Genomic DNA, 57,671 nt, shown 5'->3' on the forward strand with positions numbered 1-57,671 from the left:
CCCTCGCCACGCACGCCGAGCTCGCCCCGGCAGGCCGCCGTCTCCTCGCCGGACTCGCGGCGACGCTCGACCGCTGGCTGCGCGAACCGGTCGACCCCGCGGTGGCCGCCCGCGCCCGCGCCTCGGCGGTCAGCCACCGCACCGAGTGGCGGCTGCGGAACCTGCGCTGCGGCCCGGCCGAACGCGCGGCGCTCGCCCGGGCTCACCGGGAGGGCGGCCCGCCACCGCGCGGATTCGAGCCCGAGCCGGCACCGGGCGGCCCCGCCGTCCACTGGGAGGACACCCGGGCCGCCCGCTACCTGTCACCCCGCCCGGGCCCCGACGCCGACGCCTTCCTGACCACGGGCGACCCGGCCCGCGCCCGCGAGCTGTACGAGGCGCGGCTGCGGGAGGCCCCCGACGACGCGCACGCCCTGTCCGGGCTGCTGCTGGCGCGGGCCCGGCTCGACCCCCGGGCCCGGCGGCTGCTCGCACGCCCGGAGCGGGTCACCGCCGCGCTGGACGTGGTGGGCGGCGACACGGACGAGGCCGTGCGCTGGCTCGCCGGGCTCAGCCGGTGACCGTCGGCAGGGCGGTGGGCGTACCGGTCGTGGCCGTCGACGCGCCCGAGGCGATGCCGTGCGCCGGCTCGGGCAGCGTCTCGGGGGACAGGAGCGTGGAGGTCCGCCCGTCGACGCCGACCGGGACATCGCCGTCGATCGTCACGCGGGCCAGCTCGCGCTCGTGGTCGTCGGAGTCGTCGACGCCGTAGTGCTGCGTGGCGCGGTTGTCCCAGATGGCCACGTCGCCGACCCGCCACTGCCAGCGGACGGTGTTCTCGGGGCGCTCGATGTGCCGCTGGAACAGGTCGACGAGGGCGCGCGAGTCCTGGCCGGTGAGCCCCGCGATCTTCTGCACGAAGTTGCCGAGCAGCAGCGTGCGCTCACCGGTCTCCGGGTGGACGCGGACCACCGGGTGCTCGGTGCGGAACGTGATCTTCGCGAACACGTCGCGGAAGCGCCGCAGCTGCTCCGGGACCGCGTCGGGGCGCAGGGCCGCGTAGTCGTAGTCGTTGGTGTGCACGGCCCGCAGCTCCTCCGCCAGCCGCTTCAGCGGGTCGGGCAGATTCTCGTACGCCGTCGCCGTGTTCGCCCACAGCGTGTTGCCGCCGTACGGCGGGAGGGTGATCGCGCGGAGGATGGAGAACGCCGGGTAGGCGGGCACGAACGTGACGTCGCTGTGCCACTGGTTGGCGCGGCCGCCGTGGTCGGAGTTGATCGGGAACGAGTAGCGGCCGTCGGCCGACGGCACGGTGGGGTGGGCGACCGGGGTGCCGAGCAGCCGTCCGAACGCCTCGTGCGCCGCGGCGTCGAGCCGGTCCTGGCCGCGGAAGAAGACGACCTTGTGGGCGAGCAGGGTCTCGCGGATCGCGGCGACGGTCTCGGGGGCCAGGTCGCCGGAGAGGCGGACGCCCTCGACGACGGCGCCGATACGGCCGTTCAGCCTGGTGACGGTGAGGCCGGAAGCGGGGGTGGGTTCCAGGGCGGTCGTGGTCATGAGCGCGAGCGTCGCAACCGGTTCCGAACGCCGTCAACAGCCCGACGCCCGCCGCCGACGCCTCCCGCCACGGCGCCGAACACCTCTCTGAGCAGGCACGTCGGGCCGGGGCCCGTCCGCTCGCGGGGCTCCTCGATTTCACGGACCCGCAATGTTCCCGCCACCCCCGACGAGCGCCGCGCATCCAATCTTCCCGGCCCCGCCCCTCGCACGGCACCCTGTCATTAACCTGTGCGAGGGGGGAACATCCGTCGCCCATGGGGTGGAAGCGCTCTGTCGAAGCGCTTCGACAGTCTTATGGACAGGCAGTTACTGCTCCCCATAGGGTCGGAAGGTCGCACCGACACGGGCAATCCGTCCCCGTCGAAGCGCTTCGCACCGAGAGCGCTTCGTCCCTTTCGCATCGGCTCAGGAGAACGACATGGTCACGCTCGCAGAGGTCGCCCGGCACGCCGGAGTCTCCGCCAGCACCGTGAGCTACGTCCTCAGCGGCAAGCGGTCCATCTCCGCCGCCACCCGGGAGCGCGTCGAGAGCAGCGTGCGCACGCTGGGCTACCACCCGAACGCGGGGGCCAGGGCCCTGGCCAGCAGCAAGTCCAACATCATCGCCCTGATGGTGCCGCTGCGCACCGACATGTACGTACCGGTGATGATGGAGATAGCGATGGCCGTCGCCACCGCCGCCCGCACCCATGGCTACGACATCCTCCTGCTCACCGGCGAGGAGGGCGCGGAGGCGGTGCGCCGCATCGAGGGCAGCGCGCTCGCCGACGCGATGATCCTGATGGACGTGGAGCTGGACGACGAGCGGCTGCCGCTGCTGCGCACCGCCTCCCGGCCCGCCGTACTGATCGGGCTGCCGGCCGACACCGCCGGACTCAACTGCGTGGACCTCGACTTCGCCGCCGCGGGCGCCGCCTGCGCCCAGCACCTCGCCGACCTCGGCCACCGCGAGATCGCCGTCATCGGCGAGGCCGCCGCCGTCTACGAGCGGCGCACCGGATTCGCCGAGCGGACCCTGTCCGGGCTGCGCGAACGCAGCGGCGAGCTGGGCCTGCGCCTGCTGCACCGCCCCTGCGAAGGCTCGTACGCCTCGGTGTCGGCAACGTTGTCGCGGGTCTTCGACGAGCGCCCCGGCACCACCGCCTTCGTCGTGCAGAACGAGGCGGCGACCGACCCGCTGCTCGCCCTGCTGCGCCAGTCCGGCCGCGCCGTCCCCGAGGACGTCTCCGTCGTCGCCGTCTGCCCCGAGCAGGTGGCCGCGCACGCCTCGGTGCCGCTCACCTCGGTCGCGGTGCCCGCGCAGGAGATGGGGCGGCGCGCCGTCGAGCAGGTCATCGCGAAGATCGAGGGGCGCGGCTGCGACGAGGAGGTCGTGCTGCTCGCACCGGAGCTGACGGTGCGGGAGAGCGCGGCCCAGGCGCCCGCCGACGCCTGAGCCGCGCCCGGCCGGTCAGCTGCTGGAGACGCTGAAGCCGTTGGTGGTGAAGTTCAGGCCACCGGCGGATGAGGTGATCTCGTAGCCGAACTGGACGTCACCGACGGTCACGTTGCCGATGTACCCCTTGGTGTCCTTCAGCCACTTCAGGATCGCCAGGATGTTGACGGTGCCCGACGTGGAGTCGGAGGTGCGCAGGAACGAATACACGTTGTTGGCACCGTTGCTGCCGACGTAGACCGTCCACGTGTGACCGCCCAGCGTGACGTTGCCGATCGGGCTGCCCAGCGCGCCCACGGCCCCGTTGTAGTTGACCCACAGCATGATCTCGTTGGCGTAGCCGCTGTCCCAGATGTCGTACGACGTGTTGTAGGCGCCCGACGATGGCACGGTCACGTTGTAGCTGCTGGTCAGGGAGGAGATCGAGCTGATCGGCTTCCCGATGACCTTCTTGGCGTTCGGGTAGGACTTGATGCCGCCCGTGTTGGGGTGGTCGGCCCAGACACCCCAGTTGGACGACGAGTTGGCCCAGATCGTCTGGGAGCCCGCGCCGGAGCCCCAGATGTTGTTGTACAGGGTGTAGCCGTCCGGGGTGGAGTACGTGCCCCACTGGTCGGACGAGGACCACACCGCCGCGTGGGCGGGGGAGGACGCGAGGACCAGTGCGGCCGTGGCGGCGACTGCGGAGCCGAGGATTCTGCGGCGGCTCGGTGACGTTTCCGATCGTGCCATGGTGTCCCTTCCATGGTCGGTGGGGGGAGAACTACCGCGCGCTCACGATGAGTTCGCGGTCCTCACCGGCGGTCAGACGGACGAGTCCGTCGTCGCCGTCGGGGGTTCTGAGTTCGATGTGCGCGTCACGGTCCGGGCGCACGAGCGCCGTGCAGCGGCCACCGCCCCAGGCCAGGTCGACGCGGGCACCGAACCGGGTGCGCAGGCCGCGTACCGTGCCCCGCGCCCAGGACGCGGGCAGCGCGGGCAGCAGCACGAGCCGGCCGGGTGTCGACTGGAGCAGCGACTCGGTCAGCACCGCGGGCAGGGTGTGCGCGGCGTCCGCGTTGTAGACGTCGCGGCGCGGATAGTGCGCGCTCATCAGCGAGGGATGGAAGTAGTCGCCGGTCAGGACCTGGCGCAGCGCGTCGGCGACACGGGGCGCGTCACGCAGCCGGGCCGCGATCAGGGCGTGGTGGAGATGGCCGTGCGCGGAGTCGTTCTCGGCGCCGCGCAGCGCGAGCGCCCGGCGCGCCGCCTTCGCCAGGTCCGGTGTGTCGTACGGGGTGATCTCGTGGTGCGGCCACACCGGGTAGAGGTGGCTGAGGTGCCGGTGGTCGTAGGTCTCCTCCAGGCCCGGCCAGGCCCACTCGGCCAGGGCGCCGTCGTCGTTCACCCGGTAGTCGGGCAGCCGGTCGGCGAGCGCGGTCCAGCGGTCGGCGTCCGCCCCCGGGGACCAGGCGGCGGCGGTGCGCAGGGCGTGCCGGGCCGCGGCGATGTCCATCGTCGCGTTGAGGGTGCCCCAGCTCGCGTTCGCCGGACGGTTCTCCGGCGAGTACGACGGCACGACGACCACCCGCCCGTCGGGACCGGTGCGGCCGAGGAAGTCCTCGTAGAACAGGGCGAGGTCGCAGAGTACGGCGGTCAGCCAGGGCGGGCGCTCGCCGGTCGTCTCGGCCTGTTCGACCAGCGGGGCGAGCAGCCAGTCGGCGCCTGCCGTCCACAGATGCATCGGCCACTGGCGCTGAAAGTGGTACGTGTGCCCGGACTCGCCGTCGGTGTGGGCGGGTGCCACGATGCCGCGCGCCCCGAAGATGCTCCGGGCGTTGTCGCGCCAGTCCGCCAACTGACCCCGGATCAGCGCCCCCTGCGCCTCGACCACCTCGGGGAGCGCACAGGCGGGCGCCGACGCCGTCTGGAGATTGAGGTTGGCGTCCGTGGTGAACGCGCCCGCCCACGCGGTGTCCCACTCGCCGGTCCACAGCCCCGTCAGGCGCGGCGGCAGGGCCCCCGAGGAGCTGAGCAGGTGATAGCGGCCCGCGGCGAACAGTCGCTCCAGCAGGGCGTGGCTGTCGGGACGCTTCAGCAACTCGGAGCCGGGGAGCTTCCGTTCGGCCGGCAGTCCGCCGAGCGAGAAGGTGACGCGCTCGTACGCGGCCCGGTGCGGGGCCGTGTGCCGTGCGAGCAGATGGCCGTAACTCCGTGTCGTGCAGCCGTTGTCGAGCAGGCCGGTCAGCTCGGCGGCGGCCGCGCTCGCGTCCAGTTCCCCGAGGTGCCGGTGCACGCGGGTGAGCAGCAGGATCTCCTCCGCCGCGTCGACCCGGAGCCCGGTGGTGCCGATCGAGGTGCGTCCGCCCTTGACCACGGCCACCGTCACGCCCGTGTAGGCGAGGTCCCCGTCCGGGTAGCGGCAGCGCAGGGTCAGCTGGGCGCCGTACGGGGTGAGGACGACGCTGCGGCCGACGCCGAGCCCGCACGGCACCCCTGTGAGACGGTGATCGAGCAAAACCTCCCCGTCCAGGCCGGGCCCCGTGGCGTACTGCACCACGACGTCGTCGGCGCGGGAGACGAACACCTCTCCCTGCCAGCCGCCGCAGCGTGCCGCGCACACGCCCGTCGCGAAGTCGACGGAGCGGCGGTAGTGGCGCCACGCGATGCTGTCGCGGACGAACCGCACCTGGAACGCCGGATGGAACGCCCGCACCCATTGCAGGGCGCGCCCGTCCGTGAACTCCTCCGCGGCCGTCACCTCACCGGCCAGCAACCGGTCCTGAAGGCCGGAGAGTTGACCGGCGAGGCGGGGCGGTTTCGGCTGGGGGCCGCCGTCCGGGCGCACCAGCGCGTGATGGGTGACGACGACCCGGTCGTCGTGCGGATCACCGAACACGAGGGCGCCGTGCCGGCCGTTCCCGCTCAGGAAGGCGTCCTCCCAGCGGGCGGCCGGCGACGGCTCCCAGGTGCCGTGCGGATGCTCAGGCAGCACCGTGACCGCCCCGCCCGGCGCGCAGCGCCACGACACCGAACCGCCCGAGCGGCACGGAGCCGGTGTACTCGGCCCCCGTGAGCAGATCGTGGAACGGGCCCTCGTCCGCGGGGAGTTCGACGACCGTCTCGTTCCGCCCGTGGTGCAGCAGGAACAGCACTTCGCCGCGGCGTACGGCCTCCACTCCTGCGGGGAGGCCGGGCAGTGGAGGCCGTACGCCCGCCTCGGCGGCCACGCCCGCGAGCAGCGCGCGCAGGGCCGAAGGCTCGGGAAGGGTCGAGAGGTACCAGGCGTGCCCGCGTCGCAACACGGCCGGAAGACCGTCGAGTTCACCACCGCGATAGGCCGAGACGATCTCCGCGTCCCGCGCCGCGGTCAGCTCCTCCGACCACAGCGTGCCCGCGAACTCGCCGCAGTCCACGCTCTCCCCGGGCTCCAGCGGCCACCACTCGTGCAGGGTGCGGATGCCGAACAGCTCGCGCAGCCGCGCGTCCATCCCGCCGGGCCGCACCCGGTCGTCGGCGTCGGCCACACCGGAGAAGAACCCGCACACGATCCGCCCGCCGCCGCGCACATAGGCGAGCAGGTTCTCGACGGCCGCGTCGGTGAGCAGGTACAGCTGCGGCACGACCACCATCCTGTAGGCGGACAGGTCGTGCTCGGGGTGCGCGAAGTCCGTGGTCGTGCCCGCCTCCCACAGAGCCCGGTGCCAGGCCCGCACCACGTCCTGGTAGTCGACCCGTGCGGAGGGCCGGGCCTCCTGGCTCCCCGCCCACCAGGAGTGCCAGTCGTGCAGCACGGCGACCTCGGCGCTCACCCCGGTACCGGCCACCTCGCCCTCCAGCAGGGCGAGTTCGGCGCCGATCCGCTTCACCTCGGCGAAGGCCCGGCCCTCCTCGCCCGCGTGGCCGACCATCCCCGAGTGGAACTTCTCCGCGCCCTGCCGGGACTGCCGCCACTGGAAGTGGAAGATCGCGTCCGCGCCCCGGGCCACCGACTGGAGCGACCACAGCCGGTTGAGGCCGCGCGGCTTCGGCCGGTTCACCTCCCGCCAGTTCACCGCCCCGGCCGCCTGCTCCATGAGCGTCCAGGGCCGGCCGCCGGACTGACCGCGCGTCATGTCCCCGATCAGCGCGTTGTACTGGCCGCCCAGCGGGTCGCTCGGGTCCGGATACACGTCGACGGAGACGACGTCCTCCTGTTCGGCCCACGTCCACCCGTCCTGGCCGATCCAGAACGGCATGAAGTTCGTCGTCACCGGGATGTGGTCCGGGGAGTGCCGGCGCACGATGTCGCGCTCGGCGACGAAGCACTCCATGAGCGCGTCGGAGGTGAACCTGCGGAAGTCCAGGTCCTGCGCGGGGTTGCGCAGATACTGGGCGCGGCGCGGCGGGATCACGTCCTCCCACGTGTCGACGCGCTGGCTCCAGAAGGCCGTGCCCCAGGCCTCGTTGAGCGCGTCCAGGGTCGTGTACCTGGCCCGCAGCCAGTCCCGGAAGGTGCGGGCCGCCTCGTCGCCGTAGTCGACCGTGCAGTACTCGTTGTTGATGTGCCACATGCGCAGCGCCGGATGGTGCCCGTACCGCTGGGCGAGGTCCTCGGTGATCGCGGCTGCGCGGCGGCGGTACTCGCGGGAGGAGTGCGCGAACTGCTGGCGGGAGCCCCACCACACGGTCTGCCCGTTCTCGTCGCGGGGCAGCGTCTCCGGGTGCAGCCGCCCCAGCCACGGCGGCGGCGACGCGGTCGGCGTCGCCAGGACGACGCCGATCCCGTGCTGATGCATCAGGTCCATCAGCCGGTCGAGCCACCCGAACTCCCGTGCGTCCGGTTGTGGTTCGAGCTTCGCCCAGGAGAACACGCCCAGCGTGACGTAGGAGACCCCGGCCGCCTTCATCAGCCGCACGTCCTCGGCCCAGACCTCCTCGGGCCACTGCTCGGGGTTGTAGTCGCCGCCGTAGAGGAGGCGGGCTGGGGCGGTCATAGTGCGGCTCCGATGGGGGTCACAGGTGGGACGGGCGGTGCGCGGTGCGTGCCGGGGGTCAGCCCTTGACGGCGCCGGTGAGCATGCCCTTCTTGAAGTGGCGCTGGACGAAGGGCGAGGCGACGGCCACCGGGACCAGGGCGAGGACCATGACGGCCATCTGCAGACCGAGCGTGGACAACTGCCCGGTGTGCACCGCCTGCTGGAGTCCCGTCGGAGCCGCCCGGCTCTTCTGCACCAGCTGGATCAGCACGTTCTGCAACGGCATCATCTGCTGGTCGGTGAGGTAGATGGAGGCGTTGAACCAGGCGCTCCAGTACCCCACCGCGTAGAAGAGCGAGATCACCGCGAGCACCGCCCGCGACAGCGGCAGGATGATGGTGAGCAGGATGCGCAGATCGCTCGCCCCGTCGATGCGCGCCGACTCGGTCAGCTCCGGCGAGATGCTCATGAAGAAGGAGCGCAGCACCAGGATGTTGAAGACGCTGACCGCGCTCGGCAGGATCAGCGACAGATAGGTGTCGGTGAGGCCCAGCGACTGCACGAGCAGATACGTGGGGATCAGCCCGGCTCCGAAGAACATCGTGGCCATCAGCGACATCAGCAGGAACCGGTGGCCGAGGCTGCCGCTGCGGGACAGACCGTAGGCCGCGAGCACCGACACCGTCATCGAGAACACCGTGCCGACCACGGTGACCCCGATCGACACGAGCATCGCCCGGCTGACCTGGCCGCCGCCCAGCAGCTCCGTGTAGTTGACGAACGTGATGCCGTCGGGGACCAGGACGAGACCGCCGGCCCGGTCGATCACCGGCTTGGGGGACAGGCTCGTGACGATCACGATCCACAGCGGGCCGAGGATCGCCAGACAGCACAGGACGAGGAAGCCGCCCTTGAGCGTGAGCCCCGCCTTGCGCGGCGGTTCCTCCCACACCGGGCGCGGCGGCGCCTGGAGGCTGCGGATCAACTGCGTGTTCAGGCTCACTTCTTGTACACCCCCTGCTCGCCCAGCAGGTGCGCGAAGCGGTTCGCGCCCAGGACGAGACAGATGCCGATGGCCCCCTTCACGAGGCCGACCGCGGCCGCGTAACTGAAGTCGCCGTTCTGGATTCCCATGTTCCACACGTAGGTGTCGAGGACCTCGCTGGCTCCGGCGCCGACCGCGTCGCGTTGCAGCAGGAACTGCTCGAAGCCGACGGACAGCGCGTCGCCCACCCGCAGCACGAGCAGCAGGGCGATCACCGGGCGCAGCGCGGGCAGGGTCACGTGCCACATGCGGCGCCAGCGTCCGGCGCCGTCCATGGCCGCCGCCTCGTAGAGGTCGGTGGAGACCGCGGCGAGCGCGGCGAGGAAGACGATGACCCCCCAGCCCGCGTCCTTCCACACGGACTGGGCCGTGACCAGGAACTTGAAGAAGCTCGCGTCGGTCATGAGGTCGAAGCCGCCCCAGCCGTGCCGCTCCATCGTCTGCGCGATGATGCCGGCGCCGCCGAAGATCTGCTGGAACACGGTGACGACCAGCACCCACGAGAAGAAGTGCGGCAGATACATGATCGCCTGCGCCACGGCCCGCACCCGGGGCCGCACCACGCTGTTGATGAGCAGCGCCAGCGCGATCGGCACCGGGAAGAACAGCACCAGCTGAAGGACGAACAGGACCAGCGTGTTCTTCGCCGCGTCCCAGAACAGCGGGTCGCCGAGCATCCGCGAGAACTGCTCCACGCCGACCCAGGGGCTGTGGAAGATCGCGGCGACGCCGTTGCTGGACACGTACGGGTCGTAGTCCTGGAAGGCGACGACATTGCCCAGCAGCGGCACGTAGTTGAAGAGCAGGAGCAGGGCGATGGCGGGCAGCGTCATGAGGATGAGGGCGCGGTCGCGGCGCAGCCGGGTCCTGAAGGGGACCTTGGCGCCGCCGGAGCGCTTCTCGGGGACTGCCTTCGGGGCGAGCGCGGCCACCGGCTCCTCGACGGCGGCCGGCTGACGCACCCCGTCGGGCCTGCTCCCGGCGGTGAGGGACATCAGTTGCCGCTGCCGTTCTTGTCGATGAGCTTCTTGTACCAGTCGCGCAGCTTGTCGCCGCCGGACGACTTCCAGGTGGAGATGGCCTGCTGCACGTCGGAGAGCTTCTTGTTGCCGCGCACGTAGTCGATCTCCAGCTGCTCGAACTGGCTGGAGAGGCTCGCGTACCGGGTCGGCTCGACGATGTTCATGCCGTACGTGCTGGTGTTCTTCATGAACGCGCCCTGGCGCTGCTCCCACTCGACCTGCTTGCGGGCGATGTCGGGGTAGTCGGGGTGCGCGAAGTAGGGGGCCGGCGCGGAGAGCATCACCCAGGCGTTGATGACCTCCTGGTTGCCCTGGTCGTTCTTGACCGGGGTGCCGTCCTTGACCGTGTAGTGGGTTCCCTCGGTGCCGTAGTTGACGAGCATGAACTCCTTGGTGCCGTACGGCGCGGCGGCGAAGTTCGCGGCGGCGAGCGCGTTCTCGACCGTCTCCTTGGAGGCGCCCTTGCGGATCAGCGACCAGATCGTGGCGGGCGAGCTGGCCCACAGGGTGGGGTCGCCGCCGTCGGGGGCGAACAGGTCCATCGCGTCCATCTCGAAGTCCGGGTTGGACTTCGCCTGCTCGGCGGTCTTCACGTACCACTGGGACATGTCCATGTTGAACATGAGGACCTGGCCCGCGGTGAACCGCTGTCCCGCGTCGCCCGAGCGGGCCTTGTCGTCCGGGTGCACGACGCCCGCGTCGAAGAGCTTGCGGGTCCACTCCAGCGCTTCGAGGTACTCGGGCTGCTCGACGCGGTAGGTCAGCTTGCCGTTGCTCTCGATGTGCCAGCCGAGGGTGCCCGAGGGGCGCACCCCGAAGATGTTGAAGCCTGTCCACGACATGTCCGCGCAGGCGTACACCTTCGCCTTCGCGCTGGTCGCCTCCTTGGCCCAGCTCAGGAACTCGTCCGCCGACTTGGGGACGTCGTACCCCTTCTTGTCGAAGATGTCCTTGCGGTAGTACGCCGGGTTGAACGTCGCAGCGGCGGACGGCATGGGGATGCCGCGCAGGGCGCCGCCGAAGATGCCCATCCGCCAGGAGTCCGAGGGGATCGCCGCGAGGTTCGGATACTTCTTCACCTTGTCGCCCGCGAGGTACGGGCCCAGGTCCATGAACTTCGCGGTGATCGCGTTGGAGATCTTGCCGACGAGTTCCCAGCTCGGCACGACCACCATGTCGGGTATCGAGCTGGACGCCAGCACGGCGCCGAGCTTCTCGCCGTAGGTGTTGCCGTCCTGGTTCTGCCAGGTGATCCTGGTGCCCGCCGCCTGGTCGAGCTGCGTGTAGTAGGCGCAGTTCGCCTTGGGCGCGGTGCCCCAGAGCGGGGACATGACCTTCAGGGGAGCGCCGGTGCCGAGCTTGCTCTTCACCGAGGCGGACAGGGCGGAGAGGTCGACCTTGGCGGTGTAGGCCGCCGCCGATCCGTTCTTCGACGAGATGTCCGGCCGGGCGAAGGTGCTCGCGATGTACGTCGGCAGCAGCTTCGCGGCGTTCTTCTCGGATGTGGTGCCCTCCCGGTCCTTGCTCTCCGACCCGCCGCAGGCGGAGAGCAGGGGCACTCCGCCTGCCACGGCGACGGCGGCGACAGCCGTCGAGCCGAGGAAGGTTCTCCGGCTCGGACCGGGATTCACGGAGTGTGCGGTGGAGGAGTTCGGCGTCATTGCTGCAACCCTTCGGGACAACGCATCGCGCATTTCGTCGAAGCGCTTCGATGTTGCAGCGACATTAAGGGAACCCCCTGGGGCCCACAAGGTGCGTGCATCAGATTCCTGAACGCAGGGTCACTGTCGGGCACTTGACACCTGACATCTTCTGTACGGAGCATCGAAGCGCTTCGAAGATTTCTTGCGCCGGTCGGTGAGACGACCGCCCCATCTCGACAAGGGACCCGCCCGTGACCGAAGAATTCCCGCTCGACCCCGGCGGCACCCCGCCTGCCGACAAGCGCGTCGACGACCTGCTTGCCGCGCTCTCGCTCGACGAACGCATCGCGCTGCTGCACCAGTTCACGCCCGGCGTGGAGCGGCTCGGCCTCGCCGCGTTCCGCACCGGTCAGGAGGCGCTGCACGGGGTCGCCTGGATGGGCCCGGCCACCGTCTTCCCACAGTCCGTCGGGCTCGGCGCCACCTGGAACGAGGACCTGGTGCGCCGGGTCGGCGACGCCGTCTCCGGTGAGGTCCGCGCGATGCGCGCCCGCGACGAGCGCGTCGGGCTCAACGTCTGGGCGCCCACCGTCAATCTGCTGCGCCACCCGCTGTGGGGCCGCAACGAGGAGGGGTACTCCGAGGACCCCTGCCTCACCGCCGCCATCGCCACCGCCTACACGCGCGGCCTGCGCGGCACCCACCCCACCTACTGGCGCACCGCCCCCGTCCTCAAGCACTGGCTCGCCCACAACAACGAGACCGCCCGCGACACGGCCAGCTCCTCCGTGCGCCCGCGCGTCCTGCACGAGTACGACCTCAAAGCGTTCCGGCGACCCGTCGAGGAAGGCGCCGTGGCCGGCGTCATGCCCGCCTACAACCTCGTCAACGGCCGCCCGAACCACGTGTCCCCGTACCTGCGCGAGCAGTTGAGGACCTGGACCGACCAGGAACTCCTCGTCTGCTCGGACGCGGGCGCGCCCAGCAACCTCGTCGACTCCGAGCACTACTACGCCACCCACGAGGAGGCCACCGCCGCCGCGCTCGTCGCGGGCGTGGACAGCTTCACCGACCACGGCACCGACTCGTCACAGATCACCGGCCGGATCCGCGGCGCCCTGGAGCGGGGGCTGATCACCGAGTCCGACATCGACACCGCCGTACGCCGCCAGCTCGACGTCCGCGCCCGCCTCGGCGAGTTCGAGGACACCGACCCGCTGCCGCCCGGCGACTTCGACACCGAGGCCCATCGCGCCCTCGCTCAGGAGGCCGCCGAACAGGCCGTCGTGCTGCTCAAGAACGACGGTGTGCTGCCGCTCCCCGACGACGCCCGGATCGCACTCGTCGGCCTGCTCGCCGACGAGTGCAAGACCGACTGGTACAGCGGCACCCTCCTCCACCGCTCCACCCCGCTCGACGGCCTCCACGAGCGTTTCGGCCCGGACCGGGTCACCTTCACGGAGGGCGTCGACCGGGTCCGCCTCCACTGCGACGAGGGATGGCTGTACGTCCCCGAAGGCTCCGCCGCCACCGGGACACGCGGCGCCGAGGGCGCCCTCGACCCGGCGCTGCTCGCCGGCCGCACCGACCTCCCGCCGCTCACCACCCGGACCGACGAGAGCACCGAACTCGCCCTGGTCGACTGGGGCGACGGCGTCCTCACCCTGCGCGCGCCCGACGGCCGCTATCTGTCGGTCGCCGACGACGGCCTCGTGCGGGCCGCCGCGGACCAGCCGGGCGGCTGGATCGTCCAGGAGACGTTCACCCTCGAAGCGGCCCACGACGGGCACCTCCTCAAGCACACGGGATCGGGTCGGTACGTCGAGGTCGCCGCCGACGGCGTGAAGGTTGCCGACCGGGGCACCGTTTTCCGGATGGAGTACGTGGAGCGCGGCGCCGACGCCGTGACCAGGGCCGCGGCCGACGCCGATGTCGTGATCGTCGTCGCGGGCAACGATCCGCACATCAACGGCCGCGAGACCGAGGACCGCACCACCCTCGCCCTGCCCGCGCAGCAGGACGCCCTGTGGCGGGCCGCCCGCGCCGCCAACCCGAACACCGTCCTCGCCCTGGTCTCCGCCTACCCGTACGCCGTCCCCGACGCCGACCGGGAACTGCCCGCCCTGCTGTGGACGGCGCACGGCGGGCAGGCGGCGGGCCGCGCCCTGGCCCGGGTCCTCGCGGGCGACGTGAGCCCGGCAGGCCGGCTCCCGCAGACCTGGTACGCGGCCGACACCGACCTGCCGGACCTCCTCGACTACGACATCATCGGCTCGCGCCAGACGTACCTGTACTACGAGGGCACCCCGCTCTACCCCTTCGGCCACGGACTGACGTACGGCTCCTTCGCGTACGAAGAGCTGAGCGTCGAAGTCGGCTCCGATGCGCTGGAGTTGACCTTCACCGTCACCAACACCGGGGCCCGCCGCGCGGACGAGGTCCCGCAGCTCTACGTCCGCCCGCTCGGGATGCCGGTGCCGCGCCCGCGCCGTCAGCTCCTCGCGCACCGGCGGCTCACCCTGGCGCCGGGCGCCCGCGAGCGGATCACCTGCACGGTGCCGGTCGCCGACCTCGGCCACTTCGACGTCGCGCACGACCGCTGGAGCGTGACCCCGGGAACGTACGAACTCCTCGTCGGCGCCTCCAGCGAGGACATCCGCCTCACCGCCGAGATCACCGTCGACGGCGACGCGCCCGCACCCCGGCCCGTCGTCACACGCGGTCTGGACGCGGCGGCCTACGACGAACAGCGCGGCACCGAGATCGTCGATCGCACGAAGACACACGGCGACGCGGTCACCCCGGTCGGCGCGTCGGGCGAACTCCTCTACCGCTCCTGCGACTTCGGGACCGGTGGTGTGACGGGCGTCCAGGTCGAGGCCGCGGGCGAGGGAACCGTGACCGTCGGCGACGGCCCCGCGCTCACGGTCCCCGCCACCGGCGGCCCGTACCGCTACGTCACGCTCGACGCCGACTTCACCGCCACCGGTGTGCGCGACCTGCGCGTGACGGTCGACGGCGCGGTCCGCCTGGCCCGGCTCACCTTCATCCCGCGGAGGCTCGACGCATGAAGTTCACCGACGGTTTCTGGCTGATGCGCGACGGAGTACGGGCCTCGTACGCCACCGAGGTCCGCGACCTCCGCGCCGCCGACGACCGGTTCACCGCGTACGCCGCCGTACGGCAGGTGCGCGACCGGGGCGACACCCTCAACCAGCCGCTGATCACCCTCGACTGCTTCTCGCCCGCCGAAGGGATCATCGGGGTCCGCGTCACCCACCACGCGGGCAGGCGCAGGCCGGGCCCCGACTTCGAGCTGTCGCCGACCGAGGGCGGCAGCGGGGCCCGCGTCACCCGCGACGGCACGGCCACCGAGCTGACGAGCGGGCCGATCGGCGTACGCCTCGACACGGCGGGGGAGTGGGGCCTGGAGTTCTTCGACACCTCAACAGGCGCGCGCCTCACGGGAGTCGACCGCAAGGGAACGGCGTTCGCCACCACCGGCGACGGCGCCCACCACATGATCACCCAGCTGGCGCTCGGCGTCGGTGAACACATCTACGGCCTCGGCGAACGCTTCACCCCGTTCGTGAAGAACGGCCAGACCGTCGACATCTGGCAGGCCGACGGGGGCACCAGCAGCGAACAGGCCTACAAGAACATCCCGTTCCACCTGTCCTCGCGCGGCTACGGCGTCCTCGTCAACCATCCGGGCAGGGTCAGCTACGAGATCGGCTCGGAGTCCGTCGGGCAACTGCAGTTCAGCGTCGAGGACCAGTCCGTCGAGTTCTACGTCGTCGCCGGGCCGACGCCGAAGGACGTACTGCGCCGCTACACCGCCCTCACCGGTCGCCCGGCCCTGCCGCCCGCTTGGTCCTTCGGCCTGTGGCTCACCACTTCGTTCTGCACGGAGTACGACGAGGCGACGGTGACCTCGTTCGTCGACGGCATGGCGGAGCGCCGGATCCCGCTCTCCGTCTTCCACTTCGACTGTTTCTGGATGCGCGAGTACCAGTGGTCGGACTTCACCTGGGACCCGGACGTGTTCCCCGACCCGGCCGGCATGCTGCGCCGCCTCAAGGCGCGGGGCCTGCGGATCAGCATGTGGATCAACCCCTACATCGCCCAGAAGTCCGCCCTCTTCGCGGAGGCCGCGGACCGGGGCTTCCTGGTGCGGCGCCCCAACGGCGACGTGTGGCAGTGGGACCTGTGGCAGCCGGGCATGGCGCTCGTGGACTTCACGGATCCGGCCGCCCGCGAGTGGTACACGGACAAGCTGCGCGGCCTGCTCGACCAGGGCGTGGACACCTTCAAGACGGACTTCGGGGAGCGGGTGCCGACGGACGTCGTCTGGCACGACGGCTCCGACCCCGAGCGCATGCACAACTACTACGCGCACCTCTACAACCGCACCGTCTTCGAACTCCTCGAAAAGGAACGCGGCAACGGAGACGCACTCGTCTTCGCCCGCTCCGCGACCGTCGGCGGCCAGCAGTACCCGGTGCACTGGGGCGGCGACTGCTTCGCCTCGTTCGGCGCCATGGCCGAGTCCCTGCGCGGCGGCCTGTCGCTGTCCCTGTCCGGGTTCGGGTTCTGGTCGCACGACATCGGCGGCTTCGAGGGCACCCCCGACCCTGCGGTCTTCAAGCGCTGGCTCGCCTTCGGGCTGCTCTCCTCGCACAGCCGGCTGCACGGCAACGTCTCGTACCGGGTGCCGTGGGAGTTCGGCGAGGAGGCGGTCGACGTGGCCCGGCGGTTCACGCTGCTCAAGCACCGCCTGATGCCGTACCTGTACGGTGTCGCGACCGAGGCCCACGCCACCGGGGTGCCCGCGATGCGCCCGATGGTCCTGGAGTTCCCCGACGACCCGACCTGCCGGACCCTCGACCGCCAGTACATGCTGGGCCCGGACCTCCTGGTCGCGCCGGTCTTCTCCGCCGACGGCGACGTCGAGTACTACCTCCCCGAGGGCACCTGGACGCACCTGCTCACCGGCGAGCACGTCCAGGGTCCCGGCTGGCGCCGCGAGACGCACGGCTTCGACAGTCTGCCGCTGTACGTCCGGCCCGGCGCGGTGCTGCCGATGGGCGCGGACGACCAGCGCCCGGATGGCGACTGGCCCGACGGACTCACGCTCCTCGTCACCCCGGACGCCGACGACGTGACGGTCCGCGTCCCGGGCCACGGCGGCCGGGAGGCGAGCCCCGCCGCCACGTACCGGGTACGCCGGGACGCGCCGGGCGGGGCAGTCGCCGTGGAGGCCGAGGGAACCCGACTCCCTTACCGGGTCCGGGAGATGTGAGGTCACGCGGCGGGCGGCCCCGGCAGCGGTTCGCACGTGAACCAGTCGAAGTGGACGGTGCCCTCGGCCGCGTACAGGCCGATGACCCGGCCGGTGAAGCCGCCGGCCACCTCGGTCGACAGGTAGCGGCCGTCGAGCGCGGCCAGCGCGGTGAAGGCGCCGTCCGGTCCCGTGACGCCGAAGGTGAGCGTGTCGGGGCCCGAGCGCGCGTCCAGGACCGGCTGTCCGGTCACGTCGACGCCGAGCACCAACGGCCCGTCCGGAACGGGGTGTTCGGCGATCACGGTGGACACGGGTCCGATCCGGGCGCGTACGCGTGCCAGGCCGCCGCCCGCCTCGATCTCGTAGCGGTGGTCCTCGTCGAGCCGGACCGCGAGCCCGCCCCTGCCCTCGCCCGGGTCGATCCGCGTGCGGGTCCGGCAGGTGAGCAGGTCCTGCCGGCGGCCGACGAACGTCACGTCGGGGGCGTCGAGCCCGGCCCCGCGGGCGCGCAGGGTCAGCCGCCCCGGCCGGTCCTTCGTCGTGCAGTGCGAGGCGGGCCGGGACCGTGGCGAGAGCCAGCCGGGCGCGAGTTCGGGCGCGTCGAAGTCGTCGCGGTAGGCGGCCGCGGCGGGCCCGGAGACGAGCGCGCCGACCACCGGCCAGCCGTCCTCCCAGCGCACCGGCGCCAGGAACGTCTCCCGCCCCAGCACGTGCCAGCCGGGGGAGCCGCCGCCGGGCCGCACCCCGAGGAACACCATCCACCAGGTGCCGTCCGGGGCCTGGACGAGATCGGCGTGGCCGGTGTTCTGCACCGGGTCGTCCGTGGACCGGTGGGACAGCACCGGATTCGCCGGGCACGGCTCGAACGGCCCGGACGGCGAGGGACCGCGCGCAACGGAGACGCCGTGCCCGCGCTCGGTGCCGCCCTCGGCGATCAGCAGGTACCAGGTGCCGTCGATCCGGTACAGGTGCGGCGCCTCCGGGGCCTTGGCGCCGGGCGTGCCCGACCACAGGCGGCGCGGGGGGCCGAGCGTCCGCCCGGTGTACGGGTCGATCGGCACCTGCGAGATCCCGGCGGTGGTGCACCAGCAGGTGCCGTCCTCGTCCCAGGCGAGGTCCGGGTCGATGCCGTGCACCCCGGGCAGGGGGACCGGGTCCGACCACGGTCCCGCCGGATCGGTGGCGGTGACGAGGAGGTTCCCGCCGCCCTCCGCGCAGTTGGTGACGATCAGCCAGAAGCGGCCGTCGTGGTGGCGCAGCGTCGGCGCGTAGATCCCGCCGGACGCGGGGGTGCCCGTGGGCAGCGTCAGCTGGTCCGGCCGGTCGAGGACGTTGCCGATCTGCGTCCAGTGCCGCAGGTCCCGGCTGTGGAAGAGCGGGACGCCGGGCACATACTCGAAGCTGGAGCACGCGAGGTAGTAGTCGTCGCCGACCCGGCAGATGCTCGGGTCGGGGTGGAAACCGGGTATGACCGGGGTGCGGTCCGCCATGAAAGCCCTCTCCGTCGAAGCGCTTCAACGCACACTACAGCCCTAGCCGGAGGGGTAGTTGGGTTCACCGTCGAAGCGCTTCCGGTCCGCGCCTGCGCCCGTGCCCGCGTCGCGCTACAGCGGCAGCGCGCACACCGCGATCGGCGCCTTGAACGCCGTACCGGTGGAAGTGAGCCCGCCGGAGGCGTGGTCGACGCGGAAGACGGTCACGGAGCCCGACTTCTGGTTCGCCGCGAACAGCAGCGCCTCGTCGGGCGAGAACGCGATCTGCCGCGGGAAGTCACCGCCCACCGGCACCGTGTCGAGCAGCCGCAGCCGCGCCCCGTCGTCCTCGACCGCGTACCGGGTCAGGGTGTTGTCGCCCCGGTTGGCGAGATACGCGTAACCGCCCTCCCGCGTCACGAGGAACTGCGCCGGATAGCTCGTGCCCGCTCCCGTGCCGGTCGACTGCGGCTCGCCCGGCGTGAGCGTGCCGGTGTCCGGGTCGTACGCGCAGACGACGGCCGTGTTGTCGACCTCGTTGGCGAGGTAGGCGTACCGGCCACCGGGATGGAAGGCGAGGTGGCGGGGGCCCGCGCCGGGGCGCAGGGCCGCGGACGAGACCTGGGTGAGCGTTCCCGCGCCGGTGTCCAGCCGATAGGTGTACACGGTGTCGTTGCCGAGGTCGACCGCCAGGACATGACCGCCGTCCGGGCTGGTGACGATCTGGTGCGCGTGCGGACCGTCCTGTCCCGGACCGGGCGCCGGCGTGCTGTGCGTGACCAGCGCCGTGCGGTCACCGAGGGCGCCGGAGGCGTCGATCGGGTGCACGGCGACGCTGCCGGAGGTGTAGTTGGCGCTCAGCAGCCAGCGCCCGGACGGATGCACCGACAGATGGCAGGGGCCCGCCCCGCCGGTCGGGCGGGTGCCGAGGACCGTGCGGTCGGCCACGCGCACGGCCGTCACGCCGCCGTCCTGCCGCTCGTCGACCGCGTACAGCGTCCCGCCGTCCGGAGCCACCGCCAGATACGAGGGGTCCGCCACTCCCTCGACGGTCCCCGACCCGGTGATCGCGCCGCTCTCCGGGTCGTACGTGGCGAGCCCGATGCCGGTGCCGCCGCCCTGCTGCGAGGTGTACGTGCCCAGGTACAGCGGCCGGTCGGCGAGCGGCCGTGGCCCACGGCGGGCCTCGACCGGCCGGGGCCGCGGCCGGGCGGTGGCCGTCTGCGCCGACGACGGGAGCAGCACCGTCGCGCCGACGGCCGCCGCCGCGCCCAGGAATCCCCGGCGTCCCGTTCCGCTGTCGCGCGTACCTGACATCCGGGGAACCTCCTGTGTGTCCTGCGTTCGCTGTGTCCTCTGTGGCTACTTCATCGTGTACGAGATCACGGCCGTCGTCACCAGGCACGGTGAAGGCGGCACGATCTCCACACGCAAGGTTCCCCGCGTGGTGTCGTAGTCGATCCCCTCCGCCTCGAACGAGCCCGAGCAGACACTGCGCTGCGGGATCCTGAACGCGGTCGAGACCTGGCCGGTGACCGGTTTCCCGTCGAGCGGGCGGGCGAGGTCGACCTGGAGGACCTCCTTGGCCGCGTCGTCCGACGCGCACAGCAGCCGGGTGCCGGTCACGAAGTCGCAGCCCTGGATGTTCTCCACCGGCCGGTCGAGGCTGATCTGACCGGCCTGCGGGAGATTCGCGCCGGACGCGGGGGCCGCGGGGTTCAGGACGGGCGCGGGGAAGACCTGGAGCCGGTTCATCGTGCCCCACTCGCCGGACACCAGCCACTGCGCGTCGGGCGACACGGACGCGAACGAGTTGTTCAGCAACTCGCCCTGATCCAGAGCGTGTTCATAGGTCGTGCGGCTTCCGTCGGGGGCCGTCACCGCGTACATCTTCTTCGTCGCGGTGTCACCGCCCTGGTACGCGTCGAAGGTGTAGCCGCGCGCGATGTCCGGGTCGCCGACGTGCGACCAGCCCGCGACGCGCAGCGAGAGGGGCACGGAGGCGAGCCCCCGGTGCAGGAGCGAGCCGTCGGCGCGGCTCGCCAGGCCCTGACTGCCGGTCAGCGAGTTCACGTACGAGGTGCCGGTCTCGGTCCAGGTGGGCTCGGCGGCGCCCGCCGCGCCGGCCGCCGAGAAGGTGAGTGCGGCCGTCGCGCAGACCACGGCCGCGCGGAGGAGTCGTCGGTGCTGTAAAGGTCTGGGCATGCCCGTAGCCTGCACTATTCGCATCCGCGACCGCAGGCGATCGGACGAGTAGGGTGCGCCGCGTGCCGCGAACCGTGATCGCGGCGCACGCGAAGACGGAGGCGGCACAAAGGTGGTTGTGGCATGACTTCAACGAGACTGACGATCCTCGGCGGCGGCGGTTTCCGCGTCCCGCTGGTGTACTCCGCGCTGCTCGGCGACCACGCCGAGGGACGCGTCACCCACGTCACCCTCCACGACGTCGACCGGGCCCGGCTCGACGCCGTCGTCCGCGTCCTCGCCGACCAGGCCGCGGGCATCGCCGACGCGCCCGTGGTCACCGCCACCACCGACCTCGACGAAGCACTCACCGGCGCCGACTTCGTCTTCTCCGCGATCCGCGTCGGAGGCCTAGACGGGCGCGCCGCCGACGAGCGGGTCGCCCTCGCCGAGGGCGTGCTCGGCCAGGAGACGGTCGGCGCGGGCGGCATCGCCTACGGCCTGCGCACGGTGCCGGTCGCCGTCGACATCGCCCGGCGCGTGAAGCGTCTCGCCCCCGACGCCTGGGTCATCAACTTCACCAACCCGGCGGGGCTGGTCACCGAGGCCATGTCCCGCCACCTCGGCGACCGTGTCATCGGCATCTGCGACTCGCCCGTCGGCCTCGGCCGGCGCGTCGCCCGGCTGCTCGGCGCCGACCCGGACCGCGCCTGGATCGACTACGTCGGCCTCAACCACCTCGGCTGGGTGCGCGGCCTGAAGGTCGACGGCCGCGACGAACTGCCCCGGCTGCTCGCCGACCCGGCGCTGCTCGGCTCCTTCGAGGAGGGCCGGCTCTTCGGCGCGGACTGGCTCCGCTCGCTCGGCGCGATCCCCAACGAATACCTGCACTACTACTACTTCAACCGCGAGACCGTCCGCGCCTACCAGCAGGCCGAGCAGACGCGCGGCGCGTTCCTGCGCGACCAGCAGGCCCGGTTCTACGCGGATCTCGCCGACCCCGCCGCCCCGGCCCTCGCCACCTGGGACGCCACGCGGGCCGAGCGCGAGGCCACGTACATGGCGGAGAACCGCGAGGCGGCGGGCGCGGGCGAACGCGACGAGGACGATCTCGAGTCCGGCGGCTACGAGAAGGTCGCCCTCGCCCTCATGCGCGCCATCGCCCGCGACGAACGCACCACCCTCATCCTCAACGTCCGCAACCGCCACACCCTCGGCGTCCTCGACGCCGACGCCGTCATCGAGGTGCCGTGCCTGGTCGACGCGGGCGGCGCGCACCCGGTCGCAGTGGACCCGCTGCCGCTGCACGCCACCGGCCTGGTCACCGCGGTCAAGGCCGTCGAGCGCGAGGTGCTCGACGCCGCCGGCTCCGGCTCGCGCGCCACGGCCGTCAAGGCCTTCGCGCTGCACCCGCTCGTCGACTCCGTCACCGTCGCGCGGCGGCTCGTCGACGGCTACACCGAGGCCCACCCCGGCCTCGCCTACCTCACCCGGTGACAACCCCCGCGATCAGTGCGGAAGTTCACGGGGATCCCGGTGTGGAGGACCACTTGAGGACGTGTAAAGGCCTGTAAAGGCGGTAGTGAGAAGGGGCGGCTCAAAGAGCCGCCCCTTTTCCGTGCCTGACGCAGCGTCATCACTCAGCGTGGCGGAATGAACTCGTCCGCAGGTGTGACGCGTCCTACAGAGAGAATCCGAGAAATTCGCTAGGACTGTGACGCCGGAGAGTCACCATGCGCTTGACTTGGTGCACCCCCCAACTAGGAGAGCCCATGCGACCTTTCGCCCTGAACTATGCCCGCCCTGTGAGAGAGCCTGAGGTCAGCGCGTCGTACACGTACGACTCCGCACTGCAATTGAACCTGCTGCCCGATGGCGCGGTGGCTGCGCGCGACTACGCAGTGTTGCGGGCGTGTGCGGCGACTACCTCCACTGCCGGATCCAAAACTCATTTCGACGACTGAACGGCCGGGCGGAAATGACCGTACTGATCCTGACCTGTGAACAGGATGTGACCGCCGACCTCGCCGTCGTCGAATTGAACGCCAATGGAATCCCCGTACTTCGCCTGGATCCGGCGGAACTGCCCGGTGGTGTCGATGTGTCCGGGGAATATGTGCACGGCGCGTTCGAGGGTCATCTGTCCGTCGGTGGCCGGGTGGTCAGCATGCAGGGTCTGCGCTCCATCTGGGTGCGCAGACCCGGCACGCCCGCGACCCGGTCCGCCGAGGCGTCCAGCTGGCTGTCCGAGGAGTCCGCGCAGGCGCTGTACGGGATGCTGCGCTGCACGGGCGCACGCTGGATGAACCACCCCGACGCGGCCCGGCAGGCCCGCCTCAAGCCCTGGCAGCTGTGGCTCGCGCGGGAGTGCGGCCTGCCGGTGCCGCCCACCCTGATCACCACCTTTCCGCGCGTGGCACGGGAGTTCGCCGTGCGCTACCCCGACCTCGTCGTGAAGCCGGTCTCCGGATCGCACCCCGGGGACGACGGGCTCGCCGTACCGACCACCCGGGTCCGCCCCGACGAGGACTTCCGCGCCGTGGAGCACGGCCCCACCCTGCTCCAGCGCCGGATCCGCAAGGCCGCCGACATCCGGCTCACCGTCGTGGGGGAGCGGATGTTCGCCGCGCGGGCCGCGACCGGGCCCGACACCGACGACGCCGTCGTGGACGTCCGCTTCAGTCCCTCGGACGTCACCTGGAGTCCGGTACCGGTTCCGCCCAGCGTGGCGGAAGCGGTCTCCGGCTATCTCTTACGGGCCCAACTCGCCTACGGAGCTTTTGATTTCGCGGAGGACGCCGACGGCATCTGGTGGTTCCTGGAGTGCAACCAGTCGGGACAGTTCGGCTTCATCGAGATCGAGACCGGACAGCGCATCGGCAGCGCGGTGGCCCAGTGGCTCGCGGGAGAGCCGCTCGGCGCGGCGAGCGGTGCGACGGACCCGACACGTCCTTGATCTTTACGCGGGCGCTGCCGACGGGGTACGAGAAGTGGTGGTGCCCGGCCGGCCCGGGCACCCGGAACGTGCCACACGCCCGTGAGGGCCCACAGCCGCACCGCCCGACCGTCCGAGCCAGGGGAGCCAGCACCGTATGACACCGGTCGTCACCACCGCACAGGGAACGCTGCGAGGCCACACCGACGCCCAGGGCATCGCCTCCTTCCTCGGAATCCCCTATGCCGCACCGCCGTTCGGCCCGCGCCGCTTCCGGGCCCCCGCCCCCGCCGAGCCGTGGACCGGCGAGCGGGACGCGACCGGCTACGGCCCGACCGCGCCCAAGGCCCCGTACACCCCGCCCTTCGACGCCCTCATCCCCGAGACCTCAGTGCCGGGCGAGGACTGTCTGAACCTCAACGTCTGGACGCCCGAGCCGGGCCCCGGCGCCCGGCTGCCCGTGCTGGTGTGGCTGCACGGCGGCTCGTTCTCCAACGGGTCCGCCAACTCCAGCGGCTATCGCGGCGAGACCTTCGCGCGGGACGGCGTCGTCTTCGTCGGCGTCAACTACCGGCTCGGCACCGACGGCTTCCTCCATCTGCCCGGCGCCCCCGACAACCGCGGTCTGCTCGACCAGATCGCCGCCCTGGAGTGGGTCCGCGACAACATCGCCGCGTTCGGCGGCGACCCCGACCGCGTCACCGTCTTCGGCGAGTCCGCCGGCGGCATGGCCATCGGACAGCTCCTCGCCCACCCGGGCGCCCGCGGGCTGCTCCGCCGGGCCGTGCTGCAGAGCGGCGCCTGCCACCACTTCGTCCGCCCGGAGACGGCCCGCAGTATCGGCGCACGGCTGGCGGAGAAGCTCGGCGTCCCGCACACCGCGGAGGCGTTCGCGGCGGTCCCGATGCCCGAACTGCTCACCGCACAGGCCGCGTTGCCGATGGACCTCGTCACCCGGCCGGACCCGGCGGTGTGGGGCGAGGCGACGCTGAACGCCATGGTCTTCGAACCGGTCGCCGACGGACTCGCGCTGCCCGGGCCCGACCTCGGCGTGGACCTCCTCGTCGGCTCCAACCGCGAGGAGAACCGGCTGTTCATGGTGCCGACCGGACGCTTCCACAGCATCACCGAGGAGCGGGCCCGGCGCGGCGCGACGGCGTACGGCGCGGACTACGACGCCTACCGGGCCGGGCGCCCCGGCGCCGAACCCGGCGAACTCCTCGAAGCGATCGGAACCGACTGGTTCTACCGCATCCCGGCCGTCCGCCTCGCCGAGTCCGTCCCCGGCAGCCACCTCTACGAGTTCGCCTGGCGCTCCCCGCAGTTCGACGGCGAGCTGGGCGCCTGCCACGCCCTGGAACTCGGCTTCGTCTTCGATCTGCTCGACGACCCGGACTATCTGCCGATGGCGGGGGAGAAGGCGCCGGGGGAGCTGGCCCGGACGATGCACGCGGTGTGGGTGGCGTTCGCCGCGACCGGCGATCCCGGCTGGGCCGCGTACGACCCGGCGGGCGAGCGGACGACCATGGTGTTCGACGCGGACGGCTGCCGTACCGAGTCCGACCCGCGGGCGGCGGAGCGCAAACTCTGGCAGGACGTGCGCTGATGCGCGGGTGAGGTCGCGCACCGGCCGCCCACATTTTGCGCGACCGTCACTTCAGCCCCCTTTTCTTCGGCCCCTGTCATCTTGAACACTCCGGGTGCCCCTCTTCGTGGACCGACCACCACCGAAGCAACAGGAGACCCCCACACCCATGACGGAACTCAATCGCCGCCGCTTCCTCCAGATCGCCGGAGGGACCGCCGCCTTCACGGCCCTCTCCGGCTCCATCGACCGGGCCGCCGCCATCCCGGCCGCCCGGCGCAGCGGAACGGTCCAGGACATCGAGCACATCGTCGTCCTCATGCAGGAGAACCGCTCCTTCGACCACTACTTCGGCTCGATGAAGGGGGTGCGCGGGTTCGGCGACCCGCGCCCGGTCACGCTGCCCAGCGGCAAGCCCGTGTGGAACCAGGTGAGCGCGGGCAAGGAGATCCCGCCCTACCACCCGGACGCCGACGATCTCGGCATGCAGTTCATCGCGGGCCTCGACCACGACTGGGCGGGCGGCCACAGCGCCTTCAACAACGGCAAGTACGACAACTGGGTGCCCGCCAAGGGCACCGGCACCATGGCGTACCTGACCCGGGACGACATCCCGTTCCACTACGCCCTCGCCGACAAGTTCACCGTCTGCGACGACTACCACTGCTCGTTCATCGGGGCCACCGACCCCAACCGCTACTACATGCTGAGCGGCTGCGTCGGCAACGACGGCACGGGCGGCGGCCCGGTCCTGGGCAACGAGGAGGCGGGGTACGGCTGGACGACGTACGCCGAGCGCCTGGAGAAGGAGGGCGTCTCCTGGAAGGTCTACCAGGACATCGGCGACGGCCTCGACGCGGCGGGCGGCTGGGGCTGGATCGACGACGCCTACCGCGGCAACTACGGCGACAACTCCCTGCTGTACTTCAACAACTACCGCAACGCCAAGCCCGGTGACGCCCTCTACGAGAAGGCGCGCACGGGTACCGACGCCAAGGCGGGCGACGGCTACTTCGACGTCCTCAAGGCCGATGTGAAGGCCGGCAAGCTGCCGAAGATCTCCTGGATCGCGGCCCCCGAGGCGTTCTCCGAGCATCCCAACTGGCCCGCCAACTACGGCGCCTGGTACATCTCGCAGGTGCTCGACGCGCTCACCTCGAACCCGGAGGTGTGGAGCAAGACGGCCCTTTTCATCACGTACGACGAGAACGACGGCTACTTCGACCACGTCGTGCCGCCGTACCCGCCGGCCTCCGCGAACCAGGGCCTGTCCACCGTCGACACCAAGCTCGACTACTACCCGGGCGGCAGCCGTGCCGCGGGCCCGTACGGTCTGGGCATGCGCGTCCCGATGATCGTCGTGTCGCCGTGGTCCACGGGCGGCTACGTCTGCTCGGAGACCTTCGACCACACGTCGATCCTCCAGTTCATGGAGAAGCGGTTCGGCGTCAAGGAGACCAACATCTCGCCGTGGCGGCGCGCCATCTGCGGCGACCTCACCTCGGCGTTCGACTTCTCCCTGAAGGTCACCGACCCGGCCGACCTGCCCGACACCGCGGCCTACGAGCCGCCGGACCGCGACCGGCACTCCAGCTATGTGCCCAAGCCGCCCGCGCAGGGCGCGCTGCCCAAGCAGGAGAAGGGCTCCCGGCCCAGCCGCCCGACCGCGTACGCGCCCTACGTCGACGGCGCCGTGGACCTCGCGACCGGCAAGTACAAGCTGACGCTCAGCGGCGGCGACCAGAAGGGCGCCTTCTTCCAGGTCCGCTCGCAGAGCCGCGGCGACGGTCCCTGGACCTACACCGCCGCCCCCGGCAAGCCGGTCTCCGACAGCTGGAACTCGGTCTACTCGGCGGGCAAGTACGACCTCACGGCGCATGGCCCGCACGGCTTCCTGCGCGCGTTCAAGGGCAACAACAAGGTGGCGGAGCCGGAGGTGACCGCCCGGCACGACGGCGGCACCGGCAATCTGAAGCTCACCCTGAAGAACCCGGGCACCGCCGACGCGCGGCTCACCGTCACCAACGCGTACGGCGGCTGGCGCCAGACGTACACGGTCCGCGCGGGCGCCACCGTCACGCAGACCGTCGACCTGCGCGCCAGTAAGCGCTGGTACGACCTGACGGTCGTCGTCGAGGGGAACGCCGGGTATCTGCGCCGCCTCTCCGGGCACGTCGAGAACGGCACGGCGGGCGTGAGCGACCCGGGCATCGCGACCGTCTAGCTCCCCGCGCCGAGGCACACGTCACACCCGTCCATCTGGTCACATTCCCAGGTCGGCGCGGTAGTGTGCCCCGGTGACCTCGCCTTCCAACACCCCTGCCGGCTGGTATCCCGACCCTCATGGGGTGCCCCGGACGCTGCGGTGGTGGGACGGTTCCCAGTGGACCGACCACACGCACGCGGCGCCGGCCGAGCAGCCCGCGGCCGCCGCTCAGGTGCCGCCGCAGCAGCCCCCGTTCCAGCCGCAGGCCCAGCCCGCGATGGCCCAGCCCGTGGCCCAGCAGCCCTTCGGAGGGCAGGCCGGCCAGGCGCCGCAGCACCCCGACGCCGCGCGCGTCCAGCGCCAGGTGCAGCAGCAGGCCGGAGTCGCGCCGGCCGGGCAGGGCGGCGGATCGCTGTTCACCGAGCCGGTCCTGGTGGTGAACCAGAAGGCCAAGCTGATCGAGCTGACCAACGAGTACAGCGTCATGGACCAGCACGGCAACCTGCTCGGTTCGGTCACCGAGATCGGCCAGAGCGGGCTGAAGAAGGCCCTGCGGTTCGTCTCGTCCGTCGACCAGTTCATGACGCACAAGCTGGAGATCCGCGACGCGTACGGGCAGCCGCAGCTGGTGCTCACCCGTCCCGCGAAGTTCATCAAGTCCCGGGTCCTCGTGGAGCGTCCGGACGGTTCGCCGGTCGGTGAGATCGTCCAGCAGAACGCCATCGGGAAGATCAACTTCGCGATGGTCGTGAACGGCCAGCAGGTCGGCGCGATCAAGGCGGAGAACTGGCGGGCCTGGAACTTCGCGATCGTCGACCACGCCGGGCAGGAGGTCGCCCGCATCACCAAGACGTGGGAGGGCCTGGCCAAGACGATGTTCACGACCGCGGACAACTACGTCCTGCAGATCCACTTCCAGCTCCCCGACCCGCTGCTCAGCCTCGTCGTGGCGACCGCCCTCACGGTGGACACCGCGCTGAAGCAGGACTCGCGCGGCCTCGGATGACCGGGGAGGGGCGGACCGCCCCTCCCCCCTGGGATCACCGCACGGGGATCACCGTGCGGCGCTCTCCCGCTCGGGCAGCGGCGCGGGCTGCGACGACGCGACGCGGGTGAGCGCGGCCCGCCGGGCGGGCGGCACGAGCAGCGCGGCCAGGGCCGCCGCCAGGCACAGGAAGGCCAGCAGCGAGAAGCCGTGCGTGTAGCCGGACTCGTGCGGAAGCCCCGAGGGCTGAAGGTTCCCGGTGACCAGGCTGGTCATCAGGGCCGCGCCGATGGACCCGCCGATGGTGCGGATGTTGGCGTTCATGCCCGTGGCGGCGCCGGTGGTGGCGGCCGGCACGTTCTGCACGATCAGGTTCGCCATGGAGGCGAAGGCCAGGCCGATGCCGAGGCCGAACACCCCGGCCGCGACGCCGATCTGCCACTGCCGGTCGTGCCACAGGGCGAGGATCGCGCAGGCCACGGCGCCGAGCGCGGCGCCGGTCGTGAGCAGGGACTTGGCGCCCACGACGGGTTCGAGCCGACCGCTGACGACACCCGCGACGAACATCGCCACGAGCATCGGCAGCATCAGCAGCCCGGCACCGGTCACGCTCGCCCCGAAGCCGTATCCGGCCGCGGACGGGGTCTGGGCGAAGCCCGGCAGGAACGACCACACGGCGTACATGCCCGCGCCGAACAGCAGGGCGGCGGTGTTCGTCGTCCACACCGCGCGCAGCCGCATCACCCGCAGATCGATGAGCGGGCTCGCGGACCGCGCCTCGCCGATCAGCCAGGCGGCGAACAGCACGACGGCGGCGATCAGCAGGCCTATGACCTTCGCCGAGCCCCAGCCCCAGGACGTGGCCTGGCTGAGGGGCAGCAGCAGGGCGACGAGCCAGGCGGAGAGCATGACGGCGCCGGTCCAGTTGACGCGTCCCGAACTCCGCTCGGGCGATTCGGGTACGCAGCGCAGGGCGATCAGCGCGGTGGCGGCCACGACCGCCGCGGGCAGCCAGAACAGCCACCGGTAGTCGAGCGCGCCGACGATCGGTCCGGCCGCGACGATGCCGACGCCGCCGCCCGCCGCGATCACCGCGGACAGATTGCTGATGCTGGGGCTGACCCGCTCGGCCGCGAACTCGTCGCGGATGATGCCGAACGACAGCGGGAAGAGGGCGCCGCCGATGCCCTGCACGACACGGGCGACGATGAGGACGCCGATGCTGGGCGCCAGGGCCGCGAGCAGACAGCCCGCGGTGAGGGCGACGAGCGCGGCGACCATGGTCCGCTTCTTGCCGACGAGGTCGCCGACCCGGCCCAGGATCGGGGTGAAGACGGACGCCGACAGCAGATAGGCCGTCATCACCCAGGTCGAGGTGGCCTGAGAGGTGCCCAGGGCGTGCTGGATCGTGGGCAGCGCGGGTGCGACCAGCGACTGCATCATCGAGAACACGCCGGCGCCGGTGGCGAGGACCGCGAAGGTGAGGCGGTTGGTGCGAACGTTCGGGACGTTCCGGTTCAAGATGGCTTCTCTCTGAAGGGCAGGGGGGTGTGGCCCGCGGCCGTGCGCGGGCTGAAAAGATCAAAGGGGTACGCGAGGGCAGGGGGCGCCCCTGCTAAAGTGGAGGCACCCCTCGACTTAAAGAATAGTAGCGGAGGGGTACCTCCGGTTCAACCTCGATGGGGGCAGCATGACCACGGACAGGGAGCGCGTCGGCGGCGTGGTCGCCGCACAGCGCCCGCGGCGGGCCGACGCCCGGCGCAACTTCGACGCGCTGCTCGCCGCCGCCCGCGAGGCGTTCGCGGAGAAGGGCGGCGAAGCGTCGCTGGAGGACATCGCGCGCAAGGCGGGGGTCGGCATCGGCACCCTGTACCGCAACTTCCCCACGCGTCAGGTGCTGTTCGAGACGGTCTACGCGGACGAGGTCGACGCGCTGTGCCGGCTCGCGGACGAGGTCGCCGACGTGCCCGATCCGTGGCAGGGCCTGGCGACGTGGCTGCGCCGCTTCGTGGAGTACACCGTCACCAAGCGCGCCATCCGCGAGGCGATGAGCGGCGAGTCCGACATCTTCGTCTCCTGCCGCCGCGCCATGCTCGACGCGGGGGAGCCGCTGCTGCTGCGGGCGCAGGAGTCGGGCGAGGTGCGCGCCGAGGTGACCTTCGACGATCTGCTGCGGATGGTGTCCGGGGTGACCGGGACGGCCTACGTCGACGACGCCCAGCGCGACCGGGTCCTCGGCTTCGCTCTGGACGGCATCCGCAGCGCCCCGCAAGCGGTGCGGGGAGCTGCGACGAACTGACCTAGGGCGCGAAGGCCACGGGGCTCTGCCCCGGACCCCGCTCCTCGATCGGCGCAGGGGCCTGATCGGGCACCTGCCCTGTGGCCACGACCAGGGAGTCGCGCGCCACCGTCCCCCGGGTCAGCAGCACCACCCCGCGAGCGGCGAGCACCGCCCCGGCCCCGGCCAGGAGGAACCCCGCGACCCCGCCCTGAAGGCGCTCGCCCAGCAGCGAGAGACCGATGACCGCCGCGGCGACCGGGTTCGCCAGCGTGACCATCGCCAGCGGGGCGCCCAGTCCGCCCTGGTACGCGGTCTGCGACAGCAGCAGCCCGCCGGCCGCGAACAGCGCGACCAGGACCGCCACCACCACGACCTGCGCGCTGAGCAAGGACCCCGAACGGTCCGTCGTCGCCACCGTCACCGTCTGGGTGAGCGCGGAGGCGACCCCCGACGCGACCCCGGACGCGGTGGCGTGCCGCAGCCCCGGGCGGGAGCCGCGCCGGGCCAGGACGCCGATGAGCGCCGTCGTCAGCCCCGCCACCGCGAGGGCCTGCGGCAGGGAGAGCGTGTCGTCGGGCTCCGGGCCGGACGCCGTCACCAGCAGCGCGGCAAGGCCGAGCAGGGTCAGCGCGGTGCCCCGCCACTCGCCCACGGTCACCCGCCGCCCGGCGATCCGGGCACCGAGCGGCACGGCCGCGACCAGCGTGAGCGCGCCGAGCGGCTGGACCAGGGTGAGCGGCCCGTACTTGAGGGCCGCGACATGCAGCAGGGCCGCGCCCGCGTTGAGCAGGACCGTCCCCCACCAGGCCCCGGTGACCAGGAGCCGCAGCGTGCCGCCTGCGGACCGCGAGGCGAGCCGTTCCTGGGCCACGGCCGCGGCGGCGTAGGCCACGGCCGAGACGAGTGAGAGCGCGACGGCGAGCAGGGTGGCGCTCATCGTCCGGCTCCGCTCGTGACGGGCTGCGGCGCGGTGGCCACGGAGGTGGAACCGGGCGTCTGCGAGACCTGCACCGGGATGCGGATCGGCATCCGGGCCAGTACGTCGGAGGCGGACAGCGAGTCGGGCGGCGTCCGCAGGGCCGGACGCGGCGACCACGGCGCGGAGGCCGGTGCGCCCCGCGTCTCGGCGACGACGGCCGGGCGGTCCGGAACCGGCAGCAGATGGCGGCCGATACCGCGCGCGGAGACCGTGTGCGGCAGCCGGATCACGGCGAGGGCGACACCGAGCAGCGCCGTCACCACGATCGCGTCCAGCCAGTAGTGGTTGGCGGTGCCGACGACCACGAACAGGGTGAGCAGCGGGTGCAGCAGCCACAGCCAGCGCCACCTCGAGCGGGTCGCGACGATCAGGCCGACGGCGACCATCAGGGCCCAGCCGAAGTGCAGCGACGGCATGGCCGCGAACTGGTTGGCCATCGTGTCGGTGGACGGCTTGGCCGCGTAGACCGAGGGGCCGTAGACCTGCGCGGTGTCCACGAGGTGCGCCGCCCCCAGCATCCGCGGCGGCGCCAGCGGGAACGTCAGGTGCAGCGCGAGCGCGGCGGCCGTCAGCGCGGCCAGCACCCGCCGCGTCCACACGTAGTGACGCGGCCGGCGCAGGTACAGGAAGACCAGCAGCCCGAGCGTCGCCGGGAAGTGCACGGTCGCGTAGTAGGTGTTCGCCGCGTGGACGAGGGTGTCGCTGTGCAGCAGGACGCCCTGCACCAGGCCCTCGCCGGGCAGGTGCGCGGTCCGTTCGAGATGCCAGACGTCACCGGCGTTGCGGAACGCCTCGGCGGTGTGGCCGTTGGCCAGCTGGCGGCCGAACTTGTAGACGAGGAAGAGTCCTACGACCAGCAGGAGCTCGCGGACCAGGGGCGGTCGGGCGACGGTAGCGTCCGGCTCCGGTTCGGCAGGCTCGGTAAGGGAATTCATCCCCCGGCCCCTTTTCGTGACTGGGTGGTGCGTGTGGTGCGCTTATCGGTACGCCAGTGTACCGAAACGCTGGCGTACCGGTACACTGGCGTATCGATAGTGGCTGTGATCTCATCGACATCGAGACGAGGAGCATCGTGATGACGACGGGCGACAAGGGAACGGTGGCCGTGGACGCGGCCGCTCCGACCGCCTCGCGCCGCTCGAAGATCACGCCCGAGCGCGCGCAGGAGTTCTACGACGCCGTGCTCGACCAGCTCCGCAGGCACGGGTACGAGGCGCTCACCATGGAGGGCGTCGCCGCGCAGGCATGTTGCAGCAAGTCGACGCTGTACCGGCAGTGGAAGACGAAGCCGCAGCTGGTGGCCTCGGCGCTGCGGGCCGGACGCTGCGTGACGTTCTTCTCGGCGGACACGGGCAGCCTCGCCGGCGACCTGGTGGCCGCGGCGCGAAACGCGGCGTCGCAGGGCAAGCGGGACACCGCCCTCCTGCAGGCGCTCGGGCACGCCGTGCTCCAGGACACCGACCTGAAGCGCGCGCTGCGCGAGGCGCTGGTGGAGCCGGAGATCGCGTCGATCGACACGATGGTCGAGCGGGCCGTGGCGCGCGGCGAGATCGCCGCCGACCATCCGGCACTGCCCTATGTCGCCGCGCAGCTCTTCGGAGTCATGCGCAGCCGACCTGTCCTGGAAGGGCGCGACGCCGACGCCGACTACCTGGTCGGCTTCGTGACGAAGGTGCTCGTTCCGGGACTCGGCCTGACCGTGGAGGATCAGGCCCTTTGAGACGGGAGACCGCCGGTCGCAGGGATGACCGGTCGGCGGTCTGCCCGCGCCGCACCGTGGGGACGGGGGCGGCGCGCACCCCCGGGCCGGGTGGGTTCCTCCTTGAGCGGAGGGGGCCCGCCCGGCCCGAACGCTTGCGCCGGCCGGTCAGACGCCCTGGCCGTTGCCGCCCGAGGCGCCGCCGGTGATGTCGGACTTCTTGATGCCCTTGACGATCTCGTCGAGCGCCGAGTCGTCCGGTCCCGCCGCCTTCTCCTTCGCCGTCTTCGGCTTGTCCACGCCGAGCCGGATCACGATCAGTGAGTCCGACGCGGTGGGGGAGGGCAGCACGACCGACTCCACCCAGGCGTCCACCTTGTCCTCGGTCTCCACGCTCCAGCGGACGAGATAGCCCTTCTGGCCCGCCACCGTGACCTTCTTCGACAGCAGCTCGTCGTGCCCGGTGATGCCGCCGTAGGTCTTGCCGCCGTAGGACGCCTTCGCGTTCTTGGCGATGTCCTCCTTGGCCGCCGCCTCGGCGGTGGTCGCCGACAGCTTGAGCGCCTTCGCCGACGCGCTGGAGGCGCCGCCCTTCACGCACTGCTTGCCCGAGTCGTCGGGGCAGGAGTACGTGCCCGTCTGCACCCCGGCGGAGCCGACGCCGTCCGCGCCGGTCCAGCCGTCGGGCACCGGCAGGGCTATCCCGTTGCCGATGTCGGTGGCGTAGCCCTTGTCGAGCGGGGCCTGCGGCGACTGGTCCGGAGCCTCGGGCGACGGGCTGCCGCCCTGGCCGCCCTGACCGCCGCCGTCGCCCTGCCCGCCGTCACCGCTCTCCGGGCCGCCCCCGCCGCCGGGCGGCTGCGGCTGCCGCGACTGCGAGTCGACCTGATCGCTCTTGCCGTCGTCGCTCGCGGTCAGCGCGTACACGCCGCCGCCGATCCCGGCGAGCACCACGACCGCGACGGCCGCCGCGATGGCGATCCGCGCCTTGCTGCGCGGCTTCGGCGGCAACTGCCCCGGATAGGCCGGATAGTTGGGAAATGCCGGATAATTCCCGGCCGGAGGGGTCCCGGGAGCGCCCGGCATCTGCATCGGCTGCGGGGGCACCGCCGGCTGCGAAGGCACCGGCGCCGGGGCCCGGTCCGCCTCGGGCGCCGCGTCCTGCGGCGGATTCGGCGACGGGGTCGTTGCGGGCCGGGTCTGTTCCGTCCAACGGCCGCCGTCCCACCAGCGTTCGGTGCGCGGGCCGCCTGGAACCTGACCCGGATCGGGGTACCAGCCTGCGGGAGTCTGCGACGTCATGGCCGCCACAGTATGAGGCGCGCCTGAAAGGCGGATGAGAGGGGCGCTGTTCAGCGCGCATTACGGGCGAGATCGTTATCAGCCGCGCACACCCCCGGCGCCGACAGCCCCGACCAAATGTCACCGGCTCCGCAACCCCCCACCACGGCGGCCCGGCGCGCACTACTCTCGTGACCAGCACATCACCGGCACGACACCTGGAGGGTGCGGGATGACTCAGGGACGGCACTCCGACGCCGCCTCCTGTGGGCCCCAGTTGTGGGAGCGAGAGCCCGAACTGGACGTCGCCGCAAGAGCACTGGACGACCTGTGCGCGGACGCCGCCTCGTCCGGCAGCCTCGTCGTCTACCGGGGAGAGGCGGGGATCGGCAAGACCGCCCTGCTCGACCAGGTGCGCCGCCTCGCCCAGGGCCGGGCCACCGTGTGGTCGGCGCGGGGCGGCGAGACCGTCACCTCCGTCCCGTTCAACGTCGTACGGCAATTGCTGCAGCCCGCACTCCTCGCGCTCTCCGAGGAGGAGTCCCGCGAGTACTTCGGCGACTGGTACGACATCGCGGGCCCCGCGCTCGGCATAGCCGAGCCCACCGGCAGACAGGCCGACCCGCAGGGCGTGCGGGACGGCCTCGTCGCCGCGGTCTCCCGACTGGCCCGGCTGCACTGGCCGCTGGTCCTCCTGATCGACGACGCGCACTGGGCCGACCTGGAGACCCTGGAATGGCTCGTCGCGTTCGCCGAGCGCCTCGACGACCTGCCGGTCCTGGTCGTCGTCGCACAGCGCGACCCGGAGGACGGACAGGTCGCCGCCTGCCTGGACGCGGTGGCGCTTGCCGCCCGGCAGGACACCCCGCGGCTGCGCCCGCTCAGCCCGGACGCCACCGCGGGGCTGACCCGGGCGACCCTCGGCCCGCACGCCGACGACCCGTTCTGCCGCGAGGTCTGGGCGGTCACCGGCGGAAACCCGTACGAGACGGTCGAGTTGCTGGCCAAGGTGCAGGACGCCGGAACGGCGCCCGAGGAGTCCCACGCCGGGGAACTGCGCGCGCTGAACAAGACGGCCCGCGGCCGCGGCCTCGTCACCCGTCTCGAAGGGCTCGGCACCGAGGCGACCCGGTTCGCCTGGGCCGCCGCCGTCCTCGGCACCCGGATCGAACCCGGCCTCGCCGCCCTCCTCGCCGGGATGAACCCCGAGCAGGCCGGCCGCTGCGCCGAGCGGCTGCGCACCGCCCGTATCCTCACCGACGGCACCTACGGGGACGTCGGCACCCTGGAGTTCGTCCACCCGCTGATCGCCACGGCCGTCTACCAGTCGATCCCGCCGGCCACCCGCACCGCCATGCACGGCCAGGCCGCCTGGGCGGTCACCGCCTCCGGGCACGGCCCGGCCGCCGCCTCCCGGCACCTCCTGGAGGTGCACCCCGACGACGACCCCGAACTCGTCGAGCAACTGCGCGCCGCGGCCCGCGAGCATCTCGCGGTCGGCGCCCCGGCCGCGGCCCGCCGCTGCCTGGAGCGCGCGCTGGAGGAACCGCCGCTGCCCGAGCTGTGGCCGCACGTGCAGTACGAGCTGGGCTGCGCCACCCTGCTCACCTCACCGGCCACCACCGTCCGGCATCTGCGCGCCGCCCTCGAAGCCACCCCGGGCCTGTACGGCGAGGAGCGCGTCGACGCGGTCTGCCGGATGGCCCAGGCGCTGGTCCACAACGACCAGCTCGCGGACGCGCTCACCCTCATCGACACCGAGTCCCACCAGCTGGAGGCGGGCCCGCAGCGGCTGCGGCTCCAGGCCAGCCGGTTCTTCTGGGAGAGCATCTACAACGGCGAGTCGGACGCCCCGGCCCGCTCCCGCAGGCTCGCGGACCTCGCCGCCAAGGTCACCGGCCGGGACAACGCCGAGCGGGTGCTGCTCATCCTGCGCGCCTTCGACATGATGAACCGCGGGGAGAACGCCGAGGAGGTCGCCGAGTACTGCGACCGCGCCCTGGTCAACGGCCGGCTCGCGCCCGGACTCGGCTGGACCGACACCGAGTGGAGCTTCGAGATCCTGATCGCCCTCGGGTTCTCGTACATCTTCTCCGACCGTCTCGACCGCGCCGAGAGCCTCTTCGCGGAAGGCATCCGGGCCTACGAGAGCGCGGGCTGGAGCGGCGGACACCTCGCCGTCGCCCACGCCTTCGCCGGATACGTGCATCGCAGGCGCGGCCGGCTCACCGAGGCGGAGGCGCTGCTGCGCGAGGCACTGCGGCTGACCGACCGCGTCGGCCGGGGGCTGCCCATGCACTGGGACGCCGCGGGCAAGCTCATCGACACGCTGCTCGCCCGGGGCCGGCCCGACGAGGCCCTCAAGATCGCCGAGCGGTACGACTACGCGCCGCCGTACCCGTCGACGATCCTGTTCCCGGAGGCGTACTCCGTGCGCGGCCGGCTGATGCTCGCCATCGGGCGCACCGCCGAGGGCATCAGCGAACTGGAGGCCGCGAGCAAGGCCGCGCAGGCCCGCGGCGGGCACAACACCATCGTCTCCTCGTGGGCCTGCGACCTGGCTCGCGCCGTCGCCGACACCGATCCCAAGCGTGCCGCCGATCTCGCGGTGCAGGCCCGCGTCCAGGCGGAGCGGCTCGGTACCGACACGGCGATAGGGGAGGCGCTGCGGTGTGCTGCCGCGCTGGAGACCGGGCAGCGGCAACTGACCCTGTACGCCAAGGCCGTGACCTATCTCGAGGCGTCGCCGAGCGCCTACGAGCATGCGCTGGCCCGCGTCGAGTACGGGATCGCGGCCCGGTCGCGGGCCGAGCTCAACCGCGGTCTGCAACTGGCCCGCTCCTGCGGCGCCGAGGGCCTGGCCAACCGGGCCCGAGAGGTACTGGAAACGGGCCGCGGCCTGCACTGACCGGTTCTTCGTCCGCGGCCCGGTGGGGCTTCTCGCGCAGTTCCCCGCGCCCCTGAAGCCATGCGCTGCGCGCAGCCTTCCCCTGAGCCTGCGCTCCGCGCGCCTCCCGACGGGGGCGGCGGCAGCGGTGGCGCGCCTCTCTTGATGAGATGCCACACGAAGTGCGCATCTCAGGGGCGCGGGGAACTGCGCGACCAGCCACGACGGTGGCGCGCGTGAGGATCTGGTTTTAGGGGCGCGGGGAACTGCGCGACCAGCCCCCACCGGGGCCGCAGACGAAGAACCGGCTACTCCTCGGAGAGCACGCGCTGAGCCACTCCGAAGGCCGAGTTGGCCGCAGGCACACCCACATACACCGCGCACTGCTGGAGCACGGCCCCGATCTCGTCCGGGGTGAGGCCGTTGCGGCGGGCGGCTCTGACATGCATGGCCAGCTCGTCGTAGTGGCCGTGCGCGACCAGCGCGGTCATGGTGATCATGCTGCGCTCGCGGCGGCTGAGCGTCGGGTCGGTCCAGATCTCGCCCCACGCGTACCGCGAGATGAAGTCCTGGAACCGAGCCGTGAACGGCGTCTGCCGAGCCTGCGCCCGGTCGACGTGCGCGTCGCCGAGGACCTGGCGCCGCACCTCCATGCCACGCCGCGGGCCCTGCCCGAAGTGGGACCGGAGCACCCCGAGGACGGCCTCCGGGCGTTCGGCGACGGCCAGGTGCGAGGCGCGGGACAGCTCCACGAGTTCGGCGCCGGGCACCGCGTCGGCGATCTCCCGCAGATGCGCGGGCGGTGTCGCCGGGTCGTCGCGCCCGGCGACGAGCAGCGTGGGCACCGTGATGTCCGGCAGCCGATCGCGCAGATCGAAGGCGGCGAGCGCGTCGCAGCAGGCGGCGTACGCCTCGGGGGAGGCATCCCGGTTGTCCCGCACCAGACGCGGCGCGGAGAACCCGGGAGTGAACCAGCGCGTCGGCGCGCTCTCGGCCACCCCGGCCGTGCCTTCCTTGCGGACCAGCGCGGCCCGCTCCTGCCAGGGACCCGGCCCGCCGAAGTGCGCGGAGGAGCAGAGCACGGCGAGGCTGCTGATCCGCTCCGGGTGGTGCACGGCGAGGTGCAGCCCGACGGCGCCGCCCAGCGACACACCCGCGTAGGCGAACCGGTCGATCCCCAGCTCGTCGGCGAGTGCGAGAACGAGTTCGGCGAGGTCACCGACGGTGGCACCGGCGGAGATCAGCTCGGCGTCGGACCCGCCGTGTCCCGGCAGGTCCCAGCGCACGACGCGACGGTCCGTCGACAGCTCGGGCACCACCTGGTCCCAGAGCGCGAGCGACGTCCCGAGGGAAGGGCCGAGCAGCAGCGGGGGCGCCGTGGGGGAGCCCTCGACGCGGTGGTGAAGAAGACGACTCATGGTGAACTCCAGTGGGAGGGAAGACGGGCGAGGGGGCTCACATCCGGGTCAGCGCCCGGTCGACCAGCGCCCCGGCGGCCCCCACGTACCGGGCCGGATCGAGCAGCGCCCCGACATCGACGCTCTTCAGCTCGGGTGCGTCGGCGAGCGCCTCCCGCAGCGAACACCCGCGCTCCCGGGCCGCCTTCGCGGCAGCACCCAGCAACTCCTTCGCCCGCGACCGGCCCACGACACCGGCCAGCTCGGCGGAGACCCGCTCGGAGACGATCGCGCCCCCGGTCAGCGCCAGATGCTCGCGCATCACGTCACCGCGCACCACGAGACCCCGGGTCAGCTCGGCGGCGTCCCGGGCCGCCCCGCCGACCAGCCGCAACAGCTCCCGCAGCGTGGCCCACTCGGCGTGCCAGGCTCCGGCCGGCCGCTCGTCCTCAGCCGGAAGCGACCCGTACAGCGTCGCCGCGAGCCCGGGCGCCCGCCGGGCCGCGGCGGCGATCAGCGTGGAGCGCACCGGGTTCGCCTTGTGCGGCATGGCGGAGGAACCGCCGCCGGCGCCCTCGGCCAGCTCTCCGATCTCCGTACGGGACAGGGTGAGCACATCGACGGCCATCTTGCCGAGCGCGCCCGCCGTGAAGGCCAGCGCCCCCGCCAGATCGGCGACCGGGGTCCGCAGCACGTGCCACGGCAACACCGGTGCGGCCAGACCGAGTTGCCCGGCGTACGCGTCCACGAGGGCGAGCGGGTCCTGGGCGCCGTACGCCTCGAAGGCCGCGAGGGTTCCCGCCGCGCCGCCGAGCTGGACCGGCAGCACGACCGCCCGCAGCCGGTCCCGCGCGTCGAGCACGAGCGAGCGCCAGCCGGCCGCCTTCAGTCCGAACGTCGTCGGCACCGCGTGCTGGGTGAGCGTCCGGCCCGGCAGGACGGTGTCCCGGTGCTCGGCCGCGATCCGCCCCAACGCATCCGCCGTGGCGTCGAGTTCGCCGGTCACGAGGCTCAGGGTCCGTGCCGCGACGAGCATCAGTGCGGTGTCGAGCACGTCCTGGCTGGTCGCGCCCCGGTGCACATACGCACCCCACCGCTCCGGCACCGCCGCCGTCAGATCGGCGACCAGCGGGATCACCGGATTGCCGCCGGAGCGGGCCCGGCGCGCGAGGTCCCGTACGTCGAAGGCGTCGGCCTCGGCCGCCGCGGTCACCGCGTCGGCGGCCTCGGCGGGCGCGAGCCCGAGCGCCGACTGCGCCCGGGTCAGACCCGCCTCCGCGTCCAACAGGGCCTGGAGGAAGGCGTGTTCGGAGGTGGTGCGCTCGGTGGGCGCGTCCTCGCTGCCGGGGTCGAACAACGTCACGTGAACTCCAGGAAGACCGTCTCGCCCTCGCCCTGAAGGCGCACGTCGAAACGGTACGTGCCGTCGGCCTGCGGACGGGCGATCAGCGTGTCGCGGCGCTCCTGCGGAAGCCGCGCGAGCAGCGGGTCGGCGGCGAGCGCGGCCTCGTCCGACGGGAAGTAGATCCGCGTGAACAGATGGACGAGCAGCCCGCGCGCGAACACGCAGACGCTCAGACAGGGAGCGCTGTCACCGCGTGCGCCGGGCCGCAGGGTACGCGCGTACCAGTGGCCGTTCGCATCGGTCTGGACGCGGCCCCAGCCGGTGAACTCCACGCCGTTGCGCCCCAGATAGCCGCCGGTGGCCGGGTCGCGCCGGATCGAGCCGTCGACCTGCGGCAGATTCCCCTCGGGGTCGGGGCCCCACAGCTCCAGGAACGCGTCGGGCAGGGCGTTGCCCTCGCCGTCGTACACGTAGCCCTGGAGCGTGACGGTGTCCGGGTGGCCGACGGGCGCGATATCGGGGCCGCCCGGGAACGGCAGCGCGTAGCCGTAGAACGGGCCGACCGTATGCGACGGCGTCGGCAGGATCTGCTCGGGCCTGCTCGTGTCGATCTTCGTCATGGGTCTGCTCAGCGCCCTTCTTCGATCCAGGTGGCCTGCGGGCCGTCGAGCACGATGTCCCAGTGGTAGCCCATGGAGAACTCCGGCACGGACAGGCTGTGGTCGTAGGTGGCGACCAGGCGCTGCCGGGCGGCGTCGTCGGTGACGGACTGGATGATCGGGTCGTACGGGAACAGCGGGTCACTCGGGAAGTACATCTGCGTCACGAGCCGCTGGGTGAACGCCGAGCCGAACATCGAGAAGTGGATGTGCGCGGGCCGCCAGGCGTTGACGTGGTTGCGCCACGGATACGGTCCCGGCTGGATCGTCGTGAACCGATAGCCGCCCTGATTATCCGTCAGCACCCGTCCCACACCCGTGAAGTTGGGGTCGAGCGGGGCGTCGTGCTGCTCGCGCTGATGGGCGTAGCGGCCGGCCGAGTTGGCCTGCCAGATCTCGATCAGCTGGCCGCGCAGCGGACGCCCGGCGCGGTCGAGAAGACGGCCCGAGACGGTGATCCGCTCGCCGATCGGCTCGCCGGTGTGCTGCCGGGTGAGGTCGTTGTCGATGTCGGTGATGTCGCGCTCGCCGAAGGCGGGGGAGGCCAGCTCCACCAGCTCCGGGTCCTTCGACACGTCGATGGCTATCGGCGGCTGCTTCGGATGGCGCAGCGTCGAGGAGCGGTAGGGGGCGTAGTCGCGGCGCGGGTGGTGCTCGACGGGCGCCCCGCCGGCGACCCGCTTCTCGTACGCGGCGTGCTCGGCCGCGATCTCGGTGTCTATGTCGTGCTGGGTGAGGGGCATGGGAGTTCGTGGCCTTCCTGAGGTTCCCGTACGAGGGCGAGGCCCCGGCCGACATGAATTCTGACTCCAAGAATGCTCAGCGCACTGAGCATTATGTGGGTGGCCGACACGTTGCCACTGGTTATGAGAGCCGTCAAGGGTCTAAAATCGCTCAGTACACTCACGTAAATCCGACGCAGACCGGAGGTCCGCGATGGTCGCGGTGGACCTGAGCAGCCATCCCGGGCACCTCGCCCGACGGCTCCAGCAGGCGCACTATCTGCTGTGGAACACGATGGTCTCCGAGGAGATCACGTCACCCCAGTTCGCGGTCCTGAACGCGCTGGTGGCCGAGCCGGGCCTGGACCAGCGCACGGTCGGCGAGCGCGTGGGCCTCGACCGGTCCACGATCGCCGAGGTGATCAGCAGGCTCACCCGGCGCGAGCTGATCGACAAGGTGCGCGATCAGCGGGACGGCCGCCGCTGGCTGCTCCGCCTGACCGCCGAGGGCCTGCGCGCGCACAAGAAGCTGACCCTGCGCACGGCCCGGATGAACCAGATCTTCCTGGCGCCGCTCGACGCGGCGGAGCAGGCGCAGTTCTTCGACCTCATCCAGCGGGTGGCGGACGCGGCGGAGGGGCTGCGCCGCCCGCAGGAACCGGCGGCGGGCGCGACGCACGGCTGACCCCGGGCCCCTGAGGAGCTGACCCCGGGCCCCTGAGGATCTGCACGGCTACTTCTTCGCGAACACCACCCACACCTGCCCCGGCGCGAACGGCAGCGCACCGCCGCCCTCCGCCGCCGTGAACGTGGTGCCGCTCGATGCGGCGGGCCGCGACCACCGCGCCTCGTACGCCCGCCCGTCCCGCAGCACCAGCGCCCGGCCCGAACCGACCGTCCGGGACAGCGGCGACGTGCTGCCGTTCACGTCGTGGAAGCGCGAGGGCGTCACCTCGACGTACTGCACCACGGCCGTGGGTGCGGCGAGCCGCGCCCCGTGGACGTTCGTCGCGGGCCGGCCGTCCATGCCCACCAGCCAGCGGCCCTGCCCAGCGGACCAGTCGAAGCTGAACCCTGCGGCGGGGAAGCTCACCGTCTGCCGGGTCCGCGGCTGTCCGCCCGCGGGCGCCTTCGCGGCGAACCGGTAACCGGCCGCGGTCCCCGCGCTCGTCCCCGACGTCGTCCGTCCCAGGCTGCCGGGCCGCAGATAGAGATTGTGCGGCGCGGGCTTCCCGCCACCCCGGAAATAGGCGGCCGGCTTCGCCCCCTGCGGCACGGCGTGCAGCGGTGCCGCGTCGATCAGCGGCTGGAGTCTGCCCTGCGCCCCCGAGTAGGCGAGCGTCGGCTCGTCGAACTGGCGCAGCAGATCCAGATCGGTCTCGCGGGCGCTGCGCACGGGCCCCACGACCTCGGGCACGCGCTTGCCGAACACCGCCATGAGCCGGCTGAGCCCGCCCTCCACCTGCTCGGCGTACACGATGTCGGCGTCCTCGATGCCGGTCTGCGGGCGCGCCGCTCCCACGTTGTCGATCTTCACCGCGAGCACCGAAGGATGCCCGGAGCCCTGCCCGCCGGGCGGTGTGCCCGTGGGCTTGCAGGCCGCGGCGAGCACCCCGAGCGCGCCGATGACGAAGCCCCGCCTACACATCTCGTCCACGTACCCCGCCTACCCACGGACGCCTTCGCGCATCCCGCGACGCGCCGGGCGGCTGCCCGGTTCAGCGCAGCACGTCACCCAGATCGAACGACACCGGCTCCTCCAGCTGCGCGTAGGTGCAGCTCTCGGGCTCCCGGTCGGGGCGCCAGCGGCGGAAACGGGCCGTGTGCCGGAAGCGCGCCCCGTTCTCCATGTGGTCGTAGGCCACCTCGCAGACGAGCTCCGGCCGCAGCGCCACCCACGACAGGTCCTTCTTGCCGGTCCAGCGGCTGGGCGCGCCCGGCATCCGTCGCGCGTCGTGGGCGGACTCGTCGCCCCAGGCCGCCCAGGGGTGCCCGGCGGGGTCGTCCATGCGCAGCGGCTCCAGTTCCGCGATCAGCTCCGTGCGCCGCTTCATGGTGAAGGCCGCGCACACCCCGACGTGCTGGAGGGAGCCCTGATCGTCGTAGAGCCCGAGCAGCAGGGAGCCGACGACCGGGCCGCTCTTGTGGAAGCGGTATCCGGCGACCACGCAGTCCGCCGTCCGCTCGTGCTTCACCTTGATCATCAGGCGCTGGTCCTGGCGGTAGCGGAGGTCCGGCGCCTTGGCCACGACGCCGTCCAGGCCCGCGCCCTCGAACTGCTCGAACCAGCGTGCCGCCAGCTCCGCGTCGGTCGTCGCGGGCGCCACGTGCACGGGCGCCGAACTCTCCGCCAGGGCCTCCTCCAGGCGCCGTCTGCGCTCGGTCAGCGGAGTGTCGAGCAGCGACTCGTCGCCGAGCGCCAGCACGTCGAAGGCCACGAAGGACGCCGGGGTGCGCTCGGCGAGCGTGCGCACCCGGGACTCCGCCGGGTGGATCCGCTCGCTCAGCGCGTCGAAGTCGAGCCGCCCGTCCCGCGCGATCACGATCTCCCCGTCGAGCACGCAGCGCTCGGGCAGCCGCTCGGCCAGCGCCGCCACCAGCTCGGGAAAGTACCTGGTCAGCGACTTGGTGGTGCGGCTGGTCAGCTCGATCTCGGCGCCGTCGCGGAAGACGATCGCCCGGAAGCCGTCCCACTTGGCCTCGTAGTGCATCCCCGCCGGAATCCGGGCGGCGGACTTGGCGAGCATCGGCCGGACCGGCGGCATCACGGGAAGATCCATGAACCGATTCTGTCCCGTATGGCGGCTCATCGCCCGGTATGCGCGCTACGTCCGGTCGGCCTAGCGTGGGGCCATGGGCAGCAAGGGCGCGGCAGTGGAGCTGGAAGCGGGCGGGCGGACGGTGCGTCTGTCCAGCCCCGACAAGGTGTACTTCCCCGACGGCGGCGGGTCGGGAAAGGGATACACGAAGCTGGACCTCGCGCAGTACTTCCTCGCGGTCGGCGACGGCATCGTGCGCGCCCTGCGCGACCGCCCCACCACCCTGGAGCGCTACCCCGAGGGCCTCACGGGGGAGTCCTTCTACCAGAAGCGCGCCGCGAAGAACCTGCCCGACTGGATCCCGACGGCCACCGTCACCTTCCCCTCCGGGCGCACCGCCGACGAGATGTGCCCCACGGAGGTCGCCGCCGTGGTGTGGGCCGCCCAGTACGGCACCCTCACCTTCCACCCGTGGCCGGTGCGCCGCGACGATCCCGACCACCCCGACGAACTCCGTATCGACCTCGACCCGCAGCCCGGCACCGACTACGCCGACGCGGTGCACGCCGCCCGCGAACTGCGCGCCGTGCTCCACGAGTTCGGCGGACTGCGCGGCTGGCCGAAGACCTCCGGCGGGCGCGGACTGCATGTCTTCGTGCCCATCGAGCCGCGCTGGACCTTCACCGAGGTACGGCGCGCCGCGATCGCCTGCGGCCGTGAACTGGAGCGCAGGATGCCGGAGTTCGTCACCACGGCCTGGTGGAAGGAGGAGCGCGGGGAGCGGATCTTCGTCGACTTCAACCAGACGGCGAGGGACCGCACCATCGCCTCCGCCTACTCGGTCCGGGCCCGCCCGAACGCCCCGGTCTCCGCCCCGCTGACCTGGGACGAGCTGGGCGACGCGCTGCCCCGCGACTTCGACATCGTCTCCATGCCCAAGCGGTACGCCGAAGTCGGCGACGTGCACGCGGAGATGGACGCCGAGCGGCACTCGCTCGACGCCCTGCTCGAACTCGCGGACCGGGACGAGAAGGATCGCGGTCTCGGCGACATGCCGTACCCGCCCGAGTATCCGAAGATGCCGGGCGAGCCCAAGCGCGTACAGCCGAGCCGGGCCAGACACGAGGACTGACCCGGCTCGACTCACCTGTGTGCCGAAGGAACCACTACGGGAGTTCCTTCACCCGGATGTCCCGGTACGAGATGACGTCCGAGGTGCTGTGCACCTGGAGCCCGACGTAGCCGGAGGAGTACCGCCGGCCGTCCGTGCCCGGGTCGTCGCCCCGCGGGGGTTCGAAGACCTGGCCTCCGGTGTTGTCGAACTCGTTGATCAGCACACCGTTGCGGTAGATCGAGAAGTGCTGGTCCACCGCCTTCACCTCGTAGTCGTTCCACGTGCCCTTCTGGGTGACGCCCGCTCCCGCGAGGCCGACCCGGTCGAAGCCGTAGACCGAACCCGTCTTGTACATGTCGCCGTCGGGCTTGTCGAGCACCTGGATCTCGTGCCCGTACTTGATGGCGACCCACTCCGGGCGCGTCTCCTCGGGGTTGTCGTGCACCCACGGGAAGCGCACGAACACCCCGCCGTTGGCGTTGCCCGTGCCCGGCGCGTCGTCACGCCACTGGAGCTTCAGTGAGAAGTTCCCGTACTTGCGCTGCGGGAACCAGAGCATGCCCATGCCGTCGACGTCCGTACGGCTGGTGATCGAGCCGTCGGCGTTCAGCGCGAACTTCCCGCCGCCGACCTGCTCCCACTTGGCGAACTGCTCCTGTGTGCCGTCCAGGATCTTCGTGTAGCCCTCGGTCTGGCCGGGCTTGCCGATCGGGGACGCCTTCGCCGCCTTGTTGAGCCTGGTGTACTCGCGCTGGTCGACGACGCCTTCCTTGAGGAGCTTGTCGGTCACCGTCTTCACGTGCTTCACGAAGAGGGCGTGCGACGTCCACTCCTTCTCGTCCTCGATCAACTCGCCGATCCGGCAACGGTTGTTGGTCACCCGGTTCGGGATGCCCGTGTCGGTCGTCCCGACGAACACCGTGGACCGCTCGTCGTACTCGGGGCAGTTGGGCGCGGGCACCCCGCCGCCCGAGGCGACCGCGAACACGAACGTCTGCGCCGCGGCGGTGTTGCCCGCCTTGTCGCTCGCCCGGTACGCGACCGAGTGCGCGCCCACCCGGTCCACCACGACCGGCGCGGTGTAGGCGAGATAGGGCCCGCCGTCGAGCGAGTACTCGACCTTGTCGACCCCGGAGTCGTCGTCCGTCGCCGTCAGCGTCAGCTTCGCGCTGTTGACGTAGGCGTTGTCGGAGTTCTTGTCGCCCGCGACCGCGAGGTTCACGGACGGCGGGGTGGTGTCCTGCGCGGGCGGTTCGACGACCTTGAAGTCGACGGACTTCTCGGCGGCCCGGTTGCCCGCCTTGTCGGTCGCCCGGTAGCGCACCGTGTACGTGCCCGGGTCGTGCACCATGACGGGCGCGGTGTACGGCTGCCAGGCGCCGTCCGCACCGATCGCGTACTCGATGGTGTTGACGCCCGAACCGGCGTCGGACGCGGTCACGGTGACCGTTGCCATGCCCAGGTAGGCGCCGTCGGCGTCCTTCTCGCCGGCCACCGTCGCCGAGGTCTCCGGCGCCGTCGTGTCGTCCGTGGGCGGCGCCACCACCGTGAACTCCAGGGACTTCTCGGCGGCCGTGTTGCCCGCCTTGTCGGTCGCCCGGTACTTCAGGGTGTGCGCGCCGACCTGGTCGACGACCACCGGCGCCGCGTACGGCGTGTAGGCGCCGTCGTCCAGGGCGTACTCGATCCGGTCGACGCCCGAACCCGCGTCGGTCGCCGACACGGTCACCGAGGCCGAACCGACGAACGCGCCGTCGGCGTTGGTCTGCCCCTCGGCCTTCGCGGAGGTCTCCGGCGCGGTGGTGTCGTCACCGCCGCCGCCGTCCGTCACCGTCAGGACGCCCGTCATGCTGGTGTGGCCGGGAATCGTGCAGTGATAGCGGTACTTGCCGGGGGAGAGGGTGACCTCGACGGAGTACTTGCCGCCCTGGTCGTCGTTCGGGTTGGCCATGATGTTGACCGGGACGTCGTTGTTGTACTCGGGATCGGACACGTCGAACGTCAACGTGTGCGGCATCCCTGTGGTGTTGCCGGTCGCCGCGCTGTTCTCGAAGACGATCGTCGCCTTGCCCGCGACCGCGGTCGTCGGCGCCGACGCGTACTTCGTGATGTCGTCGCCCGCCGTCCACGTCAGCACCTGGTCGGCCGCCGTTGTACCCGACGGGTCCGGCTGGCTGTACGCGGCCTGGGTGCCGCCGAGCCCGAGGAGCAGCAGGAGCGCCGCGAGCAGCGCGATCACATGTCTGGGCCGTTCTCGTCTGCGCATGGGTCAGCCCTTCCTGGCCAGCTGATCGGCCGCCGGAGTCGGTCCGCCACCGGTGTACGTGACCTTCCACAGCGCCGACTTGGAGTCGGAGGTGAAGAAGCCGCGCCCGTAGTCGAGGACGTACAGCGCACCGTCGGGGCCGAACTTCCAGTCCATGAGGTTCTTGATGCCGTCGTTCCCGACCGGGACGATCTTCTTCAGCGACTCGGAGTGGACGGGTAGTCCGCCGTCGCCCTGGGTGGCCGGGTCCATCACGACGGCGTTGCGCGGCTGGTCGGAGTCGTAGAAGTCCCCGACGAACCACTTGCCGTCCCAGTAGCCCGGCCACTTGTCCGCGTTCGGGATCGACGCGTCGTACCGGTACACCGGCCCGTCCATGGCCGCCTGGCCGCCGCCCTTCAGCCACGGCAGCAGATAGGTGGCCTCGTCCTTCTTGTAGGACGGGACGCCGTTCGCGTCCCGCGGATAGTCCGGGGCGCCGCCCTGCGGCGAGTACCAGATGTTGTTCCCGGTGACCGGCGGCAGATTGACGAGACCGTCGTTGTTCGGCGACTCGTTCTTCGGGTGGTCGCAGTCGTACCAGCCCAGCGGCTTGCTCGGGTCGGGCAGATTGCGGTCGCGGTAGGGCTGCTTGTTGCCCATGCAGTACGGCCAGCCGCGGTTGGACGCCTTGGTGATGACGGCGAACGTGTCGTACTTCGCAGGACCCCAGGTCGGCGACGGCTCACCGGCGTCCGGACCGACCCAGCCCGCGTAGAGCGTGTCGGTCTTCTTGTCGACCGAGATGCGCGCCGGGTTGCGGACGCCCATCACATAGATCTCGCCACGCGTCTTGCCACCGCCCTCGGCCGTCTCCTTGCCGGTGAAGAGGTTCCCCTCCGGCAGGGTGTACGTGCCGTCGGCCTCCGGGTGGATGCGCAGGATCTTGCCGTTGAGGTTGTGGGTGTTGCCCGCGGTGCGGCGCGCGTCGGCGAACGACACGCCCTTGTAGTTCGGCTCCGGGTTGTTGCCCGAGTAACCGTCGCTGAACTGCGAGGAGTTGTTGTCACCGGTCGCGATGTACAGGTTCCCCTTGGAGTCCCAGGCCATCCCGCCACCCGCGTGGCAGCAACTGTGCACCTGCACCGGCCACTTGAGCAGCACCTTCTCGCTGCTCAGGTCCAGCTTGTCGGTGGCGAGGTCGAGCGTGAACCGGGAGACCCGCCGCTCGGCGATCTGCTTGTCCCGGTCGAGCTGCGAGTGCGGGGTGTAGTGCAGGTACACCCACCCGTTCTGCTCGAATTTCGGGTCCAGCTCGATGCCGAGCAGCCCCTCCTCGACCTTGACCAGCTCGTCGCCGCCGCCCTTGTTGCCGAAGACGGTCAGCTCACCGGCGAGCGTGACCTTCTTGGTCTTCGGGTCGTAGACGTGGATCTGCCCCTTGCCCTTGCCGACGTTCGGGTCGTTCCAGTCCGTGACGACCGGCTGCGAGGAGTCCGCGCCGCCGCGCCCGATGTAGAGGATCCGCCCGTCGGGCGCGCTCACCAGGCCGTGCGGCTCACCGATCTGGTCGTTCTGCCCCGGCTGGTTGGCCTGGGTCAGCCGCTCGGCCTTGTAGTTGCCGTTGATCGTCGCCTTGCAGTCGGCGCGCACGAGCCGCGTCGTCCACAGCAGCGCGCCGCGCAGATGGTCGCGGAAGTCGGTCTCGTCGTAGCTGGCGGCCGTCCCGCCCATCCCGGTGTAGAAGGACCGCCCGCCGTCGTAGTCACGGCACCAACTCACCGGGTGGTCACCGCCGTTGGCGCTGTCACCCGGCTTGTACGTCGACTCGCGCACCCGGGCCACGGTGTGCACGTCGCCGGACGGGTTCTTCACCCAGTTCAGCCACTGGTCGGGCCGCTTCCACTGCACCGGCAGATCCTTCGTCGCCGGGTGCTGGCGGTCGCCGACCTCCACGGTGGCCCGCTGCACTCCGGTCGGCGACGAGGCGGCGGGCCGGGCGCCCACGAGCCCCGTGAACCAGTCGGAGTACGGCTCGGCGCGCGCCGCGTCATGGACGCCGACGAAACCGCCGCCGGCCTCCATGTACGCCTCCAGGCCCGCTTCCTGGTCCGGGTCGAGGACGTCCCCGCCGCCGGTCAGGAACACCACGGAGTTGAAGCGGCCCATCTTGGTGCCGTTCGTGAAGACGGACGCGTCGTCGGTCGCGGTGACGGTGAAGCGCTGCCCGGCCGGTCCCGACCGGCCGATCTTCTCGATCGCCTCGATGCCCGCGTTCACCACGGGCGACTCGTCGCCGCCCGCCGCGGACCCGTAGAACACCAGGACCCGCACCGCGGCTCCGCCGGGCGGCGACTTGACGGACATCGTTGTCACGGCCCCACTCGGGTCCGGTTGTGCGCTGGCGTTCGGCGTGCCGAGCAGCCCGGCCGCGAGCGCCGTGGCCGCGACACCTCCGGCCAGGATCCGGGCACGTCTGCGCCTGCTCGCTCTGAACTCTCGTACGGGCCATGGTGTTTGAGGCGGTATACGCCGCATGTGTTCACTCACCCCTCGTCGGGCACAGCAACAGCGCCGTGAAAGCTAGACCTCTTTTCGTGGCGCGCCAATAGGTATGACCGCAATGGCACGAACTTTGTCCTGAGTGTGGATAAACGAAGATCACCTGGCTACGGTGATCGGCGCGATGCTCTGTGTGACGTGAATGCCGGTACGAGGCTGGGGAGTTGGCCGTGACGGAACACGAAGAGGCGAACCGTGCGAGCGAGAGCGACCGCCGCGCGCTCAGTCGCCGCATGCTCATCGGCGGCGCGGTGGCCGCGACGGCCGGGGTGACATCGTTGTCCATCGGGGCCTCGGCGCCACCCGCGGCCGGCGCCGACACCCCGCCGCGCACCGCGCCGGCGGGCGGCGAGGTCAGACGGATCAAGATGTACGCGGAGAAGCTCGCGGACGGGCAGCTCGGCTACGGCTTCGAGAAGGGCAAGGCGTCGGTCCCGGGCCCGCTGATCGAGCTCAACGAGGGCGACACCCTGCACATCGAGTTCGAGAACCTCACGGACGTCGACGCGAGTCTGCACGTCCACGGCATGGACTACGAGATCTCCAGCGACGGCACGCGGATGAACCGCAGCCATGTCGAGCCCGGCGGCACCCGCACCTACACCTGGCGCACCCACGCGCCGGGCCGCCGCAAGGACGGCACCTGGCGCCCGGGGACGGCGGGCTACTGGCACTACCACGACCACGTCGTGGGTACCGACCACGGCACCGGCGGCATCAAGAAGGGCCTCTACGGCCCGGTGATCGTGCGCCGCAAGGGCGACATCCTGCCCGACCCCGGCAAGACCTTCACGATCGTCTTCAACGACATGACGATCAACAACAAGGCCGCCCACGAAGCCCCCACCTTCGAGGCCACGGTGGGCGACCGGGTCGAGATCGTGATGATCACGCACGGCGAGTACTACCACACGTTCCACATGCACGGTCATCGCTGGGCGGACAACCGCACCGGCATGCTCACCGGCCCCGACGACCCCACCCAGGTCCTCGACAACAAGATCTGCGGCCCGGCCGACTCGTTCGGGTTCCAGATCGTGGCGGGGGAGGGGGTGGGCGCCGGGGCGTGGATGTACCACTGCCACGTCCAGAGCCACTCGGACATGGGGATGGCGGGGTTGTTCCTGGTGAAGAAGGCCGACGGGTCGATACCGGAGTACGACGACCCGCATCACATGTAGGGGGTGTCCCTAGAGATCGGCGGCCCGGTGGGTCACGCGGCCGCCGACCACGGTCAACCGCACCGGGACATCGGCCAGTTCGGTGGCGCCGACGGCGACGGGATCTCCGCCGAACACCGAGAGATCGGCACGCGCCCCTGCCCCGAGCCACCCGGCGATCCCCTCCTCGCCGGAGGCGTACGCCGGGTTCACCGTCATCGCGCGCAGCGCCTCCAGGCCGGTCAGCGCCTGGTCCGGGCCGTGCGGCGGCAGGGACAGATCGCGGCTCGGGCGCCGGTGCCGGGCGCCCGCCAGGACGCCGAGCGGCGGGTACGGGGCGATGGGCCAGTCCGAGCCGAGCACGACCCGCGCCCCGGCGTCCAGCAGGTCGCGGCAGCGCCAGGCCCGCCCGGCCCGCTCCTCGCCGAGCCGCCGCGACCAGTTGTCGGTGTGGTCGGCGCGGGTGAAGTCGCAGCAGTGCGTGGGCTGCATGGAGGCCACGACGTCCAGCTCGGCGAAGCGGCGCACGGTGTCGTCGGGCACGGTCTCGATGTGCTCGACCCGGTGGCGTACGGCGCTCGGAGCCTCGGCCCGCGCCGTCGCCACGGAGTCGAGCACGTGCCGGACCGCCGCGTCACCGATGGCGTGCGTGGCCGTCGGCACACCGGCGCGGTGCAGCTCCCCGATCACCTGCGTGTACGCGGCCGGGTCCGGCCAGAACGCGTGCGTCGACTCGCCGTGGCAGTCGGGCCGCTCCAGCCAGGCCGTGCCGTTGTCGATGGTGCCGTCCATGAACAGCTTCACCCCGGCGACCCGCCACAACTCGCCGCCTGAGCCCTGGAGTTCGACGAGCCCGCGCAGCGCGTCGGCGTCGGCGCCCGGCTGGCACCAGGGCGCGACCCGCAGCCGCACCGGCAGTTCGCCCGCCTCGTCGAGCTCCCGGTACAGGTCGAGACTGTCCCCGTTCGCGTCCATCGCGTGCCCGCCGGTCAGGCCCGCCGCCGCCATCGCGCGCAGCGCCGCCGCGAGCCGGTCGCGCCGCTCGGTACGGGTCGGCTGCGGCGCGGCCCGCTCGACGAGTTCGCAGGCCGCGTCCTCCAGGAGCAGCCCGGTGGGCCGGCCGTGCTCGTCGCAGACCACCTCGGCGGCCTGATCGAAGGTGCGCGGGCCGTCCACCCCCGCGAGCTCCAGCGCGCGCGGGCTCGCCAGCATCGAGTGGGCGTCGAAGAGCAGCAGCAGCGCGGGGACGTCGTCGAGCACCGGGGACAGGGCGGCGGCCTCGACCGGCCGGTCGCCGAAGACGTTCGGGTCCAGGCCCCACGCGTGCAGCCACGCCCCGGGCGCCAGGGTCTTCTTGTGCCGGGCCAGTGCTTCCCGTACGTCGCTCAGGTCGGTGCAGGCCGAGAGGTCGAGGCCGTGGGTGAGCTCGGCGCCGTGCGTGGGATGGATGTGGCCGTCGACCAGACCCGGGGTGACGGTCGCGCCCTTGAGGTCGAGCGTGGTGGTGGCCGGGCCGGTGAGGGCGCGGATGTCCTGGTCGTCGCCGAGGGCGCCGATGCGGCCGTCGGGGGTGATCGACAGGGCCGTGTGCGGGAGGGCTCCGCCGGTTGCCGGGTCCAGGAGGTGGGCGTTGAGCAAGGCCAGTTGGGGGTGCATGGGGCTCCGCGGGTTGCTTCGGGTGCGGGTGGGTGGTGGCTGGGTGCGCAGTTCTCCGCGCCTCTGCGCCCGCTGTTGTGGTGGGCTGGTGGGTGTTGGCGGGTGCGGGCTGTTTGGGGCTGGGCGCGCAGTTCCCCGCGCCCCTGAGTGGGCTGGTGTGCGTCGGCAGGTTCGGGTTGTGTGTGGTTGCTCGCGCCGTTCCCCGCGCCCCTAAAGGGGCGCCAAGGTTCCCTGCGCCAGGGACAGTTCGCGTTCTGCCGTGGTGATCGCCATGCGGGCCACCTGCGGGGGGACCTCGTCCGGGGTCAGGGTGCCGTCCGCGCTCAGGCCGTCCAGGACGACCAGGATCTGGAGGGCGACGACCACCGGGGCGGGGGTGCGGAACTCGCCGCGGTCGACGCCGTCCGTGATCAGGCCGGTGAGGCGGGCCCGCCAGTCGGCCTCCTGCCGTGCGACCTGTTCGCGCAGCGCCGGGCGGTAGCGGCTGAGGTGCCGGGCGTTGATCCACAGGGCGCTGATGTCGTCCCACGCCGGATCGCCCGTCGTCCGCGCGAGGAAACGGGCCAGATGCTCCGTCGGGGTGCCGTCGGGGCGCTCCGCCGGGATGAGCGCGTCCAGCTCCGCCGTCGCCGCCGTGCCGAACGCCTCCGCGACCAGCTCCTCCACCGACGGGAAGTAGTGGCTGACGAGCCCCGGCCGGACGGCGAGCTCCTCGCCGATGCGGCGCAGCGTGATGGCCTCCAGACCTTCGGAAAGCGCAATCGAAGCGGCTGACGCAACGATTTCCGCACGTCTGGCAGTCGGTGACTTTCGAATTCGCTTGCGCTCAACGCTTGACGACATGCCCGGCACGTTATTGAGTGTGCGACCAATAAGCAAGCAGGCGGGTCGGTCCGTACCGCTCAGCACTCTCGGAGGGCTCGATGGCGTCCACACTTCCCGACCCGTCCCCAGGCACCGACACGGCCGCCACCGCCCCGCCCGACGACAACCGGGCCGGACGGATCGAGGCCCACGGCATCGACGTGATCCCGGACGCGGACCGGCGCGGCAGGGCGAGTGAACTGTTCGCGGTGTGGGCCGCGACGGGCGTGAACTACCTCAGCCTGGTCGTCGGCGGCTCGCTGATCCTGATGGGGCTCGCCCTGTGGCAGGCGATCGCCGTCCTCGTCGTGGGCAGCCTGTTCTCCGTCCTCACCGGCCTGCTCGCGATACCCGGCCCGGCCGCGGGCGCGCCCAGCGAAGTGGTCACCCGCGCGCTCTTCGGCGTCATCGGCAACCGCGTGAACAACGCGATCACCGGCTGGCTGATCTCCGTCTGCTACTTCGCGCTCAACCTGGCCGCCGCGGCCGTCGCCGCCTTCTCCCTGGTCGCGCGGGCCGGCGTCACGGTGAACACCCCGGTCAAGGTCGTCGTGATCGTCGTCATCGCCGCGCTCACGCTGACCATCAGCGTCTACGGCCACGCGACGATCGTGAAGCTGTACCTTCCCATCACGCTCGCGCTCGCGGCCGTCTTCGCCGTGGTCGCCGTCTTCGTCGTGGGACACGCGAACTTCGGTTACGTACCCCAACACCCGCTCACCGGGGCCGGGTTGTGGGCCGCGGTCCTCGCCGGGACCACGATGGTCGCCTCGGCCCCGCTCTCGTACACCACCAGCGCCGACTTCTCCCGCTACCTGCCGCGCACGACACCCAAGCGCGCGATCATCGGCTGGACCGCCCTCGGCAACTTCGTCTCCGGCCTCCTCACCTGTCTCATCGGCGTCCTCGCCGCGACCGCCGTCGACATGACCGACCCGCAGTCGGCCCTGGAGTCGGTCCTGCCCGGCTGGTTCACGCCGCTCTTCCTGCTCGCCCTCGTCCTCGGCACCATCGCCGTCAACGCCCTTACCGCGTACAGCGCGGGCCTCGCCCTCCAGGCCGTGGGCCTCACCATCCGCCGCCAGGTCAGCGTGCTCTTCGACGGCACGGTCGCCATCGCGCTCACCCTCTACGGCCTGCTGATCTCCAACTTCCTCGACACGGTCAACAACGTCCTGCAACTGACCGTCGTCCTGCTCGGCCCGTCCGTCGCCGTCTTCGCGACCGACATCGTCCTGCGCCGCAACCGCTACGACGGCCCGGCGCTGTGCGACGAGCGCCCCGGCAGCCCGTTCTGGTACCGCGGCGGCGTCAACTGGGCCGGCGCGTTCTCCCTGCTCGCCGGCGCGGGCGCCGCCGCGCTCTGCGTGAGCACCGTCTACACCGGGCCCGTCGCCGCCGCCCTCGACGGCGTGGACCTCGCGCTGCCCGTCGGCATGGTGGTGTCCTGCGCGTGCTACTGGCTGACGATGCGCCGCTCGCTGGCCGGGACCGCCCGCGGCTGACCCGGGGTACGGGCCCGGCCGTCCCGGCGTCAACGACACCGTACAGAAGCGCAGTTGTGCGCCGGAAGGAGCGAGAGGCGGCACCGGCGGCCATCAGGTCCGTGGTGTCACGGCGTCATCGTGAAGCCGGTCGGGGGGAGGCCGTCGACGTCCGATGCGTCGACCCCGGTGCCGAGGCCGGTGTCCCAGTCGGCGAGCGGCGCGGTGTCGGTGACGGTGCCGCCCTGGGCCCGGCACTCGTCGGCGCTCAGCGGGCGGGGCACGGAGGTGACGGTCTCTTGAGGCCCACCGTCCGCCGTCAGGCTGGTGATCCGGCAGTACTGCGTGACGGACGGGACGCCGTCGTCGGCGTGGGCTGTCACCACGGGTCCGGCGGCGAGGGCGGCGGCGATCACGATGAGCGGGATACGGACGAGCACGGCGTCTCCTGGGGCAGTGGGTGCACGAGGGTGCGAGGAACCACCCGGTCCGGACGCGGAGCGGGTGTCCCTTCAGCGTGCCGGTTGTCCGTGGCCTCCGCGATCGCGGGCTCTCAACGGGGCCGTGGGCTGGGAGCGTCACGCTGCGTGAGCCTTCGGGATGCGTACGGTGAGGAGCGCGTGCAGTGTGTGTCGAGGCGGAACGTGGCCGTCTTCGCCATCCCCGGTGCATCGCATCGTGGAGATCCAGGCCGGCAAACCCTGAAAGGACCGCATCAGATGCGCAGCATTGCCAAGTACGTCGCTGTCGGTGCTCTCGTCACCCCCCTGGTCATCGGCGCCGCGGGTATGGCCTCCGCGGACGACGGCCCCGCCTACAACAAGTCGCAGAACTCTGCGAACTCCAGCGGCGGCATGACCTCGAGCACCGTCAGCGGCTTCACCCCTGACGGCAAGGCTTACTTCAAGACCACGACGAAGCAGGCCGGCCCCTCGGGTGCCACCGGCAACACCACGGGCTCGCACTCCTGACGCGGTCCATCCCAGCCGACGGGACCTGAGCCCGTCAGCTGACGCTCGTGCCCCGCAGCCGTTCTTCGGGCTGCGGGGCACAGCCGTGTCACCTGCGGCGCGGATCGAGCACCGTGCGGCGCGAGCGGAGTCAGGAGTGCGAGGCGATCTCCTCGTAGCGCGGTCCGCCGTCCCCGCCGAGGTGCAGCACTTCCCGGTGGAAGTACGCACCGGTCGCGTCGAAGCCGGAGGCCGTGCGGGTGTACGCGATCCGCCCTCCGTCGAAGTCGAGCGTCGTCCCGCGGTACCAGGGGCCGTCCGGGCCCGACGGCGCCGACGAGGCGGGGACCGCAGCGGGTTGGGCGTGCGCGGCGGCGACCGCCGGTGCGGCCATCAGGCAGGGCAGGGCGAGCACGGTGGGTAGCAGGAGCAGCCGCTTACGTCGCAGGGCGCGGAAAGTGATGTGCATGCTCCGACCCTGCCCCCTGGCCGGGCCGGATCACGGCATGGACGCGCCGGACGCGCCGGCCGGGAGCGAGGCGGGAGGCGTTGCGGCCGGGGCCGGCTGCTGAGACTGCGTCGGCGAGGTCGGCGAGGTCGGCGAGGCCGCGGCGGGTGTGGTGGGTGTGGCCGGTGTGCTGGGGCCCGTGCTGGGCGCCGGGTCCGCCGTCGGTGTGGCCGACGCGACAGGCGACGGGGACGTCGTCGGGCGGTCGGCGATGCTGGTGGTCGCCTCGGCGGGGGCGAACAGGGCGTTGCCCGCGAAGCGCACGGCGGCGCTGCTCATCCGGTGCGCACCGGTGTGGAACGTGCAGGAGAAGCGGCCCTGATCGCTCGTGACCGTGTTGCACCGGCGCATCTCATCCCCGTCACCGGTGACCTCGACGGCCAGCGCCAGCCCGGCCAGCGGGTAGGTGAGGGTCTCCCCTTCCACCAGGCGGCCCGTGACGGTGAGCGTCGACGCCGTCCCCACCGTGATCTCCTGAGCGCCCAACTCCGTGACCACGACCGCGGTGCGTGTGGAGACGAACGACGCGGCCGGAGGCGGCGGAGCGGGCTTCGCCACGGCGGCCGCGGCGCCGGTGGCGACCGACCCCAGCAACACCAGCGTTGCCGAGCCCAACAGAATCCTCGACGAGCGCATCAACACCACATCCCAAGCGACAGCGAACAGATCCTGCCAGGTATGCCACTTATCGCAGTGTTCGTAACGAACCCGGCAGACCCGGACGGGTGAACCGGCGGCCTCTGTCCCGAACGGCCGCGCTGCTCCGGGAAGCCGCCTCCAGTGGTGTACGGCCGGCCCCGCCGAGGTGTAAACCAGCGGTAACACCTGTGCGCGACATCCGTCCGCG

The 57,671-nt window shown here is 71.8% G+C and carries 45 protein-coding genes and 1 pseudogene (1 of these 46 cut by a window edge); 18 read left to right on the top strand and 28 right to left on the bottom strand.

Annotated elements, in window-relative coordinates; all coding sequences use genetic code 11:
• On the top strand, positions 1 to 560 hold the 3' portion of the coding sequence (locus K377_RS00900) for an HEXXH motif domain-containing protein (RefSeq protein WP_111661109.1). The gene continues 1,132 nt to the left of window position 1, outside the view; 560 of the gene's 1,692 nt are visible here — the last part of the coding sequence; its start codon lies beyond the left edge, outside the window; the stop codon is at positions 558 to 560.
• Here K377_RS00900 and K377_RS00905 read toward each other — a convergent pair.
• Positions 550 to 1,536, bottom strand: coding sequence for a TauD/TfdA family dioxygenase (locus K377_RS00905; RefSeq protein ID WP_111661110.1), 987 nt, complete (start codon positions 1,534 to 1,536; stop codon positions 550 to 552). The genes K377_RS00900 and K377_RS00905 overlap by 11 nt on opposite strands.
• Before the next feature lie 421 nt (positions 1,537 to 1,957).
• Between K377_RS00905 and K377_RS00910 the strand changes: the two genes are divergently transcribed.
• Positions 1,958 to 2,974 carry a LacI family DNA-binding transcriptional regulator gene (locus K377_RS00910; protein WP_111661111.1) on the top strand — a complete coding sequence of 339 codons (1,017 nt, stop codon included), beginning with the start codon at positions 1,958 to 1,960 and terminating at the stop codon, positions 2,972 to 2,974.
• Between the two features lie 15 nt (positions 2,975 to 2,989).
• On the opposite strand, the gene K377_RS00915 is transcribed toward K377_RS00910, so the two are convergent.
• The 6 genes from K377_RS00915 to K377_RS00940 are packed head-to-tail and all read right to left on the bottom strand — an operon-like array spanning position 2,990 to position 11,639.
• A complete protein-coding gene (locus K377_RS00915; protein ID WP_111661112.1) occupies positions 2,990 to 3,706 on the bottom strand; it encodes a hypothetical protein in 717 nt (238 codons plus the stop codon).
• 31 nt (positions 3,707 to 3,737) lie between these two features.
• Positions 3,738 to 5,945, bottom strand: coding sequence for a glycoside hydrolase N-terminal domain-containing protein (locus tag K377_RS00920; RefSeq protein ID WP_111661594.1), 2,208 nt, complete (start codon positions 5,943 to 5,945; stop codon positions 3,738 to 3,740).
• On the bottom strand, positions 5,938 to 7,929 hold the full coding sequence (locus K377_RS00925; RefSeq protein WP_111661113.1) for a beta-galactosidase: 1,992 nt from the start codon (positions 7,927 to 7,929) through the stop codon (positions 5,938 to 5,940). The genes K377_RS00920 and K377_RS00925 overlap by 8 nt, the downstream gene beginning before the upstream one ends.
• Before the next feature lie 58 nt (positions 7,930 to 7,987).
• Positions 7,988 to 8,914: a carbohydrate ABC transporter permease gene (locus tag K377_RS00930; protein ID WP_111661114.1), complete on the bottom strand. Its 927-nt coding sequence runs from the start codon at positions 8,912 to 8,914 to the stop codon at positions 7,988 to 7,990.
• Complete coding sequence (locus K377_RS00935; protein WP_111661115.1) at positions 8,911 to 9,951, bottom strand: sugar ABC transporter permease; 1,041 nt, start codon at positions 9,949 to 9,951, stop codon at positions 8,911 to 8,913. The genes K377_RS00930 and K377_RS00935 overlap by 4 nt, the downstream gene beginning before the upstream one ends.
• On the bottom strand, positions 9,951 to 11,639 hold the full coding sequence (locus tag K377_RS00940; RefSeq protein WP_111661116.1) for an extracellular solute-binding protein: 1,689 nt from the start codon (positions 11,637 to 11,639) through the stop codon (positions 9,951 to 9,953). Before K377_RS00940 ends, K377_RS00935 begins: the two co-directional genes overlap by 1 nt.
• A gap of 233 nt (positions 11,640 to 11,872) precedes the next feature.
• On the opposite strand from K377_RS00940, the gene K377_RS00945 reads away from it, so the two are divergent.
• The gene (locus tag K377_RS00945) at positions 11,873 to 14,692 is read left to right on the top strand and encodes a glycoside hydrolase family 3 C-terminal domain-containing protein (RefSeq protein WP_111661117.1); all 2,820 of its coding nucleotides are present in this window, start codon (positions 11,873 to 11,875) and stop codon (positions 14,690 to 14,692) included.
• A complete protein-coding gene (yicI, locus tag K377_RS00950) occupies positions 14,689 to 16,923 on the top strand; it encodes an alpha-xylosidase (protein WP_111661118.1) in 2,235 nt (744 codons plus the stop codon). Before K377_RS00945 ends, yicI begins: the two co-directional genes overlap by 4 nt.
• Positions 16,924 to 16,925: 2 nt before the next feature.
• On the opposite strand, the gene K377_RS00955 is transcribed toward yicI, so the two are convergent.
• The 3 genes from K377_RS00955 to K377_RS00965 form a co-directional block, all read right to left on the bottom strand.
• Complete coding sequence (locus tag K377_RS00955; protein WP_111661119.1) at positions 16,926 to 18,395, bottom strand: glycoside hydrolase family 43 protein; 1,470 nt, start codon at positions 18,393 to 18,395, stop codon at positions 16,926 to 16,928.
• Between the two features lie 114 nt (positions 18,396 to 18,509).
• Positions 18,510 to 19,694 (bottom strand): lactonase family protein, encoded by a 1,185-nt coding sequence (locus tag K377_RS00960; RefSeq protein WP_111661120.1) that lies wholly within the window; start codon positions 19,692 to 19,694, stop codon positions 18,510 to 18,512.
• 45 nt (positions 19,695 to 19,739) lie between these two features.
• Positions 19,740 to 20,582, bottom strand: a complete 843-nt coding sequence (locus K377_RS00965) for a hypothetical protein (RefSeq protein WP_111661121.1) — start codon at positions 20,580 to 20,582, stop codon at positions 19,740 to 19,742.
• A 123-nt stretch (positions 20,583 to 20,705) separates the two neighbouring features.
• Between K377_RS00965 and K377_RS00970 the strand changes: the two genes are divergently transcribed.
• The 6 genes from K377_RS00970 (at position 20,706) to K377_RS00995 (ending at position 28,293) form a co-directional block, all read left to right on the top strand.
• The gene (locus K377_RS00970; protein ID WP_111661122.1) at positions 20,706 to 22,058 is read left to right on the top strand and encodes a 6-phospho-beta-glucosidase; all 1,353 of its coding nucleotides are present in this window, start codon (positions 20,706 to 20,708) and stop codon (positions 22,056 to 22,058) included.
• A gap of 275 nt (positions 22,059 to 22,333) precedes the next feature.
• Positions 22,334 to 22,525 (top strand): putative ATP-grasp-modified RiPP, encoded by a 192-nt coding sequence (gene tgmA / locus K377_RS00975; protein ID WP_111661123.1) that lies wholly within the window; start codon positions 22,334 to 22,336, stop codon positions 22,523 to 22,525.
• A 14-nt stretch (positions 22,526 to 22,539) separates the two neighbouring features.
• Complete coding sequence (gene tgmB, locus K377_RS00980; protein ID WP_111661124.1) at positions 22,540 to 23,517, top strand: ATP-grasp ribosomal peptide maturase; 978 nt, start codon at positions 22,540 to 22,542, stop codon at positions 23,515 to 23,517.
• Positions 23,518 to 23,653: 136 nt separating this feature from the next.
• Complete coding sequence (locus K377_RS00985) at positions 23,654 to 25,102, top strand: carboxylesterase/lipase family protein (RefSeq protein ID WP_111661125.1); 1,449 nt, start codon at positions 23,654 to 23,656, stop codon at positions 25,100 to 25,102.
• Positions 25,103 to 25,250: 148 nt separating this feature from the next.
• A complete protein-coding gene (locus K377_RS00990; RefSeq protein ID WP_111661126.1) occupies positions 25,251 to 27,305 on the top strand; it encodes a phosphocholine-specific phospholipase C in 2,055 nt (684 codons plus the stop codon).
• 73 nt (positions 27,306 to 27,378) lie between these two features.
• Positions 27,379 to 28,293 (top strand): phospholipid scramblase-related protein, encoded by a 915-nt coding sequence (locus K377_RS00995; RefSeq protein WP_111661127.1) that lies wholly within the window; start codon positions 27,379 to 27,381, stop codon positions 28,291 to 28,293.
• Between the two features lie 48 nt (positions 28,294 to 28,341).
• Here the strand turns inward: K377_RS00995 and K377_RS01000 are convergent, their stop codons facing one another.
• Positions 28,342 to 29,793 carry an MFS transporter gene (locus K377_RS01000; RefSeq protein ID WP_111661128.1) on the bottom strand — a complete coding sequence of 484 codons (1,452 nt, stop codon included), beginning with the start codon at positions 29,791 to 29,793 and terminating at the stop codon, positions 28,342 to 28,344.
• A gap of 169 nt (positions 29,794 to 29,962) precedes the next feature.
• On the opposite strand from K377_RS01000, the gene K377_RS01005 reads away from it, so the two are divergent.
• A complete protein-coding gene (locus tag K377_RS01005; RefSeq protein ID WP_111661129.1) occupies positions 29,963 to 30,571 on the top strand; it encodes a TetR/AcrR family transcriptional regulator in 609 nt (202 codons plus the stop codon).
• A 1-nt stretch (position 30,572) separates the two neighbouring features.
• Here K377_RS01005 and K377_RS01010 read toward each other — a convergent pair whose 3' ends face one another.
• Together K377_RS01010 and K377_RS01015 are read right to left on the bottom strand one after the other, a co-directional pair.
• Positions 30,573 to 31,490 (bottom strand): hypothetical protein, encoded by a 918-nt coding sequence (locus tag K377_RS01010; protein ID WP_237551860.1) that lies wholly within the window; start codon positions 31,488 to 31,490, stop codon positions 30,573 to 30,575.
• Complete coding sequence (locus K377_RS01015) at positions 31,487 to 32,467, bottom strand: phosphatase PAP2 family protein (protein WP_111661130.1); 981 nt, start codon at positions 32,465 to 32,467, stop codon at positions 31,487 to 31,489. Before K377_RS01015 ends, K377_RS01010 begins: the two co-directional genes overlap by 4 nt.
• A gap of 140 nt (positions 32,468 to 32,607) precedes the next feature.
• Here K377_RS01015 and K377_RS01020 point away from each other — a divergent pair, with 140 nt between their 5' ends.
• The gene (locus K377_RS01020; RefSeq protein WP_111661131.1) at positions 32,608 to 33,252 is read left to right on the top strand and encodes a TetR/AcrR family transcriptional regulator; all 645 of its coding nucleotides are present in this window, start codon (positions 32,608 to 32,610) and stop codon (positions 33,250 to 33,252) included.
• Positions 33,253 to 33,399: 147 nt separating this feature from the next.
• Here the strand turns inward: K377_RS01020 and K377_RS01025 are convergent, their stop codons facing one another.
• Positions 33,400 to 34,533 (bottom strand): DUF2510 domain-containing protein, encoded by a 1,134-nt coding sequence (locus K377_RS01025; protein WP_111661132.1) that lies wholly within the window; start codon positions 34,531 to 34,533, stop codon positions 33,400 to 33,402.
• A gap of 211 nt (positions 34,534 to 34,744) precedes the next feature.
• Here K377_RS01025 and K377_RS01030 point away from each other — a divergent pair, with 211 nt between their 5' ends.
• Positions 34,745 to 37,420, top strand: a complete 2,676-nt coding sequence (locus K377_RS01030) for an AAA family ATPase (RefSeq protein ID WP_111661133.1) — start codon at positions 34,745 to 34,747, stop codon at positions 37,418 to 37,420.
• Between the two features lie 287 nt (positions 37,421 to 37,707).
• Here the strand turns inward: K377_RS01030 and pcaD are convergent, their stop codons facing one another.
• From pcaD to pcaH, 4 genes are read right to left on the bottom strand one after another with little or no spacing between them, the layout of a single operon-like run.
• Positions 37,708 to 38,817 (bottom strand): 3-oxoadipate enol-lactonase, encoded by a 1,110-nt coding sequence (gene pcaD / locus K377_RS01035; RefSeq protein WP_111661134.1) that lies wholly within the window; start codon positions 38,815 to 38,817, stop codon positions 37,708 to 37,710.
• A gap of 37 nt (positions 38,818 to 38,854) precedes the next feature.
• On the bottom strand, positions 38,855 to 40,159 hold the full coding sequence (gene pcaB / locus K377_RS01040; RefSeq protein ID WP_111661135.1) for a 3-carboxy-cis,cis-muconate cycloisomerase: 1,305 nt from the start codon (positions 40,157 to 40,159) through the stop codon (positions 38,855 to 38,857).
• On the bottom strand, positions 40,156 to 40,761 hold the full coding sequence (gene pcaG, locus K377_RS01045; protein WP_111661136.1) for a protocatechuate 3,4-dioxygenase subunit alpha: 606 nt from the start codon (positions 40,759 to 40,761) through the stop codon (positions 40,156 to 40,158). The genes pcaB and pcaG overlap by 4 nt, the downstream gene beginning before the upstream one ends.
• An 8-nt stretch (positions 40,762 to 40,769) precedes the next feature.
• Positions 40,770 to 41,543, bottom strand: coding sequence for a protocatechuate 3,4-dioxygenase subunit beta (pcaH, locus tag K377_RS01050; RefSeq protein ID WP_111661137.1), 774 nt, complete (start codon positions 41,541 to 41,543; stop codon positions 40,770 to 40,772).
• Positions 41,544 to 41,736: 193 nt separating this feature from the next.
• Here pcaH and K377_RS01055 point away from each other — a divergent pair, with 193 nt between their 5' ends.
• The gene (locus K377_RS01055) at positions 41,737 to 42,207 is read left to right on the top strand and encodes a MarR family winged helix-turn-helix transcriptional regulator (RefSeq protein ID WP_111661138.1); all 471 of its coding nucleotides are present in this window, start codon (positions 41,737 to 41,739) and stop codon (positions 42,205 to 42,207) included.
• 48 nt (positions 42,208 to 42,255) lie between these two features.
• On the opposite strand, the gene K377_RS01060 is transcribed toward K377_RS01055, so the two are convergent.
• Together K377_RS01060 and K377_RS01065 are read right to left on the bottom strand one after the other, a co-directional pair.
• A complete protein-coding gene (locus tag K377_RS01060) occupies positions 42,256 to 43,170 on the bottom strand; it encodes a DUF3048 domain-containing protein (protein ID WP_111661595.1) in 915 nt (304 codons plus the stop codon).
• A gap of 70 nt (positions 43,171 to 43,240) precedes the next feature.
• Positions 43,241 to 44,302, bottom strand: coding sequence for an ATP-dependent DNA ligase (locus tag K377_RS01065; RefSeq protein WP_111661139.1), 1,062 nt, complete (start codon positions 44,300 to 44,302; stop codon positions 43,241 to 43,243).
• A gap of 73 nt (positions 44,303 to 44,375) precedes the next feature.
• Here K377_RS01065 and ligD point away from each other — a divergent pair, with 73 nt between their 5' ends.
• Positions 44,376 to 45,413, top strand: a complete 1,038-nt coding sequence (ligD, locus tag K377_RS01070; RefSeq protein WP_111661140.1) for a non-homologous end-joining DNA ligase — start codon at positions 44,376 to 44,378, stop codon at positions 45,411 to 45,413.
• 34 nt (positions 45,414 to 45,447) lie between these two features.
• On the opposite strand, the gene K377_RS01075 is transcribed toward ligD, so the two are convergent.
• Both K377_RS01075 and K377_RS01080 read right to left on the bottom strand, forming a co-directional pair.
• Positions 45,448 to 47,661 carry an OmpL47-type beta-barrel domain-containing protein gene (locus K377_RS01075; protein WP_111661141.1) on the bottom strand — a complete coding sequence of 738 codons (2,214 nt, stop codon included), beginning with the start codon at positions 47,659 to 47,661 and terminating at the stop codon, positions 45,448 to 45,450.
• 3 nt (positions 47,662 to 47,664) lie between these two features.
• A complete protein-coding gene (locus K377_RS01080; RefSeq protein WP_237551861.1) occupies positions 47,665 to 50,178 on the bottom strand; it encodes a ThuA domain-containing protein in 2,514 nt (837 codons plus the stop codon).
• Positions 50,179 to 50,435: 257 nt separating this feature from the next.
• Here K377_RS01080 and K377_RS01085 point away from each other — a divergent pair, with 257 nt between their 5' ends.
• The gene (locus K377_RS01085; RefSeq protein WP_111661597.1) at positions 50,436 to 51,383 is read left to right on the top strand and encodes a multicopper oxidase domain-containing protein; all 948 of its coding nucleotides are present in this window, start codon (positions 50,436 to 50,438) and stop codon (positions 51,381 to 51,383) included.
• 9 nt (positions 51,384 to 51,392) lie between these two features.
• Here the strand turns inward: K377_RS01085 and K377_RS01090 are convergent, their stop codons facing one another.
• The 3 genes and pseudogenes from K377_RS01090 to K377_RS42800 all read right to left on the bottom strand — a co-directional run.
• Entirely contained in the window at positions 51,393 to 53,018 is a 1,626-nt protein-coding gene (locus tag K377_RS01090; RefSeq protein ID WP_111661142.1) for an amidohydrolase, read from the bottom strand.
• A 210-nt stretch (positions 53,019 to 53,228) separates the two neighbouring features.
• Entirely contained in the window at positions 53,229 to 53,684 is a 456-nt protein-coding gene (locus K377_RS01095; RefSeq protein ID WP_375605900.1) for a TetR family transcriptional regulator C-terminal domain-containing protein, read from the bottom strand.
• Between the two features lie 36 nt (positions 53,685 to 53,720).
• A pseudogene (locus K377_RS42800) lies at positions 53,721 to 53,861 on the bottom strand (TetR family transcriptional regulator); the annotation flags it as partial.
• 80 nt (positions 53,862 to 53,941) lie between these two features.
• Here K377_RS42800 and K377_RS01100 point away from each other — a divergent pair.
• Positions 53,942 to 55,387: a cytosine permease gene (locus tag K377_RS01100; protein WP_111661144.1), complete on the top strand. Its 1,446-nt coding sequence runs from the start codon at positions 53,942 to 53,944 to the stop codon at positions 55,385 to 55,387.
• A gap of 107 nt (positions 55,388 to 55,494) precedes the next feature.
• Here the strand turns inward: K377_RS01100 and K377_RS01105 are convergent, their stop codons facing one another.
• Positions 55,495 to 55,806, bottom strand: a complete 312-nt coding sequence (locus K377_RS01105) for a hypothetical protein (protein WP_111661145.1) — start codon at positions 55,804 to 55,806, stop codon at positions 55,495 to 55,497.
• Positions 55,807 to 56,085: 279 nt separating this feature from the next.
• Between K377_RS01105 and K377_RS01110 the strand changes: the two genes are divergently transcribed.
• The gene (locus K377_RS01110) at positions 56,086 to 56,337 is read left to right on the top strand and encodes a hypothetical protein (protein WP_111661146.1); all 252 of its coding nucleotides are present in this window, start codon (positions 56,086 to 56,088) and stop codon (positions 56,335 to 56,337) included.
• A 130-nt stretch (positions 56,338 to 56,467) separates the two neighbouring features.
• On the opposite strand, the gene K377_RS01115 is transcribed toward K377_RS01110, so the two are convergent.
• Together K377_RS01115 and K377_RS01120 are read right to left on the bottom strand one after the other, a co-directional pair.
• Positions 56,468 to 56,785, bottom strand: a complete 318-nt coding sequence (locus K377_RS01115) for a hypothetical protein (RefSeq protein WP_111661147.1) — start codon at positions 56,783 to 56,785, stop codon at positions 56,468 to 56,470.
• A gap of 30 nt (positions 56,786 to 56,815) precedes the next feature.
• Positions 56,816 to 57,439, bottom strand: a complete 624-nt coding sequence (locus K377_RS01120; RefSeq protein WP_146614674.1) for a hypothetical protein — start codon at positions 57,437 to 57,439, stop codon at positions 56,816 to 56,818.
• Positions 57,440 to 57,671: the final 232 nt, after the last annotated feature.

Source organism: Streptomyces sp. PsTaAH-137, assembly GCF_003259365.1.
Classification (GTDB): Bacteria; Actinomycetota; Actinomycetes; order Streptomycetales; family Streptomycetaceae; genus Streptomyces.

Coding starts and splice junctions, on each gene's coding strand:
- K377_RS01020 (WP_111661131.1), top strand. CDS start 32,608: ATGACGACGGGCGACAAGGGAACGGTGGCCGTGGACGCGGCCGCTCCG.
- K377_RS01065 (WP_111661139.1), bottom strand. CDS start 44,302: ATGGATCTTCCCGTGATGCCGCCGGTCCGGCCGATGCTCGCCAAGTCC.
- K377_RS00970 (WP_111661122.1), top strand. CDS start 20,706: ATGACTTCAACGAGACTGACGATCCTCGGCGGCGGCGGTTTCCGCGTC.
- K377_RS01030 (WP_111661133.1), top strand. CDS start 34,745: ATGACTCAGGGACGGCACTCCGACGCCGCCTCCTGTGGGCCCCAGTTG.
- K377_RS00935 (WP_111661115.1), bottom strand. CDS start 9,951: ATGTCCCTCACCGCCGGGAGCAGGCCCGACGGGGTGCGTCAGCCGGCC.
- K377_RS00960 (WP_111661120.1), bottom strand. CDS start 19,694: ATGTCAGGTACGCGCGACAGCGGAACGGGACGCCGGGGATTCCTGGGC.
- K377_RS00955 (WP_111661119.1), bottom strand. CDS start 18,395: ATGGCGGACCGCACCCCGGTCATACCCGGTTTCCACCCCGACCCGAGC.
- K377_RS01115 (WP_111661147.1), bottom strand. CDS start 56,785: ATGCACATCACTTTCCGCGCCCTGCGACGTAAGCGGCTGCTCCTGCTA.
- K377_RS00965 (WP_111661121.1), bottom strand. CDS start 20,582: ATGCCCAGACCTTTACAGCACCGACGACTCCTCCGCGCGGCCGTGGTC.
- K377_RS00925 (WP_111661113.1), bottom strand. CDS start 7,929: ATGACCGCCCCAGCCCGCCTCCTCTACGGCGGCGACTACAACCCCGAG.
- K377_RS00985 (WP_111661125.1), top strand. CDS start 23,654: ATGACACCGGTCGTCACCACCGCACAGGGAACGCTGCGAGGCCACACC.
- K377_RS00910 (WP_111661111.1), top strand. CDS start 1,958: ATGGTCACGCTCGCAGAGGTCGCCCGGCACGCCGGAGTCTCCGCCAGC.
- K377_RS00940 (WP_111661116.1), bottom strand. CDS start 11,639: ATGACGCCGAACTCCTCCACCGCACACTCCGTGAATCCCGGTCCGAGC.
- tgmA (WP_111661123.1), top strand. CDS start 22,334: ATGCGACCTTTCGCCCTGAACTATGCCCGCCCTGTGAGAGAGCCTGAG.
- K377_RS01060 (WP_111661595.1), bottom strand. CDS start 43,170: ATGTGTAGGCGGGGCTTCGTCATCGGCGCGCTCGGGGTGCTCGCCGCG.
- K377_RS01110 (WP_111661146.1), top strand. CDS start 56,086: ATGCGCAGCATTGCCAAGTACGTCGCTGTCGGTGCTCTCGTCACCCCC.
- K377_RS01085 (WP_111661597.1), top strand. CDS start 50,436: ATGCTCATCGGCGGCGCGGTGGCCGCGACGGCCGGGGTGACATCGTTG.
- K377_RS01080 (WP_237551861.1), bottom strand. CDS start 50,178: ATGCGGCGTATACCGCCTCAAACACCATGGCCCGTACGAGAGTTCAGA.
- K377_RS01015 (WP_111661130.1), bottom strand. CDS start 32,467: ATGAATTCCCTTACCGAGCCTGCCGAACCGGAGCCGGACGCTACCGTC.
- K377_RS01090 (WP_111661142.1), bottom strand. CDS start 53,018: ATGCACCCCCAACTGGCCTTGCTCAACGCCCACCTCCTGGACCCGGCA.
- K377_RS00915 (WP_111661112.1), bottom strand. CDS start 3,706: ATGGCACGATCGGAAACGTCACCGAGCCGCCGCAGAATCCTCGGCTCC.
- K377_RS00905 (WP_111661110.1), bottom strand. CDS start 1,536: ATGACCACGACCGCCCTGGAACCCACCCCCGCTTCCGGCCTCACCGTC.
- K377_RS00990 (WP_111661126.1), top strand. CDS start 25,251: ATGACGGAACTCAATCGCCGCCGCTTCCTCCAGATCGCCGGAGGGACC.
- K377_RS01005 (WP_111661129.1), top strand. CDS start 29,963: ATGACCACGGACAGGGAGCGCGTCGGCGGCGTGGTCGCCGCACAGCGC.
- yicI (WP_111661118.1), top strand. CDS start 14,689: ATGAAGTTCACCGACGGTTTCTGGCTGATGCGCGACGGAGTACGGGCC.
- pcaG (WP_111661136.1), bottom strand. CDS start 40,761: ATGACGAAGATCGACACGAGCAGGCCCGAGCAGATCCTGCCGACGCCG.
- K377_RS01075 (WP_111661141.1), bottom strand. CDS start 47,661: ATGCGCAGACGAGAACGGCCCAGACATGTGATCGCGCTGCTCGCGGCG.
- ligD (WP_111661140.1), top strand. CDS start 44,376: ATGGGCAGCAAGGGCGCGGCAGTGGAGCTGGAAGCGGGCGGGCGGACG.
- K377_RS01025 (WP_111661132.1), bottom strand. CDS start 34,533: ATGACGTCGCAGACTCCCGCAGGCTGGTACCCCGATCCGGGTCAGGTT.
- K377_RS01055 (WP_111661138.1), top strand. CDS start 41,737: ATGGTCGCGGTGGACCTGAGCAGCCATCCCGGGCACCTCGCCCGACGG.
- K377_RS01100 (WP_111661144.1), top strand. CDS start 53,942: ATGGCGTCCACACTTCCCGACCCGTCCCCAGGCACCGACACGGCCGCC.
- pcaH (WP_111661137.1), bottom strand. CDS start 41,543: ATGCCCCTCACCCAGCACGACATAGACACCGAGATCGCGGCCGAGCAC.
- K377_RS01010 (WP_237551860.1), bottom strand. CDS start 31,490: ATGAGCGCCACCCTGCTCGCCGTCGCGCTCTCACTCGTCTCGGCCGTG.
- tgmB (WP_111661124.1), top strand. CDS start 22,540: ATGACCGTACTGATCCTGACCTGTGAACAGGATGTGACCGCCGACCTC.
- pcaD (WP_111661134.1), bottom strand. CDS start 38,817: ATGAGTCGTCTTCTTCACCACCGCGTCGAGGGCTCCCCCACGGCGCCC.